Source organism: Orenia metallireducens, from assembly GCF_003001995.1.
Lineage (GTDB): Bacteria > Bacillota > Halanaerobiia > Halobacteroidales > Halobacteroidaceae > Orenia > Orenia metallireducens_B.
The window spans coordinates 1-57,671 of sequence record NZ_PVNB01000023.1 but is presented as its reverse complement, the minus strand read 5'-3'; the positions used below and the strand labels follow the sequence as shown (position 1 = coordinate 57,671).

Annotated in this window: 55 protein-coding genes, 1 riboswitch and 1 other annotated feature (1 of these 57 running past the window's edge); of the genes, 5 read left to right on the top strand and 50 right to left on the bottom strand. The window is 33.4% G+C overall.

What is annotated here, in order from left to right; translation table 11 throughout:
- The 6 genes from BX659_RS14305 to BX659_RS14290 form a co-directional block, all read right to left on the bottom strand.
- Nucleotides 1-478 carry the beginning of an adenosylcobalamin-dependent ribonucleoside-diphosphate reductase gene (locus BX659_RS14305; RefSeq protein WP_097018796.1) on the bottom strand. Its footprint begins 1,430 nt before the window's first position, so only the first 478 of its 1,908 coding nucleotides appear in the window; it begins with the start codon at nt 476-478; the stop codon falls past the left edge of the window.
- A gap of 276 nt (nt 479-754) precedes the next feature.
- Complete coding sequence (gene rpsD, locus BX659_RS14300; protein ID WP_097018795.1) at nt 755-1,351, bottom strand: 30S ribosomal protein S4; 597 nt, start codon at nt 1,349-1,351, stop codon at nt 755-757.
- Nucleotides 1,352-1,878: 527 nt separating this feature from the next.
- Nucleotides 1,879-2,067, bottom strand: a complete 189-nt coding sequence (locus BX659_RS19725) for a TspO/MBR family protein (RefSeq protein ID WP_374956485.1) — start codon at nt 2,065-2,067, stop codon at nt 1,879-1,881.
- Entirely contained in the window at nt 1,976-2,200 is a 225-nt protein-coding gene (locus tag BX659_RS19720) for a TspO/MBR family protein (RefSeq protein ID WP_216358819.1), read from the bottom strand. The genes BX659_RS19725 and BX659_RS19720 overlap by 92 nt, the downstream gene beginning before the upstream one ends.
- The gene (locus tag BX659_RS19310; protein WP_216358821.1) at nt 2,145-2,372 is read right to left on the bottom strand and encodes a hypothetical protein; all 228 of its coding nucleotides are present in this window, start codon (nt 2,370-2,372) and stop codon (nt 2,145-2,147) included. Before BX659_RS19310 ends, BX659_RS19720 begins: the two co-directional genes overlap by 56 nt.
- Before the next feature lie 87 nt (nt 2,373-2,459).
- On the bottom strand, nt 2,460-4,430 hold the full coding sequence (locus BX659_RS14290) for a methyl-accepting chemotaxis protein (protein ID WP_097018794.1): 1,971 nt from the start codon (nt 4,428-4,430) through the stop codon (nt 2,460-2,462).
- Between the two features lie 312 nt (nt 4,431-4,742).
- Here BX659_RS14290 and mnmA point away from each other — a divergent pair, with 312 nt between their 5' ends.
- A complete protein-coding gene (gene mnmA, locus BX659_RS14285; RefSeq protein ID WP_097018793.1) occupies nt 4,743-5,879 on the top strand; it encodes a tRNA 2-thiouridine(34) synthase MnmA in 1,137 nt (378 codons plus the stop codon).
- Between the two features lie 152 nt (nt 5,880-6,031).
- Nucleotides 6,032-6,541, top strand: a complete 510-nt coding sequence (locus BX659_RS14280) for a ferritin-like domain-containing protein (RefSeq protein WP_097018792.1) — start codon at nt 6,032-6,034, stop codon at nt 6,539-6,541.
- Between the two features lie 180 nt (nt 6,542-6,721).
- Here the strand turns inward: BX659_RS14280 and phoU are convergent, their stop codons facing one another.
- The 17 genes from phoU to BX659_RS14195 all read right to left on the bottom strand — a co-directional run bounded on the left by phoU (nt 6,722) and on the right by BX659_RS14195 (nt 26,750).
- Nucleotides 6,722-7,372, bottom strand: coding sequence for a phosphate signaling complex protein PhoU (gene phoU, locus BX659_RS14275; protein ID WP_097018791.1), 651 nt, complete (start codon nt 7,370-7,372; stop codon nt 6,722-6,724).
- 97 nt (nt 7,373-7,469) lie between these two features.
- Complete coding sequence (gene pstB, locus BX659_RS14270; protein WP_097018790.1) at nt 7,470-8,228, bottom strand: phosphate ABC transporter ATP-binding protein PstB; 759 nt, start codon at nt 8,226-8,228, stop codon at nt 7,470-7,472.
- A gap of 15 nt (nt 8,229-8,243) precedes the next feature.
- Complete coding sequence (gene pstA / locus BX659_RS14265; RefSeq protein WP_097018789.1) at nt 8,244-9,098, bottom strand: phosphate ABC transporter permease PstA; 855 nt, start codon at nt 9,096-9,098, stop codon at nt 8,244-8,246.
- Complete coding sequence (gene pstC, locus BX659_RS14260; RefSeq protein WP_216358818.1) at nt 9,098-9,991, bottom strand: phosphate ABC transporter permease subunit PstC; 894 nt, start codon at nt 9,989-9,991, stop codon at nt 9,098-9,100. The genes pstA and pstC overlap by 1 nt, the downstream gene beginning before the upstream one ends.
- Before the next feature lie 136 nt (nt 9,992-10,127).
- Nucleotides 10,128-11,039 (bottom strand): PstS family phosphate ABC transporter substrate-binding protein, encoded by a 912-nt coding sequence (locus BX659_RS14255; RefSeq protein ID WP_097018788.1) that lies wholly within the window; start codon nt 11,037-11,039, stop codon nt 10,128-10,130.
- 239 nt (nt 11,040-11,278) lie between these two features.
- Nucleotides 11,279-12,952 (bottom strand): methyl-accepting chemotaxis protein, encoded by a 1,674-nt coding sequence (locus BX659_RS14250; RefSeq protein ID WP_097018787.1) that lies wholly within the window; start codon nt 12,950-12,952, stop codon nt 11,279-11,281.
- A 407-nt stretch (nt 12,953-13,359) separates the two neighbouring features.
- Nucleotides 13,360-14,283 carry a PstS family phosphate ABC transporter substrate-binding protein gene (locus BX659_RS14245; RefSeq protein WP_097018786.1) on the bottom strand — a complete coding sequence of 308 codons (924 nt, stop codon included), beginning with the start codon at nt 14,281-14,283 and terminating at the stop codon, nt 13,360-13,362.
- 262 nt (nt 14,284-14,545) lie between these two features.
- A complete protein-coding gene (gene pnpS, locus BX659_RS14240; protein ID WP_097018785.1) occupies nt 14,546-16,324 on the bottom strand; it encodes a two-component system histidine kinase PnpS in 1,779 nt (592 codons plus the stop codon).
- A 67-nt stretch (nt 16,325-16,391) separates the two neighbouring features.
- Nucleotides 16,392-17,090, bottom strand: coding sequence for a response regulator (locus tag BX659_RS14235; RefSeq protein WP_097018784.1), 699 nt, complete (start codon nt 17,088-17,090; stop codon nt 16,392-16,394).
- Nucleotides 17,091-17,467: 377 nt separating this feature from the next.
- Nucleotides 17,468-19,327, bottom strand: coding sequence for a methyl-accepting chemotaxis protein (locus BX659_RS14230; RefSeq protein WP_172431950.1), 1,860 nt, complete (start codon nt 19,325-19,327; stop codon nt 17,468-17,470).
- A 368-nt stretch (nt 19,328-19,695) separates the two neighbouring features.
- Nucleotides 19,696-20,124, bottom strand: a complete 429-nt coding sequence (gene ndk, locus BX659_RS14225; protein ID WP_367302841.1) for a nucleoside-diphosphate kinase — start codon at nt 20,122-20,124, stop codon at nt 19,696-19,698.
- 255 nt (nt 20,125-20,379) lie between these two features.
- The gene (locus BX659_RS14220) at nt 20,380-22,383 is read right to left on the bottom strand and encodes an ATP-dependent helicase (protein WP_097018781.1); all 2,004 of its coding nucleotides are present in this window, start codon (nt 22,381-22,383) and stop codon (nt 20,380-20,382) included.
- A 158-nt stretch (nt 22,384-22,541) separates the two neighbouring features.
- Nucleotides 22,542-23,015, bottom strand: coding sequence for a hypothetical protein (locus BX659_RS14215; RefSeq protein ID WP_097018780.1), 474 nt, complete (start codon nt 23,013-23,015; stop codon nt 22,542-22,544).
- Between the two features lie 170 nt (nt 23,016-23,185).
- Complete coding sequence (gene wrbA / locus BX659_RS14210; RefSeq protein WP_097018779.1) at nt 23,186-23,797, bottom strand: NAD(P)H:quinone oxidoreductase; 612 nt, start codon at nt 23,795-23,797, stop codon at nt 23,186-23,188.
- Nucleotides 23,798-24,201: 404 nt separating this feature from the next.
- Nucleotides 24,202-24,552 (bottom strand): class II SORL domain-containing protein, encoded by a 351-nt coding sequence (locus BX659_RS14205; protein ID WP_097018778.1) that lies wholly within the window; start codon nt 24,550-24,552, stop codon nt 24,202-24,204.
- Between the two features lie 108 nt (nt 24,553-24,660).
- Nucleotides 24,661-25,218 carry a rubrerythrin family protein gene (locus tag BX659_RS14200; protein WP_097018777.1) on the bottom strand — a complete coding sequence of 186 codons (558 nt, stop codon included), beginning with the start codon at nt 25,216-25,218 and terminating at the stop codon, nt 24,661-24,663.
- A 341-nt stretch (nt 25,219-25,559) separates the two neighbouring features.
- Nucleotides 25,560-26,750 (bottom strand): FprA family A-type flavoprotein, encoded by a 1,191-nt coding sequence (locus BX659_RS14195; RefSeq protein WP_097018776.1) that lies wholly within the window; start codon nt 26,748-26,750, stop codon nt 25,560-25,562.
- Between the two features lie 761 nt (nt 26,751-27,511).
- Between BX659_RS14195 and BX659_RS14190 the strand changes: the two genes are divergently transcribed.
- Entirely contained in the window at nt 27,512-28,099 is a 588-nt protein-coding gene (locus BX659_RS14190) for a DUF5610 domain-containing protein (RefSeq protein WP_097018775.1), read from the top strand.
- 152 nt (nt 28,100-28,251) lie between these two features.
- On the opposite strand, the gene metK is transcribed toward BX659_RS14190, so the two are convergent.
- Nucleotides 28,252-29,433, bottom strand: coding sequence for a methionine adenosyltransferase (gene metK / locus BX659_RS14185; protein ID WP_097018774.1), 1,182 nt, complete (start codon nt 29,431-29,433; stop codon nt 28,252-28,254).
- A gap of 120 nt (nt 29,434-29,553) precedes the next feature.
- Nucleotides 29,554-29,656: riboswitch (SAM riboswitch) on the bottom strand.
- 101 nt (nt 29,657-29,757) lie between these two features.
- Nucleotides 29,758-30,456 (bottom strand): DNA/RNA nuclease SfsA, encoded by a 699-nt coding sequence (gene sfsA / locus BX659_RS14180; protein ID WP_216358817.1) that lies wholly within the window; start codon nt 30,454-30,456, stop codon nt 29,758-29,760.
- A 233-nt stretch (nt 30,457-30,689) separates the two neighbouring features.
- On the opposite strand from sfsA, the gene BX659_RS14175 reads away from it, so the two are divergent.
- Complete coding sequence (locus BX659_RS14175) at nt 30,690-31,697, top strand: polysaccharide deacetylase family protein (RefSeq protein ID WP_097018772.1); 1,008 nt, start codon at nt 30,690-30,692, stop codon at nt 31,695-31,697.
- An 81-nt stretch (nt 31,698-31,778) separates the two neighbouring features.
- On the opposite strand, the gene BX659_RS14170 is transcribed toward BX659_RS14175, so the two are convergent.
- The 14 genes from BX659_RS14170 to ileS form a co-directional block, all read right to left on the bottom strand.
- Nucleotides 31,779-31,997 (bottom strand): DUF1450 domain-containing protein, encoded by a 219-nt coding sequence (locus tag BX659_RS14170; RefSeq protein ID WP_097018771.1) that lies wholly within the window; start codon nt 31,995-31,997, stop codon nt 31,779-31,781.
- Between the two features lie 61 nt (nt 31,998-32,058).
- Entirely contained in the window at nt 32,059-33,267 is a 1,209-nt protein-coding gene (locus tag BX659_RS14165; RefSeq protein ID WP_097018770.1) for an NAD(P)/FAD-dependent oxidoreductase, read from the bottom strand.
- Between the two features lie 253 nt (nt 33,268-33,520).
- Nucleotides 33,521-34,753: an L-lactate MFS transporter gene (locus BX659_RS14160; protein ID WP_097018769.1), complete on the bottom strand. Its 1,233-nt coding sequence runs from the start codon at nt 34,751-34,753 to the stop codon at nt 33,521-33,523.
- 693 nt (nt 34,754-35,446) lie between these two features.
- Nucleotides 35,447-35,809: a DUF2294 domain-containing protein gene (locus BX659_RS14155; protein ID WP_097018768.1), complete on the bottom strand. Its 363-nt coding sequence runs from the start codon at nt 35,807-35,809 to the stop codon at nt 35,447-35,449.
- 153 nt (nt 35,810-35,962) lie between these two features.
- Nucleotides 35,963-36,760: an ABC transporter ATP-binding protein gene (locus tag BX659_RS14150; RefSeq protein WP_097018767.1), complete on the bottom strand. Its 798-nt coding sequence runs from the start codon at nt 36,758-36,760 to the stop codon at nt 35,963-35,965.
- Nucleotides 36,760-37,653 carry an ABC transporter permease gene (locus BX659_RS14145; RefSeq protein ID WP_097018766.1) on the bottom strand — a complete coding sequence of 298 codons (894 nt, stop codon included), beginning with the start codon at nt 37,651-37,653 and terminating at the stop codon, nt 36,760-36,762. Before BX659_RS14145 ends, BX659_RS14150 begins: the two co-directional genes overlap by 1 nt.
- Nucleotides 37,654-37,797: 144 nt before the next feature.
- Entirely contained in the window at nt 37,798-38,790 is a 993-nt protein-coding gene (locus tag BX659_RS14140; protein WP_097018765.1) for an ABC transporter substrate-binding protein, read from the bottom strand.
- Between the two features lie 256 nt (nt 38,791-39,046).
- Complete coding sequence (gene coaBC / locus BX659_RS14135; protein ID WP_097018764.1) at nt 39,047-40,243, bottom strand: bifunctional phosphopantothenoylcysteine decarboxylase/phosphopantothenate--cysteine ligase CoaBC; 1,197 nt, start codon at nt 40,241-40,243, stop codon at nt 39,047-39,049.
- A gap of 340 nt (nt 40,244-40,583) precedes the next feature.
- Nucleotides 40,584-40,766 carry a DNA-directed RNA polymerase subunit omega gene (gene rpoZ, locus BX659_RS14130; RefSeq protein WP_258176146.1) on the bottom strand — a complete coding sequence of 61 codons (183 nt, stop codon included), beginning with the start codon at nt 40,764-40,766 and terminating at the stop codon, nt 40,584-40,586.
- Nucleotides 40,767-40,831: 65 nt separating this feature from the next.
- Entirely contained in the window at nt 40,832-41,413 is a 582-nt protein-coding gene (gene gmk, locus BX659_RS14125) for a guanylate kinase (protein WP_097018802.1), read from the bottom strand.
- A 33-nt stretch (nt 41,414-41,446) separates the two neighbouring features.
- Nucleotides 41,447-41,695 (bottom strand): extracellular matrix/biofilm regulator RemA, encoded by a 249-nt coding sequence (remA, locus tag BX659_RS14120; RefSeq protein ID WP_097018762.1) that lies wholly within the window; start codon nt 41,693-41,695, stop codon nt 41,447-41,449.
- Between the two features lie 329 nt (nt 41,696-42,024).
- Nucleotides 42,025-42,513: a hypothetical protein gene (locus BX659_RS14115; RefSeq protein ID WP_143786675.1), complete on the bottom strand. Its 489-nt coding sequence runs from the start codon at nt 42,511-42,513 to the stop codon at nt 42,025-42,027.
- 80 nt (nt 42,514-42,593) lie between these two features.
- Nucleotides 42,594-44,159, bottom strand: coding sequence for a diguanylate cyclase (locus tag BX659_RS14110; RefSeq protein ID WP_097018760.1), 1,566 nt, complete (start codon nt 44,157-44,159; stop codon nt 42,594-42,596).
- Between the two features lie 424 nt (nt 44,160-44,583).
- Nucleotides 44,584-47,361, bottom strand: a complete 2,778-nt coding sequence (gene ileS / locus BX659_RS14105; RefSeq protein WP_097018759.1) for an isoleucine--tRNA ligase — start codon at nt 47,359-47,361, stop codon at nt 44,584-44,586.
- Nucleotides 47,362-47,714: 353 nt separating this feature from the next.
- Nucleotides 47,715-47,947 (bottom strand) — a binding site (T-box leader).
- Nucleotides 47,948-48,194: 247 nt separating this feature from the next.
- Here ileS and BX659_RS19305 point away from each other — a divergent pair.
- Entirely contained in the window at nt 48,195-48,692 is a 498-nt protein-coding gene (locus BX659_RS19305) for a hypothetical protein (protein ID WP_097018758.1), read from the top strand.
- Nucleotides 48,693-48,897: 205 nt separating this feature from the next.
- On the opposite strand, the gene BX659_RS14095 is transcribed toward BX659_RS19305, so the two are convergent.
- The 11 genes from BX659_RS14095 to BX659_RS14045 all read right to left on the bottom strand — a co-directional run bounded on the left by BX659_RS14095 (nt 48,898) and on the right by BX659_RS14045 (nt 57,151).
- Nucleotides 48,898-49,482: an ankyrin repeat domain-containing protein gene (locus tag BX659_RS14095; RefSeq protein ID WP_172431949.1), complete on the bottom strand. Its 585-nt coding sequence runs from the start codon at nt 49,480-49,482 to the stop codon at nt 48,898-48,900.
- Nucleotides 49,483-49,897: 415 nt separating this feature from the next.
- The gene (locus BX659_RS14090; RefSeq protein ID WP_097018756.1) at nt 49,898-50,599 is read right to left on the bottom strand and encodes a 5'-methylthioadenosine/adenosylhomocysteine nucleosidase; all 702 of its coding nucleotides are present in this window, start codon (nt 50,597-50,599) and stop codon (nt 49,898-49,900) included.
- Nucleotides 50,600-50,677: 78 nt separating this feature from the next.
- Nucleotides 50,678-50,923 carry a TM1266 family iron-only hydrogenase system putative regulator gene (locus BX659_RS14085; RefSeq protein ID WP_097018755.1) on the bottom strand — a complete coding sequence of 82 codons (246 nt, stop codon included), beginning with the start codon at nt 50,921-50,923 and terminating at the stop codon, nt 50,678-50,680.
- A gap of 13 nt (nt 50,924-50,936) precedes the next feature.
- Nucleotides 50,937-51,536, bottom strand: a complete 600-nt coding sequence (locus tag BX659_RS14080; RefSeq protein ID WP_097018754.1) for a DivIVA domain-containing protein — start codon at nt 51,534-51,536, stop codon at nt 50,937-50,939.
- Nucleotides 51,537-51,548: 12 nt separating this feature from the next.
- Nucleotides 51,549-52,337: a photosystem II S4 domain protein gene (locus BX659_RS14075; RefSeq protein ID WP_097018753.1), complete on the bottom strand. Its 789-nt coding sequence runs from the start codon at nt 52,335-52,337 to the stop codon at nt 51,549-51,551.
- 52 nt (nt 52,338-52,389) lie between these two features.
- A complete protein-coding gene (locus tag BX659_RS14070; protein ID WP_172431948.1) occupies nt 52,390-52,662 on the bottom strand; it encodes a YggT family protein in 273 nt (90 codons plus the stop codon).
- On the bottom strand, nt 52,663-53,478 hold the full coding sequence (gene proC, locus BX659_RS14065) for a pyrroline-5-carboxylate reductase (RefSeq protein WP_097018752.1): 816 nt from the start codon (nt 53,476-53,478) through the stop codon (nt 52,663-52,665).
- Nucleotides 53,468-53,980 (bottom strand): cell division protein SepF, encoded by a 513-nt coding sequence (locus BX659_RS14060; protein ID WP_097018751.1) that lies wholly within the window; start codon nt 53,978-53,980, stop codon nt 53,468-53,470. The genes proC and BX659_RS14060 overlap by 11 nt, the downstream gene beginning before the upstream one ends.
- On the bottom strand, nt 53,980-54,681 hold the full coding sequence (locus BX659_RS14055; protein WP_097018750.1) for a YggS family pyridoxal phosphate-dependent enzyme: 702 nt from the start codon (nt 54,679-54,681) through the stop codon (nt 53,980-53,982). Before BX659_RS14055 ends, BX659_RS14060 begins: the two co-directional genes overlap by 1 nt.
- 205 nt (nt 54,682-54,886) lie before the next feature.
- Nucleotides 54,887-56,206 carry a PhoH family protein gene (locus BX659_RS14050; protein WP_097018749.1) on the bottom strand — a complete coding sequence of 440 codons (1,320 nt, stop codon included), beginning with the start codon at nt 56,204-56,206 and terminating at the stop codon, nt 54,887-54,889.
- Between the two features lie 18 nt (nt 56,207-56,224).
- Nucleotides 56,225-57,151 carry an HlyD family efflux transporter periplasmic adaptor subunit gene (locus BX659_RS14045; protein WP_097018748.1) on the bottom strand — a complete coding sequence of 309 codons (927 nt, stop codon included), beginning with the start codon at nt 57,149-57,151 and terminating at the stop codon, nt 56,225-56,227.
- Between the last annotated feature and the right edge of the window lie 520 nt (nt 57,152-57,671).

The window sequence follows — 57,671 nt, the reverse complement described above, 5'->3', positions numbered from 1 at the left end:
TCACCTGTAAAATCACACCATTCATAGCCTTCATCCAACTTACAGTACCACTTGATTTTCCATTAACTCCTGCAACATAAGAGTCACGAGGTCGTAATACCGACCAGTTTAAGCCTACTCCACCTCCACGTGCTGAGATCTCTACACAAGAAGAGATAGTATCCATAATTGCTCCTCTACTATCTAAACCTTCCTCTGGATTCTTTCTATTATGAAAAGGGATCACATAACAATTATAAAAAGTTACATCACCTTGGTTCCCTATTCCTGCTAATTGCCTTCCTGCTGGAACAAATTTAAAATCCTCTAGAGCATGATAATACTCATTATGTAATTTATCATCACCTTCTGCTAATACTCTAGCTATTCTTCTCCACATATCTTGTGGACTAGCTTCTATCAAAGCCCCACTTTCATCTTTTAAAGCATACCTATCCTCAAATACTTTCTGTCTCTGTTCATCCCATCTTGGTAACATCTTAATTAGCCTCCTTAATGTAACAACCTTCAAATTCACTTTTATTTTCTGAGCTCAAATGATATAATAGATTAGAATAAATAATCTCAAAAACAATCCACACTACATCTAGTGTCTTCATATACAAAAGTATACTAGATGTAGTGTTTTCTGTCAAAAATAATTTTTATCTATCAATCTCTTAACTCTAATTTATCTTCTAAAATAAAATTTTTTAGACAAAATTAAGAGACAAGGTATTTAACCTTGTCTCTTAATAAATAGTTATATAATTTATTATTGTCGTGAATAAAACTCTACAACTAAATGGTCATCAATTTCAATTGGAACATCCTCTCGATTAGGCAGTGAGACCAACTTTCCACTGAAGTTTTCCATATCTCTTGTTAGGTATGGATACTCTGGTAAAGTCATCTCTAGGAAGTTCTCTTTGAACATATCTACCTTTCTAGATGCTTCCTTCAAGCTAATCTCATCACCAACCTGAACTTGATAAGATGGTCTATCAACTTTCTCTCCATTTACTAAGATATGACCATGGCTTACCAACTGTCTTGCTTGCCTTGTGGAACGGGCAAACCCAATTCGATATATCAAATTATCCAATCTAGTTTCTAATTTTTTAACTATATTCTCACCTGTAATTCCTTCTTCATTCATAGCTTGTTTGACATAACGTTTAAATTGCTTCTCCATTACTCCATAATAAGCTCTTAACCTTTGTTTTTCCAATAATTGCTTACCATAGTCTGATAACTTTCTTGCATCTCTTGATGTTCTACTGTTTGCACGATTCATAGCTTTAGGATGTCCATGAACATTAAGTCCTAATCTTCTAGCTTCCTTGAATCGTGGTCCCTTCATATTTGCCAATTTACCTTATCCCCCTTATATTTTTCTTTTATGTTTTTTTATTTAGCCGCGGTAAATCCCTTTTTGACATAACAATGTTTATTATAACATATTATCTTTGCTTTGAAAATGATTATTATTATCTTTTTTTGTTTTTTTTATTTCTCTCTTATCTTATTATGGAAAAAGCACTTAGAGAACTGAACTATACACTAAATTCTCTTTAGCTTTTACAGTATGTAAAACGGGATTGAAGATTTAATTATAAATCCTTTTCTTATAATACCTATTATTGAAATAATTATTCTCTTTCAGCAGATTAAATTTAAAATATCCCCTTTAGATTAAAAGTCAAAATTTAGCTTTTATTTAACTACTGGCGGTTAATGAGTATATTGCGACACTTTTTCTTTGGCGGTTAGGAGTTAAAAATTTAGGTAGTTAGGCAGTTCCTACCCACCTATCTACCTAATAAACAAAGTATCGCACTTTCTATCTATTATATCACTTGCATTACTATAAAAAGGATCAAAATTATAATATCAACCCTAATTAAGCCACCAAATAGCTAAGTTTAGTAGAGTTGCATAACTAACCCATAGGATATAGGGTATTAATAAACTTCCAGCTAATTTGGATATCTTATTAAATCTTTTGATTGTTAGTAAAATAGCCACCCACAATACTATTATAACTGCCAGACCTAACAAAGGTGATCTGCTTCCAAAAAAAAGCAAAAGACCAAAAGACATTAAGAAATAATTGTATTGAAAATATTTTAATAGCTGCTTTAACTTCCTTATTAGCAGTACCTTTACTCCAGATTAAATAAAGTGCTATTCCCATTAATAAATAGAGAATAGTCCACACAGGAGCAAATAACCAGCTTGGCGGAGTAAAAAAGCTTACTTAAAGTATCATACCACCTATCTATAGCAGGTCTAGTAACTAAAGAACCAATAACTCCTGCTAATTGGCAGATAACTATACTTATAATTAATTTTATGATCTTAGCTAATTTTATGATCTTAGCTAATTTCATTATCAAACCTCCTTTACTTATATTGTACCACAAATAGATAAAATAAAAGGTTGATGTACTAATTAGTACATCAACCTTTTATAAAAATTAAATCTTATATTTATCTATTATCCTCTTTAATTCTTCTGCCATCGTGGCCAACTCTTGTGAAGAATTAGTTATCTCTTCTGACATATCATTGATATTCTGGGATACCGCCAATATCTGATCACTATTATCTGCCAGATGATTAGTAGATCTTGCAGTATGTTGAATATTAATAGTTGTCTCTTCACTTGAATTCTGAATCCTTCTAAAGACCTCTCCTGTCTCTTCTACAATCCTTTCTCCCTCTTTAGCCTTCTTCTCCACCGCTCTAATAAACTCTAAACCAGCCTTTGACTTCTTTTGAGTCTCTCTTACTAAATTATTGATATCATCAGTGGCTTTAGCCGTCTCTTCTGCTAAGCTTTTAATCTCACCTGCAACTATTGCAAAGCCTTTGCCTGCTTCTCCTCTACTGTTTCCAGAACCTCCTGAGTTTGCCCTAGATGCCTCTATAGAAGCATTTAAAGCTAATAAATTAGTCTGCTTAGCTATATCAGTAATTAACTCTACCACTTGACTAATCTCTTGAGAATTATTAGCTAATTCATTAATAGCCTTGACTGTCTTTTCAACTGCTTGATTAATCTCCTTCATACTGCTAACTGTCTTCTCAATATTTTTATTACCAACTATAGTTTGATTATTAGCTTCTTCAGAGATGCTACTTACCTCTTGAGCACTTAAAGATATCTCTTGAATATTGGCTGTCATCTCCTCAATCAACTGATTAGTCATCTCTATCGTTGCATTTCCCTCTTCTGCACTAGCAGATAACTCTTCACTTTGAGCAGATAGATTCTCTACCTTACTTTGAATATCGATAATCATCGACCTTAACCCATCCTTCATTCTGTTTAAAGCCCTTGCAATCTGACCTAACTCATCCTGTGAAGTTTCATCAAGGTGACTAGTCAAATCATTATTTAATACAGCCTTTTTAAAATCATTAAGCGGTCTCACTAACATATTATTAATTGATAACTTTCCAAGTAAGATTGCTGAAAATAAGATAGCAATTAAGATAAAGATCATATTCTTTAATAGTAGATATGTTGGTCTCATTACCTCTTCTCTATCTATCTCAGCTAATAAGACCCAATTCTGATCTAATATATCAAGAGGTGTATAGGCACTTACCACCTTAATCCCTCGATAATCAGCAATAAGCTCTACCCCTCTATTACCTTCTAAAGCCAAATTAACTCCTTTGGTATCAACTACCTTCTTTAAGATACTACTCTCCTCTATAAAGCGAGAATCAGACCTCATCAGTTTATCTGCTCCAACTAGATATGTCTCTCCACTCTCACCCATTCCTGTCTTCTCTTGCATAATATCATTGATTTGAGTAATAGATAATTGTAAAGCTACAACTCCCATTAATTCTTTATTATCATCAAACACTGGGGCACTGATAAAAGCTGCAGGCTCTTGACTAGGTTCATAATAAGAGAAATCAATCATACTAACCCTCTTTAACCCTATTTTATAAACCTCTGCCAAGCCAGAGTCTTTATAAATACCCTTAGTTAGATTTGTTCCCAAATCATCCTCTTTAGCTACTGTATAGACCACATTACCTTCCAAATCTATTAAAAAGAGATCATAATATCCATAAGTATTAATATAATGGGATAAGTTATCTCCATAGATCTCTTCTAATAACTTATATCCATCACTATTTAATCCACTCTTAAATTCTTCAGTGAATAAGGATAAAGCCTCTTTAGACAAGGGGTTTTTAGCTAAGACTGTTATATCACCTATCCTTTCATTGAAATAACTCTCTATTCTCTCTTTTTTTAGCTCTCTGACAGCCTTTAACTGCTCCTTTTTCTCTGAAAGTAAAATTTCAGCCGATCTATTATAGGTTAAAAATGCTAAAGCACTTATTCCTACTACAATAATAGCAATAAAAATTATAGTCAGCTTAAAAGCAATACTCCTCTTAGTAAATACAGAAATCTTCATCAATTACATCACCTTTCTAATATTTTTGTAATTTATAAAATAAAATGACAACCCTGATATATTTCTGTATATTTATTCAAATCCCTTCATAAAATTAGAATTTAATAATATATCAATAAAAACTTCATTATACTTATTCAACTTTAGAGTGAATTTTAAATATAACGTTATTATCACAATTATCCTAAATTATTTTGCTCAACAGCCTATACTATGATATAATTTTTACTACTTAAGCTAACAGTATAAGAAACTATCTTAGGGATAAAATATAAATTGCTTTTAAAAAGTTTACAACTGGAGGTTATATAAATGGATAAGAGACCTGAAGATAAGAGACCTGAAGATACGAGAGTAGTAATTGGAATGTCAGGAGGTGTTGACTCCTCAGTAGCAGCTCTATTGTTAAAGGAGCAAGGCTATGATGTAATTGGAGTCTTTATGAAGAACTGGGATGAGGAAGATGAGAATGGTGTCTGCCCTGCTGAAGAGGATTATGAGGATGTCAGACGGGTCTGTGCTCAGATTGGAATCCCTTATTACATAGTTAACTTTGAAAAACAGTATTGGAATAGAGTCTTCACTTATTTTCTTGATGAATACAAGGCTGGACGCACCCCAAATCCCGATGTAATGTGTAACAAGGAAATTAAATTCAAAGAGTTTCTCAACCATGCCCTGAAATTAGATGCTGATTATCTAGCAACTGGACACTATGCCCAAGTAAAAGAATCAGAGGGAGAACATAAATTAATTAAAGGTATAGATAATAATAAAGATCAGAGTTACTTTCTCTGTATGCTCAACCAACAGCAGTTATCTAAAACTATCTTTCCCTTAGGTCACCTAGAGAAATCCAAGGTTCGTGAAATTGCTAAGGAAGCTGGCTTAGCTACTGCTGAAAAGAAGGACAGTACAGGGGTCTGCTTTATCGGTGAACGGGACTTTAAAGAGTTCTTAACAAATTATATCCCTGCTCAACAGGGCGAGATTAGAAATAGAAAGGGAGAGGTCTTAGGCAAGCATGATGGGGTCATGTACTATACTATCGGGCAACGTCGTGGCTTAGGAATTAGTGGTCATGAACCTTACTTTGTAATCGATAAAGATGCTAAAAATAATATACTCTATGTTGGACAAGGTGCAGAGCATGAACTTCTATTCTCTCATGGCTTAATAGCATTAGAACCCCATTGGATTAGTGGTAAAGAACCTAACTTCCCTTTAAAGTGTAAAGCCAAATTTAGATATCGCCAACCTGACCAAGATATTATTGTTCATAAGACATCTACTGGTGAACTTTTAATTTCCTGTACTAAAAAACAGCGAGCAGTTACCCCTGGACAATTTGCAGTCTTTTATCAAGACGATATCTGCCTTGGTGGAGCTGTAATCGATAAACCGATTAAGGACAAGCAAGAAGTTGAAAAATTAGTTAATAATTTATAATTATTCTATTGAGGCTTAATGTCAGATTAAGTCTCTTTATTTTTTATCCTCTTACTAATTTTACCATGTTTTAATATATATAGATTACATAAACTAATAGCTGATATGAGAAAGCAGTACTCATACCAACAATTAGGAAAGGGGAGTTTAAGATGGGAGTTAAAGAAGAGTCACTAGAGCTAGCAATTAAGATGGAAAAAGAGAGCTATCACTACTATAATAATCATATAGAGGGAGCAGAAAACCCTTTATCTCGTAAAGTATTAGAAAGCCTAGCTGCCCAAGAGCTAGACCATGTAGATAAGGTCAAAAAGATAGCTGCTAATAAACCTATTGAAGAGAATGATTACCAACCAGAAGATATTGAAAATAAAGTCCAGCAATTATTTGAAAGTTTTTCAGATAGTGAACGTGATAATTGGAAAGAGAGTAATACCAATATCTATCGCCATGCTATGGAATTAGAACAGGATACTTATGAGATTTATGAGAGATTAGCCAAACAGACCGATGATGATATAGAAAGAAAGTTCTTTGAAGCTTTAATGCAAGAAGAAGAGTGGCACTATGAATCTTTACAGAATGTCTTTAACTATTTTGAAAATCCAGGCGACTTTTATGCCACTGAGGAGAGTAGTACATGGCCTTGGATGAATACCTAATGTCAAATTAAAAAGCCTAGCTTTTTAGCTAGGCTCTTTTGGGAAGAAGAGTATTTACTCCTCTGTTGGGACTATATATATTCTAGCAGTCCCAAATTACAATTGAATTAATACCATGTTAAATAAATGTAAACTTTGAATTTAATAAAAAAAGACCCTCTCTAAAGGGTCTTTATAAAATTAATAGCTCTCCCTATCAGCAGTAATCATATATATAACTCTTTCACAGATATTAGTTGCATGATCTGCTGCTCTCTCTAAATATCTACTAACAAATAATAAATAATTCCCCTGTCTAATAGACTTAGGATCTTCCATCATATAAGTTAACAGTTCACGGAAAATTTGCGAATCTAACATATCAACCTTATCATCCATTTGAGCAGTCTTTCTTGCCTTATCAACATCTGAATTAACAAAGGCATCTAAACACTCTCTAAGCATCTCTTGAGCAATTTCAGCCATACGAGGAACATCTACTAAAGGTTTAACGAATCTATCATTCTCTAATTCACAAGTAACTATAGCAACATTTTGTGCTAAGTCACCTATTCTTTCTAAGTCAGTAACAATTTTAGAGATCATATCAATTCTTCTTAAATCCTTAGCTACAGGCTGTTGTAAAGCAATCAGTTGAATACATTCTTGCTCTATTTTAGCTTCATAATCATCTAAAACATCATCATTATCAATAACCTCTTGTGCTAGCTCTTTATCTTGTTCCATTAAAGAAGTTACTGCTTTATGAATTGCCTCTTCAACCATACTTCCCATCTTTAAAAGGTCTTGATTTAAATGTTCTAATTTTTGGTGAAATGTATCTCTTACCATTGTAAGCCCCCTCTCTGAATAAAAACAAAGCATATCTTTTTATCTATAAATTGAATAAGTTCATATAGATAATAAAATTTATAATAATATTTTTATCTTATCCAAACCTACCAGTAATATAATCTTCAGTCTTTTGATTTTCTGGTTTTTCAAATATTTTCTCTGTTGCTCCATGCTCAATTAAATCACCCATATAAAAGAATGCTGTATAATCAGATATACGAGCAGCCTGTTGCATACTATGGGTTACAATTACAATGGTATAATCCTTCTTCAGGTCTTCAATCAGATCCTCAATCTTAGCTGTAGCAATTGGATCTAACGCTGAAGTAGGCTCATCCATCAATAATATCTCTGGGTTTACAGCCAAAGCTCTAGCAATACATAATCTCTGCTTCTGTCCACCTGAAATCCCCATAGCCGATGAATCTAACTTATCTTTAACTTCATCCCATAAAGCCGCTGATTTCAGACTCTCTTCTACAATTTGATCCAGTTTCTCTTTATCTTTTAAACCATGAGCTCTAGGCCCATAGGCTACATTGTCATAGATAGATTTAGGAAATGGATTAGGATGTTGGAATACCATTCCTACTCTTTTACGTAAATCAACGATATCAATACCTTCTCCGTAGATATTCTTACCATCAATTAGAACTGCTCCATCTACTCTTGTGCCTTCAATCAAATCATTCATTCTATTTAAAGTTCTAAGAAATGTTGATTTTCCACATCCAGATGGTCCAATAAAAGATGTAACTTTATTAGCAGGCATCTTTAATGAAATATTATGAAGTGCATGAAAATCTCCATAATAAAAATCTAAATCCTTTACTTCCATACTGTTTTTAGCCATAAAGTCTCCTCCTCATTATCTTTTTGCTTTCTTACGTAACCAATACCTTAATAAAATTGCAACCATATTCATAGATAGAACTAAAGCAATCAATACCAACGCTGTTCCGTAAGCTAATGGTCTAACTTTAGCTATATCATGATGCTGAGTTGACATAACATAAAGGTGATAAGGTAAAGCCATAAACTGACTAAAAGGTGAATCTGGCAAGAAGGGTAAGAAGAAAGCTGCCCCTGTAAAGAGAATAGGTGCTGTCTCTCCTGCCGCTCTTGATAGACCTAAGATAGTCCCTGTTAGCATCCCAGGAATAGCATAAGGCAATACATTTGTTCTAATTGCATACCATTTAGTCACTCCCAAAGCCAAAGAACCATTTCGATAGCTATTAGGTATAGTCTTTAGGGCCTCTTCACTAGCTGTGATAGTAACAGGTAAAGTCATCAAGCCCAAAGTCAAACCAGCAGATAGAATAGAAGTTCCAAAGCCTAAAATCTGTACAAATAAAGCCAATCCAAAGAGACCAAATACAATAGATGGTACCCCTGCTAAATTTCTGATAGACATTCTAATTAGTCTAGTAATTCTCCCCTGTTTAGCATACTCATTTAAATAAATAGCTGCAAACATACCTAAAGGTACAGCTAATAAAGCAGTAATAACTGTAACAGAAAAGGTTCCTACTATAGCAGGAAAGATACCCCCTTTGGTCATACCATGGCTAGGTGCTGTAGTTAAAAACTCCCAATTAATTACCCCAATACCTTTACTGATGATATCATAAAGAATGACTGCTAAGATAGACAATACACATAATGCTGATAATCTCAAAAAACCAAAACCTATTTTTTGTTGCATATCTCTAGAAAACATTATTCTGCCTCCTCATACTTGTTTAATACCCAATCAGATACTATATTAATCAAGAAGGTCATAACAAATAATACCAATCCCACGGCAAATAATGAATAGTAATGGGTTGTGTTATAAGCAACCTCTCCCAATTCTATACCAATTGTTGCAGTCAATGTTCTTACTGCAGAGAAGATACTCTTAGGAAATGCAGGAGCATTACCAGTAGCCATTAATACAGCCATAGTCTCTCCAATCGCTCTTCCCATCCCCAACATTACAGCTGCAATGATTCCAGATAAAGCAGCAGGGATAGTTACCTTGACTAATGTTTGCCACTCAGTAGCCCCTAAAGCCAAAGAAGCCTTCTTATAATCATCAGGAACTGCATTAATTGCATCTTCAGAGATACTAATAATAGTTGGTAAAGCCATAATCCCTAACAGTACAGACCCATTAATTGCATTTAAGCCATTAGGTAGATTAAAGATTTTAGCAATCATCGGTCCAATCAATACTATACCTAAAAATCCAATAACTACTGAAGGAATTCCAGCCAAAATTTCAATAGTTGGTTTTAATATCTCTCTAGCTTTAGCTGGTGCAATTTCTGATAAGTAGGCTGCACAGGCTATTCCTAGAGGTACTGCAAAGATCAAAGAACCAACTGTTACCATAATTGTACTGAATATTAATGAGACAATTCCATAACTTACCTTATGATAACCAGTAGGGTTCCAGGTAGTACTAGTAAAAAACTCAACTATACTTACCTCCTTAAAGGTTGGTAAACTCTCGTTTAACAATAAATAGAAGATACCAACTAAGATGAAAACAACTAATAAGCCATTTAGTAAGAAAAATTTCTCAACCATCTTCTCCTTGATTTTAGAAAATTTACTTCTTCTTTTCAAATGATTCAACCTCCCCCATCTTTATTCTGATAAATGTTTTTAAGATAAAAAAGTTTTAAATAATTGTTATACAAGCCATCCCAAATTATAAATTAATTTATAATTTTAAAGGCTCAACTCAAGTTGAGCCTTTAATCTATTGTCCTAAATTCTTATTATTTCGCTTTGAATACTCTTCAGTTACAGGATAAAAACCTTCTCTTACAGCAAGTTCTTGTCCTTTATCACTTAGTTGGTATTTAATAAGATCAAGAACTGCTCCTGTTGGTTTACCATTAGTATATTGGTATAATGGTCGTGCTAATGGATAAGCCCCTGTTTTAACATTCTCAGCTACTAATGGACTAGCACCATTAACATCTAATATATTGAGCCCTTCTACTGTCTTGCCATCTTTTACTACATATCCAATACCTACATATCCAATTCCACTCTCATCAGCTTTAACTGCCTCTACAAGCTGAGCATTTCCATTCATCCTCTTCATCTCAGCAGTGTAATCTCCATTTAAAACATTATCTCTAAAGTAAACATATGTTCCTGAGTTACTCTGACGCCCATATGTATTGATAGTTAAATCAGGTCCGCCAACCTCTTTCCAATTACTAATTTCACCTTTAAATATCTTACCTATCTCTTCTACAGTTAAATTTTTTACAGGATTGTTAGCATTAGTAATCACACTTAAACCATCCATTGCTACTGCTATCTCTACAATTTCAACACCATTATCCTCAGCTTGCTGTTTCTCTGAATCCTTAATATCACGAGAAGAATTAGCAATATCAACTTTGTTGTTGATTATAGCAGCAATTCCTGTACCAGAGCCACCTCCAGTTACAGAGATTGAAACTCCCTCATTATTATTCATATATTCTTCTGCCCACATCTGTGATAGATTAACACTGGTATCAGATCCTTTAATTTGAATATATGCTGATTTTGCTTCTCTACCACCATCTTGTCCCTCTGGAGCTCGTCCACATCCTACTAGAAATACAAAAATAGTTAAAACTAATATTATTGATCTAAATACTTTTTTCGACATATCTCTTCCTCCCAAATTAATTTACCTTAACCCAACAAATTTAGTATAACAGATAAAAGTTTAATTTATGTTACAAAGATGTTACAAGGATGTTAAAAGAGTGTTAATAGGAGCTTAACATCAATGTATTATTTTTATATTTCTACAATAAAATAAAAATTATACATATTAATTACTCATCATAAAAAATCTTTAACTTATTACGACTTTATAACTGAATATATCAAATAAAATTCTAATTATAAATTAAAATTGTGCAATAATCCATTTAAATTATCTGCCATAATTGATAACTTCTCAGCTTCCATAGTAACCTCTTTAGAGATAGCCTTTACCTCCTCTGTTACCTTTAAAACCTCTTGGCTTCCTGCTGCTAACTGTTCAGTAGAGGCTGTGGTCTCTTCAATATTGGCTACTGTATCTGTAATAGCAGCATTTACACCTTCAAAAGATTCCCCTGCCTCTTTAATAACCTTCTCTCCCATCTGACTCTCATCTTTTCCTGCCTGAATAGCTTGAATTGCCTCTTTTGACTGATTTTGAATCTCTCTAATTAAACCATCAATATTCTTAGTAGCCTCAGAGGTCTCTTTTGATAAATTTCTAATCTCATCAGCCACAACAGCAAAACCTTTACCAGCCTCACCAGCTCTTGCTGCTTCTATTGACGCATTTAAAGCTAAGAGGTTGGTTTGATCAGCAATTCTATCGATCAAATCAGTAATCTTACCAATCTCATCAGATCTTTGATTAAAGCGGTCTATTACATCTGCAACATTATCTACCGTCTCTTGAATTTTTATAATTTGCTCAATTGAAGCTTTAATCTTGTTATTTCCTTCACCTGTTATATCTACTACATTATAAGATAACTCCATAACTTCATGGCTACTATAATCTACCTGCTTAACCCCTTCAGACATATCATTAATTATCGATGAAGCTGAATGAATAGTAGAATCAGCTTCTAATGATAAAGAGGATAACTCTTGACTAAATCCTGCTACTTGATTACTTGTATTGGAAACATTAGTAAGTAAATTATATAAATTATCTACCATGGTATTAAAACCTCTTGCCAACTCTTCAATCTGATCATTTGTATTGATCTTTAACTTTTTAACCTTTAAATTACCACTTGCTAGCTCTTTACTATAATCTACTAACTTCTGCAAGGTATTAACTAAATTATTCTCTAGTAGTCTAATAATTATTAAAGAAATTATAATAGTAAAAATAACTGATATTATTGAAGAAGTATAACTAGACTTTATATGCTCTCCTAAATCTTTTACTGCCTCCATCCGTCTGTCAGTAAAAATTTCATTCAATACATTACTAGCATAAATTAAATCATCTCTAGTATTAACTATGGCAATCATTGGTACTTCAAAATTGACAATCCCCCTATATTCTGGAACATCCCTCCCATTTTTAATATTATAAACTGGAATTAATTCCTCAGTAAAGATTCTATTAAACTCATTATTCTGCTTAACTAATTCTATCAAGAGCATTTTTGCTCTCTTATCAATGATGATTTCAGTTAATTTATCAGCTATCTTTTGGAACTCTCTTTCATGTTTTTCAAAATGACGGATTGCTCTATCATCATTATTAGATAAATCAACAGCATCTATATATTTAGCCCTAATCAATGTAGCTAACTTTAAAACATAATACATATTATCTCCAGATTCCTTCACTATTGTAGTATCATTGCTAATACTACTTAAGAATAATAAATTAGCCATTGAACCTAATAAAAAAACTAAAATTACTGCTGAAAATCCTACTAATAATTTATATCTAAATTTCAAATTACTAAATTTATTCTTAATACTACTTATCCTCATAATCTTATTTAAGAAATCAGCCGATATTGACATCTTATCTTTAATAAAGGTATTCATTTAGACAAGACCCCCATAATATAAATTTATAACCTAAAGATTAACTTTTAAGTCATTATTCTTTCATAGATATCTAAATCCAAAGATAGAATTTAATATGTATATTAGCAAATTATAAGTTTAAGTCTAAGTATAAGTTAAACATTAAAACAATATCTTATGATCTGCTCAGCCTTAACCTCAATCTTAAACTTATACTCAAATTATCACATTCTCTTTATAATACCATTTTAATTTTTTAAAGTTGGATAACCATATCTAAATATTCAATTAGCAAGAGAACTTATTTCTTATAGTTAACTAGCCCTTAAATCATTATAATATTATCAGCAAAATTATATTAATATAACCCAGCTTATCTTACGATAAACTGGGTTATCCATTTTAAAAGCTAAGTTGTTCTACTATTAATGAATAGTCTCTTTATTAACTTTTTGGAACTCAGGAGTTACAGGATAGAAACCTTCTTTAATAGCTAAAGCCTCTCCTTTTTGACTCAACTCATACTTTAAGAACTCTAAAGTAGCTCCAGTTGGCTTACCATTGATATATTGATTCAATGGTCTAGCTAATGGATAAGAACCATTTTTAACATTCTTAGGATCTAATGGAGTTGCTCCATTAACATTCATTACATTTAATCCTGCTACTGGTTTACCATTTTTAGCTGCATAACCGATTCCTACATACCCAATAGCACCTTTGTCAGCCTTAACAGCTTCAACTATTTGAGCATTACCGTTCATTCTGTTCATATTAGCAGAATATTCACCTTTTAATACATTATCTCTAAAGTAAACGAAAGTACCTGAACTATTTTGACGTCCATATAAAGTAATTGGAAGGTTTGGTCCACCAACCTCTTTCCAGTTAGTGATATCTCCTCTAAAGATAGCACCTAAATCTTCCATACTTAAATTCTTGATAGGGTTGTCTTCATTTACAACAACACTCAATCCATCCATAGCTAATACAACTCTATAAACCTCTACACCATTATCTTCAGCCATTTGAATCTCTTTGTCCTTCATTACACGAGAAGCATCTGCAATATCAACCTCTCCAGCAATTAAAGCTTTAATTCCAGTACCAGATCCTCCACCAGTTACTGCAATAGAGACATTAGCGTGCTCTTCCATGTAGTTTTCAGCTAATGCTTGAGCTAAGTTTACAATTGTATCTGAACCCTTGATTTGGATATAAGCCTTCTCTTCTTTTTTATCGTCACCACCAAAGATCCACCAAGCGTCTACCTTTCCTGTTACAGTAAATAATACTCCAACTGCTAAAAGTAATACTAAAGATAAAGCAATACCTTTTCTGTTAAACATTCACAAACTCCTCCTCTTATTTACTTATGTTTTTATTATCTTTCTCTCAACGTTCAACCAAAGTATAACAGGGTTTTTTTGCAAATAAATTAAGGGAATGTTAACATAATGTTAAAAGAGGAAAAATATAAGAAAATAGTTACCAAAAAAAATAAAACGCCAAAAATGGCGCTTTGTTTTTTAATTTTATGAAATTATAATTTAAAATTAAGATACTTTAATATCAGTTATTATATCTAGCAAATCAACATATTTAAAAACACTAATCCTTTAAAGGTAACTCTACTATAAACTTGCTACCTTCCCCTAGTTTACTCTCTACACTAATCTCCCCTTGATGCTCTTCAATAATATGTTTAATAATCGATAAACCTAAACCTGTCCCCCCTAACTTTCTACTTCTTGCCTTATCAACTCGATAGAATCTTTCAAAAATTCTTGGCAAATCTTTTTCTGGAATTCCTAGTCCAGTATCTTCTACCTCCAAAATTAACTTCTCATCTTCATTATATGCTCTTGCCTTTACCCTGCCAGCATCAGGTGTATACTTAATGGCATTATCTACTAAATTAATCATCAGCCTTGACATTTGATCTCTATTGGCCTTTAGCAAAGGCAGAGAAACTGGGAGATCAGCCTCCAAAATAATAGACTTTCTTCTAGCTTTCTCTCCTAATAAAAAGATTGTATCATTGATAACCTTAATCATATCTACCTGCTCTTTGCTAGAGTACTCGAATTTTGATTCCAATCTAGATAAACTCAATAAATCTTCAATTAATCTCTGTAATCTATTGGCCTCTTCTCTAATAATACTCAAAAAAGAACGAGTAACCTGTTTATCAGGCTCACTATCTAGTAATGTTTCCACATATCCTTTGATAGAAGTCAATGGAGTTTTAAGCTCATGGGATACATTCCCTACAAATTCCTTTCTCATCTCCTCTAAACGCCTAATATCAGTAATATCTCTCAATACTGCCACAACCCCTACTGTACTCTCCTTGATTCCTTCAATAGGAGCAATCTGTACCCGAAAAACCCTCTGCTCAGGAACTAACATCTCCAACTCCTCTGTTACTATTTCATTCTTCTCTAAAGATAGCTCTACCAATTCATCTAACTTATAATTCTTAGTTATTTGAATCACTGATTTATCTAAGACTAAATCCTCTTTGATTCCAAAGATTCGCTCAGCAGCCAAGTTAAAGAGTATTATCCTCCTCTCCTTATTAACTGCTATTACAGCATCACCAATACTAGTGACAATAGCTTCCACTTTATTCTTCTCCCCTGATATTTCTTGCATCTTATCCTTAACACGGTCGACCATATAGTTAAACATTAAAGCCAATTGTCCAATCTCATCTTTAGTTCTAATAACTAACTTATGATCTAAATAACCATTTGCTATTTTTTGAGCTGCAGAGGTAATCTCTCTAATTGGATCTGTAATTTGATTGGTTAACTTTAAAGATAATAAGACAGCAACCACTATTGCAAAAAAGGATGATTTTAATAATACCGTCCAGATACCATGGTAGAGCTCCTTTAACTTATTTAGAGTTAGAGATGCTCTAATAACACCAATCACTTCTCCATCTTCTCTCTTGATAGGTAAAGCAATATACTTCATATTCATATCTAAAGTAGAGCTATACCTTATCTCCTTACCCAACTTTCCTTTTAAGACCTCTTGTACTTCAGGTCGATAAAGATGATTCTCCATCACCGATGGATCTTTACGAGAATCAGCAAGTACCTTCCCTTTTAAATCTATAATTGTAATTCTAGTCTCTAACTCCTCACCATAAGTAATAATTGAGCTGTTTAATCTAGTATAATCCCTATTATACAAAAAAGGATCGACAACAGTTAAAATTAAGTTCATCTCTTTAATCAACTTTCTCTCTAACCAGCTAGAGAAGTAATTCTCTAAAGACCTCTGTAAAAAGTAACCAGTAAAGATCAATGTAGTTACTAACATAACTAGATATAATGCTATAATCTTAGTTTTAACACTTTGTAATCTCTGTAGCATACTTAAACTCCTTTATTTAGTTTGAGTCTAAACTTAAGTATAAGTGTAAACAATCTTAAACTCAAACTTAACTCTTAATCTCTTTAAATTTATATCCTACACCTCTCACAGTCAAGATACTCTCCTTATCACTATGATTACTAATCTTCTTTCTTAACCTTCTAATATGAACATCTACAGTCCTAGTATCACCATGATAATCATAGCCCCACAACTCATCTAATAAATAACTTCTAGAAAAGACTTGTCCTGGATGTGTCATTAAAACAGCCAATAAATCAAATTCCTTTGGAGTCAAGCTAATCTCTGAACCATCTACTTCTACACGATATTTAGTCAAATCTACCTTGATATCACCTAAGGCTATAATTTCCTCTTCTTTTTCACTTTTTTTCTTAACTCTACGTAAGATGGCCTTTACCCTAGCTAAGAGTTCACGAGGGCTAAAAGGCTTAGTTACATAATCATCAGCTCCTAATTCTAAGCCTAAAATTTTATCAATCTCTTCTCCTTTAGCTGATAACATAATAATCGGTATCTTGCTTAATTTACTATCCTTTCTAATCTGACGACAGACATCAAAACCATCTAATTTTGGTAACATTAAATCTAACACAACCAGATTAGGATGAACCTCCTCAACCTTCTTTAAAGCTTCTTCACCATCATAAGCAGTTGTAACTTGATAACCATCCTTCTCTAAATTAAACTTCACCAGCTCCACTATATTCTCTTCATCATCAACTACTAAAATTTTATTACTCATAAATTTTCCCCCATTAATTTAAATTTTTAGATTCATAAGCTTATATTTATAATATACAACTAAATTATAGTAAAAATCAACTCTCTATTCAATTGAATTCATAATATTAAATTGTTTTTTAGGTAAAATTCAGTGTAAAAGGTATCGCTTAATGGGTATATTGCGACACTTTTTCAAATAAATAACGAAGAATTAAAAGGTTTTAAAGTAGGGTCTGGTCGCGACCGGACCCTACAAAAAGATTAACATTTATAAAATAATAAAAATGTCATAATATCTATATATAATATAGTATCAATCCCCTATTAATACTATAAAAGAAGGGGGCATCAATATTGATGCCCCCTTCCTTATTTGAATTTTATCTACTTAAATTATTAAACTTCAAATTTATCTACTAAAGCCTTTAATTTCTCTGCCATAATAGCCAACTCTTGTGAAGAATTGCTTATCTCCTCTGACATATTATTAATACCATCAATCGCACTCATTACCTGCTCACTATTGTTAGCTAAAGTATCGGCAGATATAGCTGTCTGTTCAATCTGTACTGATGTATTCTCACTAGAACTCTGAATTTGAGCAAAGATCTTTCCAGTCTCTTCAGCAATCGATTCTCCACCTCTAGATTGCTCTTCTACTTGTTTAATAGCATCTAGACCAACCCCTGCTTTTAATTGTGTCTTCTTAATCAAAGCAGAAATATTATCTATAGCTTTAGAGGTCTCTACAGACAACTCCCTAATTTCATCTGCAACAACAGCAAAACCATGACCATGCTCCCCAGCCCTTGCTGCTTCTATTGCTGCATTTAATGCCAATAAGTTTGTCTGTTCAGCTATATTATCAATTAATTCTATAATCTGTCCAATCTCTTGAGAGGTGATATTTAAATCATTAATAGCATTTACAGTCTCTTTAACAGATTGACTAATCTCTCTTATACTTGCTAAGGTAGCAGTTATATTTTGATTACCTATCTCAGTTTGAGAATTTGTCTCTTGTGCTAAAACAGTTACCTCTTGAGAACCTATAGCAATCTCTTCAATGGAGGAGGACATCCCTTTCATTAATTGATTTGTACTCTCAATTGTTGCATTACCCTCCTGGGCAGAAGCAGATAACTCTTCACTGTAAGCTAATAGCTCCTCTGATGTATCTAACAGATTAATAATAATTTCATGCAAATTACTCTTCATTTGATTAAAAGCACTAGTCAATTCTCCTATCTCATCTTTAGAGTTAATTTCTAGCTCTTTTGTATTTAGATTACCTTCTGCTATCTCTTTAGCAATAGCAGTCAATCTTCTTAAAGGATTAATCACAATCTTATTGAAATATAAAGAGAAGATAACAATTAAAATCAATATAATAATCCCATTAATCAAAAAACTTATTAATACTCTCTTGCCCAGTTTAGTTACAAAACTAAAATCTTGGCTGATTCTAATCATACCCTTAACTGTACCTGTTATTGGATGATATAGAGGTGTGTATAACTCTAATAAGTCATCTTGATTATTAGTTATTCTTACCCTTTTTCCTTCTATAACCTGCTCATAGATAGACTTATCCTCTAAAGGCTGCCCTATACCACTTTGCTCATCCTCTTTTGAACTTACAACCAGTCTATCCTCAGAATAAAATCCAATATCTCCAGAGATGACACCTTGGATTTGGTCTAATAGTCTTTGATCGAAGCTAAAGCCAGTCTGCATAGTACCTATAATCTTATTATTGTTCTTAATAGGTACTATAGCTCTAATGGCAAAGCCACTATTTCCTGATTCAAACAGCTTCACCTTATCACCTTTTAAAGCTGACTGAATAGATTTTTTCTCACTCTTATCATCACCATATTTATTAACATTATGTGCTCTAAAAAAGACTTTTCCTTTACTATCACCAAATTCAAATACATCAAGTTTATTCTCCTGATTTAAAGCCTTAAATATAGGTACAGCTACCTTCTTTAAAGTCTCTCTATCTTCATTATTTAGTGCAGATATGATCTTTTCATTTTGTGCATAACTCTCTGCTACTAACAGGGTCTCATTCATCTTCTCTTTAAGATACATATCTGCTGAATTACTCGCCTGCTCTATTCTATCTACAACTAATTTACTAATCCCCTTCTCTGCTTGACTAAATAAAGTAGTAGCTACTATTAATACTGGAATAATTGCAGATAATACTATCATAATAATCAATTTTCTTCTTAAGCTTAATTTTAACATAAGATTCCTCCTCATTAATATCCAAACCAAATTTTTATATCAATTATTTAATATAACTATCATAAGTCACCCTTACCAATAACAACCTTTTTACTATAAAATTAGCAATTATTTTCAAAAAACAATAATCAATTTACTAATTCCACAACAAACTCTCTATTCCTTTAAATAAATCATTTTTTATAAAAAACAACTTAACTTTAATTTTATTGAATAATATTTTTAATTTAACAAAAATTTTGTCAACGTATATGTATCCAAATTCCTTTTAAATAAAAGTTAGATAATCTCAAAACAAAATAAAAATACCTCCTGTCTACTATAGTAAACAAGAGGTATAAAGCTTCCATTATTCTATTGTTAAGATGTTAATAACTATAGATCTCTTCATCACTAAAGAAAAGTTCAATCTCCTTTATAGCACTACCATTAGAATCAGAAGCATGGATAATATTACCTGAATCTAAGTCCAAAGCTAAATCTCCTCTGATAGTTCCTGGTAAAGCCTCAACAGGATCTGTAGCCCCTACTAAATTTCTAACTACTTTAATTGCCTCAGGACCTGAGATTACCATAGCAACCACTGGTGCTTGAGTGATATAAGAGATTAGTCTAGGAAGAAAGCTCTTAGATATGTGCTGTTTATAATGCTCTTTAGCTAACTCTTCATCTATCCAGACCATCTTCATCGCGTCAATCTTCAATCCTTTATCTTCAAATCTACCAATAACTTTAGCAATCTTTCTATTCACTACTGCATCAGGTTTAATCAATACTAAGGTCTGTTCCATTTTCATTCCCCCTGTCAGTAAGATATTATGTTGCTTGGTAATATTATACTACAATTCTGATCCTATCTTCAAATTTTTATTTCTTATAATTAAGGGCTGATGTGGATATTAAGAGAGTTTTGATATTAGGTGGGTAGGGTAGAGGTTAACCAACTACCTCCTACGAGTCTAAAAAGATGACTCTTCGTGTAAACCACCTCTAACTATCCAACCACCAAAAAACAAAGTGTCTCATTATCTCTCTATTATATCAATTTATAATTATAAATTGCGATAATGATTCCCCTCTAAGATAAGTTCAGTTGGAATCTCATCTAAAAAGCGGGATGGGGTCATAGATCTTGTTTCACCATAGCGTTGCCTTTCTCTGGCATAAGTCATAAATAATCTATCAGCAGCTCTAGTCATAGCTACATAGCATAATCGTCTCTCTTCTTCAATCTCCTCTAACATACCTGACTTGACACTTCTATAATGAGGAAAGGTATCTTCTTCCATACCTACTATAAAGATAACAGGAAATTCCAGCCCCTTAGAAGCATGAACAGTCATCATCTTGATCTGATTAGAGTTATTCATATCATCTTGATCAGATAAGAGCTTAAGGTCTCTAACAAAATCTTCTAAGTCTCTATTTTGATTCTTATTATAATAATTCTCTGTTAAAGCCAAAAATTCTGCTAAATTATCCAATCTATTTAAAGCAGTCTCTGAGCCATCAAGCTCTAGCATCGCCTGATATCCACTTACTTTCAAAATTTTATCTACCTTCTCTGGTAGAGTAAGTCTTGACTCCTTTACTGTGATTACATCCTCTAAGTCTCGCCTAAACTGCTTAATCCTTTCGGCTGTCTTCTTACCAATTCCTGACACACCACTAGGATCTTTCATTACATCAAAAAGACCTAAGCTATTATCCTCTTGGGCAAAACTGAATAGATTAAATTCTGGCACATGCTCTTGGGCATGATTAATCAGTTTATCGATAGTCTTAGCCCCAATACCTCTTTTAGGTGTGTTAACAATCCTCTTTAAGGCAATAGTATCTTGAGGGTTAACAGCAACCTTCAAATAACTGATAATATCTTTAATCTCTTTGCGGTCATAAAAACCAAGTCCTCCCACAATATGATAAGGTATCCTTCTTCTAATAAAAGCCTCTTCTAATACTCTTGACTGGTGATTAGAACGATATAAAATAGCCACATCATTATAACTATAGCTACTAAATTTAATTAAATTATCAATCTCTTCTGCTATATAATCTGCTTCACCATATTCATTTAAGGCTTCACAGATAATAATTGGCTCTCCTTCATCCTTTTCAGTCCAAGCTTTTTTATCAAACTGGCGATAGTTATTGGCTATTAAAGCATTTGATGCTTCAATAATATTCTTCTTAGAGCGATAATTCTGTTCTAATTTAATAGTCTTACAATCAGGATAATCCTCATTAAAGTTTAGTATATTCTCCATATCTGCTCCACGGAACTTATAGATACTCTGATAGTCATCGCCAACAACGAATATATTCTGATGCTTTCCTGCTAGCATACTTGCTAATTTATACTGGAAAGGGGAAGTATCTTGGTACTCATCAATTAAAATATACTTAAATCTCTCTTGATACTTCTCTAATATATCCTCATTCATTTCAAATAATTCAATAGCCTTGCCAATTAAATCATTAAAATCAAAGGCATTGTTATCCTTTAAAACTTCATTATATTTAAGATAAATATCACCAATATTCTGATAAAACTCTTCACTGCCTCCACCAATCTCTAAATAGTTATTAATCAATTCTCTTTTTGACCACATATTCATTTTAGCCTTGTTAATCATATTTAAGACAATTTTAGGATCATATTTCTCTTTATCTAAGTTCATAGTTAAGATGATATCTGAAATCAAATCCTTACTCTCATTTTGATCATAAATAACAAAGCCTCGATCATAACCTAGAGCTTTTATATTTTGACCAATAATCCTTACACAGATACTATGGAAGGTTCCCATCCACATCCTTTTTGAAACATCTCCTATCAGTTCCTTAACCTTTCGCTTCATATCTTCAGCAGCCTTATTTGTAAAGGTCAATGTCAAAATATTATAAGGATCAATCCCTTTATTAATTAGATAGGCTATCCTATAGGTTAAAGCCCTTGTCTTACCACTTCCAGCTCCTGCCAAGACCAATACTGCCCCTTCTGTTGTCTTCACCGCTTCTAACTGCTTAGTATTTAATGCTAAGGATAAATTCATAGCTAACTCTCCTTTTTTACTTGATTTACAAAAGAAAAAGTGAGCCTAATGAGAACTCACAAAAAATAATAATTATATGTAATTATATTTTATAACGCTTTATTATTATATAATATACTCATTCATAAATCAATAATGAAAGGCTAAGTCAATTCATATTAAATAACTAACTCCTCAACCTTAGTCCAATACGCACAGGCTGAATTGTCTTCCTTTCTAGGATGCCAATTTTTTAGAAGATTACAATATCCCCGTCTAGTCCGATGGTAGCATGTGAAACAGTTCTCATTTACAATTCCTTTGTCTAATTTATATTCCTTGGACTTGTGATCCCATTTCTCTATTTTAAGATCACCTAAATTTAAATCACCCACTATTTCTAAATATTTTGACATGTCAGTTACAAAGTCTCTATGCTCCAGTCCTCCATTGATATCTTCATAAATAGATAACTGATTTTTCTTAGTCAACCAGACCTTTACCTTGAGATAGTCTTTATGATCAGGGATTACTTCACAGTATAGTTTGATAGAATCAGAATAATCGAAATCCACAACTCCCAGCTTGTACAACTGACCCAAAACTGTAACGATTCTTTGACTTGATTCCTTCACCTCTGGATACTTTATCATCTAGTAAACCTCCTGACTTGAAATTTGGTTTATCTCTAAGTGCCATAGTTAGTTTTAACAAATCCAAGAAAATTATTCGTTAAATTTTATTTTAGAGTTAGCTAACTATCCTATACTGTAAATAACAAGAGCTAAGGGCAAATAATTTGCCCTTAGCTCTTGTTATTTACCTATTTAATTAATTTAGCAGTAATCTCTGCTACATGCTTACCTTGAAATCTAGCAGCAGCTAATTCATTTTCACTAGGCACCCTCTGACCTTCACCACCAGCAATTGTTGTTGCTCCATAAGGAGAACCACCACTGATTTCATCTAGAGTCATTTGTCCAGCAAAGGAGTAAGGAAGACCCACAATAACCATTCCATGATGTAACATTGTCGTATGCATACTACGGATAGTAGTCTCTTGTCCACCATGCTGAGTTGCAGTACTAACAAAAACACTACCCACCTTGCCAACCATAGCACCCTCTTGCCATAGTCCACCTGTTGTATCTAAAAAGTTCTGTACCTGTCCAGCTACATGTCCAAAACGAGTAGGTGTTCCAAAGATAACCCCATCGGCATCCTTTAAATCTTCTAAGGTACACTCTGGAATATCACTAAACTCTTGTTGGACTTCTAAAGCTCCCATCTCTTTAAGAGTCTCTTCAGGGATAGTTTCAGGAATTCTACGTAATTTTACTTCTGCACCATCTACTTGCTGAGCACCCTCTGCTATCGCCTTGGCCATCTGATAGGTGTGACCATATGTTGAATAAAAAGGAATTAGAACCTTCATCATTTCATCCCCCTTCTTAATAAATCACTTTATTTAATTTAAACTAATGTAGATCTATGAATTTAAAATTAAACTTATAGGTATGTGAATTCAAAATGAAACTTAATGGGAATAGTGCGACAGTTTTTTGTTAGATAGTTAGAGGTTGGATGGTTAGGTAGTTGAATTTTCCTAACCTCTACCCACCTACCTCCTAAATGTCACTTTTTCTCTCGATAATGTCATGGTTAAATTTTATTCTAGATTTACGAACCTATAAGGTTAAAATTGATTAAATAGATATAAAAACCTGTATCTTAACCTTACAATAATTATAGATACAGATTTTTATATCATAGGTGATAATACTTATCTATTTCAACCTTTTAAAGTAGAGAAAAACTCAAATTTATTCTTCTTTACAATTAATCTACTGTAATCTCTTTAGCTGCTTCCCATTGCCCATGGATATTACAGAACTCATAGGCTCTTAAGGTACAGCTCTCTTCTAACTTGATAGTTAAAGCCACTTCAGCTTTCATCTCAGGAGTAAAGTTAACTCTAGCTAACTGATAATAGTCAGCATATAACTCTACATACTGAATAAAATGTTTCTCTTCCATTGGATGGTCAATACCTTCTCCCATCTTAATCTTTACCTCAAAGTATTCACCCTTCTTCACTTTATCTGGTGCATCTATTACAGGAACATGTTTATCCTCTAAAGTTGTTTTATCATCACCATTAGCAGCCTTCTTTAAATCATAATAACTCATTATATCTCCTCCTTGAATTTATTAATTGATTAGATAGTTAGGGGTAAAGAATTTAGATAATTGTTTTTTCCAACCTCTACCAACCTACCTTCTAAATATCCCATTAATCTATTTATGAAACTCTTTAAATCTATCCTTCTTAACACCACAGATAGGACATTGATCAGGTGTTCCATCTTTAACAGTATGACCACACTTTTCACAGATACTGACATACTCTAAGTCATAGTCCTTACCTTCTTCAGCAGCCTCCTTAGCCTCAGAAAATAATTTAGAATGAATCTTCTCAGCCTCTAAAGAATAGTAAAAAGACTTTACAGCATCACTTTCATCTTGATCACTAGCCACTAAATGATATGTAGGGTACATCTGTTCAATCTCAAAATTCTCACCTGCAATTGCTCCTTCTAAGTTCTTAGCCGTAGAAGCCAAACCAAACTCAGCACCAGAAGCAACTAAAAAACCTCCATCAACATTACCATGTGCTTCAAAATGATTACCTGCATGAATCTCTTCTGCATAAGCAATGGCATCAAATAATAAAGCTATGTTAGGAAACCCATCTTTTTCTGCCTTTTTAGCCCAAACCTTATACCGCTGATAGGCTTGACTTTCTCCTCCAAAGGCTGATCGTAAATTCTGTGCTGTCATTTCATTCTGTACCATCTTAACACCACCCCTCCCTTATTAGTAATCGTTATTAATATTATTTTAACATCTAATAACCTTTTTGTCAAATTATAACTTGGATTATTGTGGTGATGAATATAATTAAGATGGAGTAATATCAAAATCCTCTAATAATATATGAAAGTTATATAATAGAATGATATTACGACACTTTTCACTTTGCTAGTTAGGTAGTTAGGGCAAACCTATCCATCCAACCACCTACCCACCTAATACCCAAAGTATAGCAATATACCCATAAAAATCATTAATCTAGTCAAAAATAAAGAAAGCCTTGACTACAATCAAGATTGTAGTCAAGGCTTTCTTTAAAAGCTCTATTCTTTTATCCCTTCAGCTACCTTCTTAGCTAAGATAGCACAATCATCAAACTCTTTTTCTGTAGGAGCACATTTCATCTCAATAATTGGATGAACAGGTTCACAATTAATTTGAGCAGCAAAATCCTTCAATCGATCACGGGACTCCCCACTCCAACTATAGGAACCAATTAGCCCTAAAGTCTTATTCTTAATCTTCTTATTCTCTAGGAAACGAAGAAGATTATCCATTAAAGGAAATACTCCTGTGTTGTACGTACAACTTGCCAAAATTAGCCCTTTATAACGCCAAACATCATTAATAATATAGGACATATGGGTTTTAGAAACATTATACACTCTAATATTCTTAATACCCTCTTTTGCAAGCTGACGAGCAGTAGCCTCTACCATCTTCTCTGTATTACTATACATCGAACCATACGCTATTACAACTCCATCTTCTGCCTCTTGGTTACTCCACTTGACATACTTATCAATGATATATTGAGGATTACTACGCCAGATAGGACCATGGGCTGAACAGATAGTTTGAATATCTACCTCCTCTAATTTAGAGATAGCTCTTAGCACCATGGGACCATACTTACCAACTATATTGGTAAAATAACGGGATATCTCATCCTCATAAAATTCGATATTCAACTCATCATCAAAGATTCCACCATCTAAATTTCCAAATCCACCAAAAGCATCCCCTGAAAATAGCACCTTATCTTGTTGGTCATAGGTCATCATAGTTTCAGGCCAGTGTACCATCGGTGTTAAATAAAATTTCAGCTGTCGTCCTCCTAAATCTAAAATATCGCCATCCTTAACCTCATGGAAACCATCTTTAATTCCATAAAATCCTTCAACAAAGTTTAAGGTCTTCTTATTTCCTACAATTTTAATATTAGGATATTCATTCTTAATTGCCTTAATAGAACCAGAGTGGTCAGGCTCCATATGATTGATAATTAGATAATCTATCGGTCTATCGCCAATAACCCCTTTAATGTTTCTTAAATAAGAATTAATATAACTATTTTTCACTGTATCAACTATAGCTACTTTCTCACCATCGATTAAATAAGAATTATAAGCTACCCCTTTAGGCAAAGGCCATAAAGCCTCAAACAATTCCGTTTCTCGGTCATTAACACCAATCCAATAAATATTGTCAGTTATTGATGTAATCTGATTCATCTTATCCCTCCTAAAGATTATATGTAATTTTATCAATTGAAACTAACGAACTAACTTATGTAATCATTTGTCATTATATTTGAATAGTCCACAGATATTCAAATATAATAAGTGATGAGAAAAGCTCTTTAATCCTTAGCTATCACTTATCTATAGATATTAGTATTATTATCATTATTATAAATAAATATAATAATATTTTCAAGCAATTAACTAAATATGTAATTATAAAAAGATAAACATCAATAAAGTTTATTAACTCAACTAGTACCTACCTTAATCCCAGACTAGTAGTGACTGAGCATAATTTATAGACAAAAAAAGAAAAAAGCTGATATCTCCGATGATACCAGCATTTTAACGATTATATATAACAAGGGAGGCTTGTTATTTAAGTAAAACCATTTTAACTAAGGGGAGGAATTTATCAATTCTTAGTTAGTAATGATTATCGTTATCTAAATTATAATATTAATTGAACCTTTTGTCAAGTAATTTTATTATTTTTTCCACTAATGAAAATTTTATTACACTTGATTAAAATTAATTTGATAAATTCTCTATAATCTCAACAGAACTTGCATAAACTTAGACTATAAACATTAGTTAACAAGGTTTAAAAATAATAGAAATAAGCTAGCTTATCGATTAATATTGGAGAACGGCTTATTTAATTAAAGCTCTCTAAGATTAATTAAAGTTAACAAATAATAATATTATCCGATAATAATATTATTACTCCTAAAAAGGAGGGATTTATTGTGGAAAATTTTGATAAAGTTAATCCTATTAAAGCAATCAGTAAAATTGCTAAGATAAGTAAGAATAATTCTAAGAAAAATAATGATACTAAACAAAGGTCTAAAGAGCATAAAGAACATCACACTGATTTAATTGACATATCTTTCAAACACCGAATCAATAATGACGAAATTACTTACTCTAAACCAAATAATCACCATCAAGATAATAATGATAAGAGTTTTTCCATAGATAATATCTCTGATAATGTCTTTACCTTTTTAAAATTAATGTATGAAGTCTATAAAGAAGAGAATCCAGCCAATGAAGCAGCTGTATTAAATGACTTTTATCACTTATCCCATCAAGGAATCACCTTAGGATATAAGGAAGCTCTTAACAATCTAAATCACGCTGAAGATAGCATCAAAAAGATAATTACTGATACCTATGATCATATAATAGAAAAATTAGACAACTGGTTTGCTAAATATAATATCGAATTAACAGATAGAAGACCCTCTGATCTCAAATCCATTGAGATTGAAGAAGAAATTAAAAAATTTGTCAGTAAACTATTAATAGAGCAGAAATTTCATAGACAATAATGACTTCTCTAAACTCTCTGAAATAAATAATAAATTTTATAATCTCTATTCTCTGTTAGGTCTAATTGGAAAACATCTAGTCTCTAAAATATAATAACAAAAGCCTAGAGAATATTCTCTAGGCTTTTGTTATTATCAATTTCTTCTGTTTTCTATAATCCAGCATCAGCTTTTAATAAATCTACCTTATCTGTTCTCTCCCACGGTAGATCTAAATCATTTCTACCAAAGTGACCATAGGCAGCAACTTGACGATAATGTGGCTTACGCAAATTTAAGGTTTCAATGATCTTACCTGGTCTTAAGTCAAAATGCTTATTTACTAGCTCTACAATCTTACTCTCTTCAATCTTAGCAGTTCCAAAGGTATCAACCATAATAGATACAGGATAAGCTACACCGATTGCATAAGATAATTGTACCTCACACTTATCGGCTAAGCCTGCTGCTACAATATTCTTAGCTACATAACGAGCCGCATAAGCAGCAGAACGGTCTACCTTAGTAGCATCTTTCCCAGAGAAAGCTCCACCACCATGGCGTGCCATTCCACCATAAGTATCAACTATGATCTTACGACCTGTCAACCCCACATCACCTTGTGGTCCACCAATTACAAAACGACCTGTTGGATTAATGAAGTATCTAGTCTTTTCATCTAATAAATCACTATCTATCACCGGCTTAACTACATACTCAATCATATCCTCTCTAATCTGCTCTAAGCTTATCTCTGGATGGTGTTGAGTTGAAATAACGATAGTATCGATTCTTACAGGCTTGTCATCTTCATATTCAATAGTTACCTGAGTCTTACCATCAGGTCTTAAATAATCTAAAATCTCTTCTTTTCTCACTTTAGCTAGTCGTCTAGCTAATTTATGAGCCAAAGTAATTGGTAATGGCATTAACTCTTCAGTCTCATTACTAGCATAGCCAAACATTAGTCCTTGATCTCCAGCACCAATTTCTGCACTCTCTTTTCCTTCTTTAACCTCCAAAGCTTCATCTACACCTTGAGCAATATCAGGAGACTGTTCATCAATTGAAGTTAATACTGCACAAGTTTCAGAATCAAAACCATACTTGGCGCGAGTATAACCAATCTCTCTAACTACATTACGAGCTATCTTTGGGATATCAACATAGCAATTAGTAGAAATCTCACCAGAAACTAAGATCATACCTGTTGTTACTGTAGTCTCACAAGCAACCCTTGCCTGTGGATCTTGACTTAAAATTGCATCTAATACAGAATCAGAAATCTGATCAGCTACCTTGTCTGGATGCCCCTCTGTAACTGATTCAGATGTAAATAAATATCTTTTACCCATTTGACTACCTCCTAAATAATATGTAATAAATAGTTTACAGTGTATAGTCTATCACCATTAACTACTTGCTTTAAAATTAAAAAAACCCTCCTTCTAAGGAGAGATGGATTAATAAGAATCTGAACATCTCCCAAGGTTATTTCCTTGTAGGAATTAGCACCTTTCCTTTACAGGTGGTTGCCGAGCTTCATAGGGCCTATCCCTCCACTACTCTTGATGTGTGATTATTCTTTTTTTGATAATTTTATTATCTCCATTAGTCTAACACTTTAACAGATATTTGTCAATAATTATCCTTTATATTTTGTATCATCATAGTTAATCTTATACATCAACCTCTACTGTTTGGTTGATACTGACTTCTGTAGTACTTATATTGCAATTATAAGCATAAATTTCTACACCATTTTCAGCAGCTTCCTTCAATTTCTCTGCAAACTTTAGATCTATTCTCTGATGGGGAGTAAACTTATAGGCATCAGCTCTTTGAATGATAAAGATTACTGCTACCCTATAACCTTCCTGATGTGCTTTAATTAATTCATCTAAATGGCGTCTCCCCCTTTTAGTTGGAGCATCTGGAAATTTAGCCACTCCCTCTTCTACCAAAGTTGCAGACTTAACCTCAATTAGACACTTCTTACCCTTTCCTCTTAAATAAAAATCTAAGCGACTATTACCATAAGTATACTCTGGCTTAATCTCTTCATAACCCCTAAATTGAACCAAATCACCTTCTAAGAGGGCATTCTCTACCAACCTATTGGTCAAATGGCTATCTATAGATATTAAATTATCATTATAATCTACTAACAATAGACTATACTCGGTCTTCCGATTGGCTTTAGGGTAATGAGCTACAAAAACTTTAGTCCCTGGAATCATTAACTCCTCCATCCGTCCTGGATTAGGTACATAAGCTATTACTTCTTCTCCCTCTAACTCAACTTTAGCTACAAACCTATTCTCTCTTGTAAGCAGTCTTCCTTCTTTAAGTTCTCTATCCATCACTACCTTTGCCATAACTCTAGCTCCTTCCATTATTAAGTCTGGGTATAAGTTTAAGTTTTCAACTTAATTAACCTTAAACTCAAGTTTGATTATAAAGTTCTTTGTTGACTTTTAATTTTTTAACCACTATTATTTGTTATTAAATTCTATAAAATGTATTTATCTTCCCAAAAATTACAGATTGAGATTGTACCTAACATATGTTATTCTAATCACAGCCAATAAAAAAGGAGGTATATGAAGATATGATCAAAAATAGACAATATATAGTTGCACTTATATTATCTCTAATATTAATCTTTGCAGTAGCAGCAAATAGTTACGCTAGTGAAGCCTATAGAATTCAGTCAGGTGACTCTTTATTTACAATTGCCAAAAAATTTAATACCTCAATCACTGATTTAATTAGGATCAATAATATTAGTAACCCTAATATTATATATTCTGGACAAGCACTAAGTCTACCTTCTATTGATAAAAAAACAAGTTCGAACTCTTATAATTTTAGCAGGGTGACTAGTGATACCAGAAAAAGTTCTAATAGTTCCTTTAATACAGATTACAGCAATATCAATTGGATAAATAATAATGATGTTGTTATAGCAGAACCAAAGAGAGAAGAAAATATTAAAAAAATATACCGTAAAGGTCCTAATACTATGAAGGTAGCCTTAACCTTTGATGATGGACCAGACCCAGTTTATACTCCTCAAGTACTTGACGTATTGAAGAAATATAATGTTAAAGCTACCTTCTTCTTAGTTGGAGAGAGAGTAGAAAAGAATCCAAGTATAGTTAAGAGAATCTATGAAGAAGGTCACACTATCGCCAACCATTCTTGGGATCATGCTAACCTAAACACTCTAAATGAGTATGAATTAGAGCAGGATATGGCTGATACAGATAACTCTATCAAAAAGATTATTAGTAAGAGACCTAAACTTATGAGACCACCTTATGGTGCTGCAAATACTTCTACTTTAGAACAACTTAATAATATGGGTTATAAGGTAATCCATTGGTCTGTAGACACCTTAGATTGGAAAGCTAAGACTAAAGAAGAGGTACTAGCTAGAACATTACCAGATATCCATGAAGGTGCGATTATTCTCTTCCACTCGGCTGGAGGAAAAGGTCAAAGCCTAATGCCAACTATCAATGCACTTCCAACTATTATTGAAACATTACAAGAAAAAGGTATTGAAATGGTTACTGTTGATGATTTATTATCACTAGCTGCGTATAGAAGATAGCTTTGTGATAAGTCAAGCCTCTAAAGGCTTGGCACTACATAATATAAAGTCAAAACCCCGCCTATAAGACGAGGTCAAAGTTCAAACTCCTTTTTTAATCATTTCATATAAATCGTCTACTGTCTCTGCTTGCAAAAACTCCTCATCTACCAAGGCAAAGGGTCCCATAGCACAATCTCCACAAAAACCCAAACAGGCTTCAATCTCTACACTAGCACCATCAAGTTCTTCTTCTATTCTATCTACTAACTCTTCCACCCCATGAACAAAATTGTTCTCACAAAAACTTACTATCGCCATTACAGCTCACCTCCAAAATTAATAAGTGATGATTCCTAAGTATAATACTAATAGTCAAAGTTCACTGCTTACTCTTTATTATCTCTATTAACTTTGAAACTGATACATTATCAAAATCTAAATAACCTAATTCTAAACTTTGCTTGATAGCCTTTCTTAGAGTAACCGACTTACTCATATCCCCTATCACAATAGCACCAATGATAACTCTATCTTTAATTAAGACCTTGATATACTTATCCTCTTGCTCTTCACTAATTATATCTATCCCATCTTGCTCATCATTATCCCCTATAGCAAATAGAGATAGTCCAAAGGCATTAAGCATAACTGTTGGAATAATATGTTGATAAACATCCTCTTGACCTATAATATTATATCCTGCTATCTTCCCTTGCTCAATAGCAATCGGCCAGAGACCAAAACCCTTATTATCAAGCTCTGATACATCACCAACAGCATAGATATCAGGATAATTTGTCTGCATCCTATTATTTACGACAACCCCAAAGTCAGTCTCTATATCAGTTCCTTCTAATATATCCAAATTTGGTCTAATTCCAGTAGAGTAAATCGCCATATCACATTCTCGTTTCTCACCTTTACCAGTTATAAAAGCTTCTACCTTATCTTCTCCGACTATCTTCTCAATTGATGTGCCAGCTAAAATCTCAATATTATGTTCTTTAACCTTCTCTTCTAATATCTGACAAGCCTTTTCATCTAACTGTTCTGGCATCAGATAAGGGCATATCTCAGCTACCATAACCTCTTTACCTGCTTGGCTAAGAGTCCATGCCATCTCTAAGCCCAATACTCCTCCACCAATAATTAAGACCTGATTACTATCCTCTGCATACTCTTTAATCGCCCTAGAATCTACCACTTTTCTTAGAGTAAAGACCCCTTCTTTATCTATTCCACTAATCGGTGGAGCTGAATTTCTAGCCCCATTAGCCAATACTAACTTACTATAACTAACCCGCTCACCATTATCTAAGATCACCTCGTTATTCTCTGGATCTATCGCAGTAACCCTAGTATCTAAATAAATCTCTACATCATTCTCATCATACCATTCTCTCTTTTCTAATAAAATTTTATCTACATTAATATCATCCATTAACCCCTTTGATAGTTTGATACGATTATAGGGATAGCTACTCTCTTCTCCAAACAACTCGATCCTACATTCCTTATCATACTCTCTAATAGCCTTAATTGCACTAATAGCAGCTATACCACTTCCTACTATTACTAACTTTTTCATTAATTTCACCCTCCTTAACTTAAGATTTCTTAAAACTATTCTCTCTATTCTTAAAGCTTATTATTAATACAGCTCATGCTAGTAAAAAATGCTTCTTTATAAGGATATTAAGCTAGCATAGCCTGTAATTATATTAATCATACAGGACTTAATTATAGTATTTATACTAAACTGGTGGAAATACCTTCTAATTTTATAATCAATTAAGCTATAAAAAAATATAAAGGATGCAAAATTGCATCCTTTATCAAAATTAATTTTCAATTTTGGGCTCCTTTAACATTAAAACAGCAATGATTATACCTAAAACTGCAAGTCCTATCGTTGGATAGAAGGTATATAAATAACTTCCTAGTATATCTCTTAACTTACCTGCCAGCAGATTCCCTAATACAGCTCCTACCCCATAAGCAGTAAATAAGAATCCATAATTCTTACTATAGTTCTTTGCTCCAAAGAAGATTCCTATAGCAGCAGGTGCTATCGCTAACCAACCACCAAGGTTCAACCAGAATATAGCAAAAGCCAATCCATATAAAAATACATTCCCTTCGCCAGTATTTAGCATTAAAATCGATGCTACAATTATCAATGTATATGAAATAATAGCAGCTTTCTTAGGGTTGAGGCTATCTGTAATACTTCCAAAAATAGGTCGCCCTATTCCATTGAAGATAGCAAAAAAGGAGACCATAAAGGCTGCTGTACTAGCATCTAACTTAACAACTTCCTCAGCTACAGGGCTTGAAATTCCAATAGCCATTAAACCTACCAGTGTTCCTATTACAAAACAGAGCCACAGACCATAAAAAGTTGATGTCTTTATCATCTCTTTAGCAGTTAAATCTCTTACACCTAGCGTGCTATCTTTTTGATTATCGTCATCACCCTCCAACTCTCTTTCTGGAAACTTCAACGGTAATGCTAAAACTGTAATAATAATAGCAAAGGCTATACCTAAGATTCTAAAGGTCTGAAAAGGTCCATAAGAATTTACCAACCAATTTGCCACAGGAGCAGTTACAAAAGGGGATAGACCAAAACCACCTAAGGTCAAACCTACCGCCAATCCCTTCTTATCAGGAAACCATTTAGCAGCTACCGCCATAGGAGCTCCATAAGCTATCCCTACTCCTCCACCTGCAATTATACCATAGGTAATAATCAACATAGTTATATTAGAAGCAAAGCCTGATGCAATCCAACCAATTGAAACGATTAATCCTCCAACTATAGTCATTACTCTAGGACCATACTTATCTATTAATCCTCCTGCAATCGGCATTCCTAGCGCATAAGCCACTAAAAAGAACATATAAGGTAAGCCACTTTCAGTAGCACCAATATTAAATATCTCCTCTATAGGCTTTCTAAATACACTCCAAGCATAGACTGTCCCCATGCACATAAAGATTATCAATCCTAAAGGTATATATAACCACCTCTTATTTCCTTTAGAAATATTCGAATTTGATATACTTTCCAAATCAATTCATCCTCCTTATTATTTAATAATTTTATTAATTGAAATTATGATAACATAGCTATAAAAATAAATTCACCCAATGACAGCCTAATATTAATAAAAACTCACTATATTTTAGCATGCTTATTAAATTAAAAGATAAGATATACTAAAGGTATTATCAGTACTTATATTCTCCAAATTAATAATAATAATAACTAATCTACTCTTATAAGTCTATAAACCTTTACAACTACCTTCTTTGATTAAAGGTTCTTAGCCTCTATGTTTAAGAACATAAAAAAAGGTCAACACCAGATTAGCTAAGATTAATCTTAGCTAATCTGGTGTTGACCTACATAGGACTGGTATCTTATACCCTTCTTCTGCCTGCCAACTCGGTTTTCTATTTTATATGTTACCATAATACTATCTTAACTAGACTAACTAACATATATCTTTTCAAGATAGCATTAAAAATTCAATATTTATTTCCATTACTATTATCAGCCATTTTTGATTTTAAAGTAATCTTTAAATACAAACTAACCAATATTTAACATACCACAGTAATTACTTTCCTTATTATATCGATATAACATCACCTTGTCAAGTATTTTCTTGCAAAGACAAAATTGATGATTATCAGTTTATAAAATAATCAAGTTAGCTCTGTCAGAGCTTAGTTACCTTTTAAATCTTATTATTCCTTTATTAAGAACCTATCTTCTCCTCTAAATCAGCAGATAATTTAAAGACCATGATTCTTTCACCAGTTCTTGTACTGATATCACTATGGAATATAACTACTTCTTCACCAGTCTGCTCTTTAATGATCTCTCCTAGCTTTTCTCGTCCTGCTTCTAACAGATCAGCACGAATTCTTTTAATGGACAATAAACCTTCAGTTGTCTCAGACAGCTTATGTTCAGCGGGTGTTAACAGCCCCTTTAAAACAACTATTATCATATCCCGCATAATGTCGGTCTTAACCATAACTGGTCCTCGACCTAAAAAGTCCTTCTCCCATTGTGTCAATTCTCTGCTGATTGCTGCTTCCAACTGCCCCTTTGTCATAGTTTACCTCCTAACCAAAAAAATATATATCATATTAACATATATGTTAATATGATATATATTTTATCTCAATTTATTACAGATTTAACAGACTAAATACATTTTAAAATAAAGACATTCAGTTGTCAAGACTAAAAGATATTTGATAATAGCTTACTGAGCTAACAATATTCTATCATTAGTCAGTCGATGACCACTGACCTTAGTAAACTTATCCAATAAATCATCTATAGTCATTCCTTCTCGCTCTTCACCTTTGACATCCAAGATAATATTACCATTATTCATCATGATAGTTCTAGTACCCAACTCTATAGCGTGGTCTAAATCATGGGTAACCATCAAAGTCGTCAACTCATGACGCTTTACTAATTTCTGAGTAATCTCTATAATATTCTGAGCTGTTTTTGGATCTAAAGCTGCAGTATGTTCATCTAATAATAATACCTTTGGCTTCTGCAAAGTTGCCATTATCAAGGTGAGTGCCTGCCGTTGACCACCCGATAATAGCCCAACCTTATCATCTAGCCTATCCTCTAAGCCTAAATTTAGGATACTTAAAGCCTCTTGAAACTTCTTACGCCTAGCAGCTTTCACACCAATTCCTAATCCTAAACGTGAGCCTCTTTTTAAAGCTAAGACCAGGTTCTCAGCAATGGTCATAGAAGCTGCTGTTCCCTGTAAAGGGTCTTGAAAGACTCTGCTGATTAAATTTGCTCGCTGATGGTCAGACTTATTTGTTAAGTCCTTATCATCAACAATCACCTGACCTTGATCTAAAATTAGATTTCCTGCAATCACATTCAATAAAGTCGATTTACCAGCACCATTACTACCAATAACTGTGATAAATTCACCCTTATCCATCTCCAAATTCACACCCCGTAGGGCCACCTTCTCATTGATAGTCCCCTTATTAAAAACTTTAACTCCACCGATAACTTTAAGCATTACTTAGCACCCCCTTGTAACCTTTTAAAGCTAAATTGCTCTTTAATCGCTGGTGCTCCTAGTGCTCCAATTACTAAAATAGCAGTAATTAATTTTAAATCATTTGGGTTCAAACGCATTCGTAATGCGATAGTAATAACCAGTCTGTAGATAACTGAACCCAAAACAACTCCTAAAGTAGCCCATTTAATGGTTTTATTTCTGACTATAGCCTCACCTATAATCACTGATGCTAAACCAATAATAATCATACCTATCCCCATCTTAACATCGGTAAATCCTTGGTGTTGAGCTACTAAAGCACCAGCTAATGCTACTAATCCATTAGATAGTCCTAAACCTAAGATTACAGTTAAATCTGTATTTACTCCTAAACTTCTAACCATCTGCTTATTATCACCAGTTGCCCTTAGTGCTAAACCTAGCTCCGTCTTTAAGAACCAATCAATTAACAATTTAACTATTAGCACAACTACAAAGAAGAATATAAAAGTACTTGCTTTTTCCGATATTCCTAAACTAGTTAATAAGTTAAATATTTTATTCTTGCCTAATAATGATATATTGGCTCTTCCCATAATCCTTAAATTAATCGAATAAAGTGCTGTCATCGTCAATATTCCCGATAATAATCCAGTTATCTTTAATTTAGTATTTAAGATACCTGTTAAAGTTCCAGCTAATATTCCAGCTAATAAAGCTAAGATAATTGCTACTACAGGATTCCATCCTGAATAGATCAACTTAGCTGCTACTGCCGCCCCCAAGGGAAAGCTCCCATCTACAGTCAAATCAGGAAAATCTAATATTCTAAAGGTCAAATAGACCCCTAAAGCCATAATTGCATAGACTAATCCCTGCTCAACAGAACTTAAAAAAACACTTATATTCATTACTACTCCTCCTACTCTATTCCTTTACAATTAATCAAAATTATAGCCAAATGACTAATATCAGTTATATATTACCCATTAATAAAGTAACTATGATATCATAGTTACTTTATTAATGTACTATTTAAAGTGATTATTAATTATTTATTCAATAACCTTTTTTGCTCTATCTATAATTTCTCGAGAAAGTTCAATATTCATTTCCTTAGCTGCTTTTAAATTAATAACTAAATCTGTATTCTCTAAATACTGAATTGGCATTGTAGCTGGGTCTTCCCCTGCTAATACTTTAACTGCCATCTTAGCAGTTTGACGACCTAGTTGGTAATAGTTAATACCTACAGTTGCTAATCCACCATTTTCTACAGAATTATCTTCTCCTACTACCAAAGGTAAGTCATTCTCATTGGCTACTTTTACTACTGATTGTATTGCTGATACTACTGTATTATCAGTTGGTACGTAAATTGCCTTTACTCTGCCAACTAAGGATTGAGCCCCTTGATAAACCTCATTACTTGAACTGACTGTAACAGGAACTAACTCTAAGCCTAATTCTTTAGCTGCCTTTTCAGCTAATTCCGCCTGTACAACAGAGTTGATCTCTCCTCCATTGTAGATAATCCCAACCTTCTTAACATCAGAAACTATTTCAGTCAATAACTCTAGCTGCTTCTTAACTGGAGTTAAATCACTAGTCCCTGTAATATTTGCTCCTGGCTCTTCTAAACTCTCTACTAAACCAGCTGATTTTGGATCTGTAACTGCGGTAATTAAGATTGGAGTCTCTTTGACACTATTAGCTACTGCTTGAGCTGTTGGAGTTGCAATTGCTAAGATCAAATCTAATTCATCATAAGCAAACTGCTTGGCTATAGTTTGAGCTGTTGCCATATCTCCTTGAGCATTTTTGTAATCATAAGTAATATTTTCTCCCTCTTTATAACCTGCTGTGGCTAACTCTTCAATAAAACCTTCTCTTGCTGCATCTAAAGCTGGATGCTCTACAATTTGAATTATCCCTACTTTAATCGGCTTATCTACTTCAGCTGCCTTATCTGTCCCTTGATTTGAACAGCCGATTAATAATCCTAATGATAAAATAACTACTAAAAGACTAACTACTCTACTTCTCATCTTCTTATTCCCCCTAAAATTTAATATACAAAAAGAAAAACACCCCCGTAGGAGTGGTAAAATTTATCAATAAATAGGTATACCTAGCCTATTTATTTGGCAAATATTCACTACCAAGCTACCATCCTACTATTTTTATAAAGCTACTATACTAAATTATCAACCTACATAAATTACCAAACTACTATAACCTACTATTATTACAATAAATTATATTCAATTTATCCTATAATGTCAAGAGTTAAAGTATTAAAACTCAATTTAAAAGCTTTACTACCTCATCTAATACTCCCCTAGCTATCTCTAACTTATCTGCTTTTTCTAAAGTAACCTGAATATCCTTACCGATAATTGTAACCTGATTATCATCACTTGCAAAACCCGTCTCTTGAGCACTGATATCATTAGCAACTATCAAATCAGCTTTCTTTCTTTTGAGCTTACTTTGAGCATTCTCTAATAGATTATCAGATTCAGCTGCAAAACCCACCAAGACTTGATTTTCTCTCTCTTTACCTAATCTAGCTAGAATATCCTCAGTTCTCTCTAATTCAATCAGTAAATCTCCATCCTTCTTCTTAATCTTGGTATCAGAGAACTCTTTAGGGCGATAATCTGCCACTGCTGCTGCCATAATAATTACATCCTGCTCTTCTTTATATTTAAAAACCGCTTCTGCCATCTCAGTTGCTGTTTTTACATCTATTCTCTCTACCCCTTTAGGAGTAGTTAAGTTGCTAGGTGCTGAAATTAAAGTTACATCTGCCCCATAAGCTGCTGCCATTCTAGCCAAGGCATAACCCATCTTACCAGAAGAGTGATTGCCTAAAAACCTAACTGGGTCTAATGCTTCTCTTGTTCCCCCAGCAGTTATCAACACCTTTTTTCCTAGCAACTCCTCATTCTCAGCCAATAAAATTGCTGTAGAACTTGCTACAATCTCAGCAGGTTCAGGTAAACGTCCTAAGCCCTCATAACCACAGGCTAAGTATCCTGCATCAGCTTCAATAATTTTATATCCTCTCTGTCTTAAATAATCCATATTCTCTTGGACTATAGGATTATGATACATATTCACATTCATTGCTGGTGCCAAAACCACCTTCCCTTTAGTCGCCATTACCGTCGTAGATAGCATATCATCAGCAATACCATTTTTAATCTTTCCAATAATATTTGCCGTAGCAGGAGCAATCAAAAATAAATCAGCCTTATCTGCCAAAGAGATATGCTCTACATCCCAATACTGAGCTCTACCAAACATCTCTACTACAACTGGGTTATGGCTAATTGATTGAAAGGTCATCGGCTGCACAAACTCTGTGGCAGACTTGGTCATAATTACATAAACCTCAGCCCCCAACTTTTTAAATCTACTCACAATCTCTACAGCCTTATAAACTGCTATTCCTCCAGTCACACCTACTACAACATTTTTCCCTTTTAAAAGCACTTTGAACTCCTCCTTAATCTGGTATTTAAGCTTAGAATTAAACTTAATAGAGATGCGACACTTTTTTATTAGCTACTAGCTGCTGGCTTCTACCCTTTAGCTTTTAAGGTCTTAGCTAATAACCAGTAGCTATAAGCTAGTAGCAAAACTGTCGCAATATACTCATATTGTATTAATTATATTAATAGAATAATTATAATAAAAAATGCCTCCTATTAACTCAGCTAAGTTCTATCACTTAATTTTCTGAGTTAAATTAGAAGACATCTATCTTATTTACTAGATTTTTAAATAATATTATAATCACTAAATTATAACTTTTACTAAAATAATAATCAACTTATCTCTTTTCTACAGGTCTTAGCTTATCTGCTATAATCTCTTCTAAAGCCTTAGAGACATCTTTAGTCCCTCTATATTCATCTAATAAGGACTCTGCCCCTTCATTCATCTTTCTAGCTCTCTTAGCTGAAACAATAACAGCAGAAAAAGCAGAACCACATTTCTCTACTAATTCGTTCATCCCTGGATAAGATAGCAAAATAATCACTCCTTTTAGCTATTGACTATTAACTATTTGTCTAATAGTTAAATTTTACATCTCTCTGCAATAATAATTGATTTTAATTTATCTACTGCATTTTCAACCTCATCATTAATAATCAAATAATCATATCTATCAATCTCTTCTAACTCTTTAGTAGCATTACTCATTCTAGTCTGAATAGCATCTTCAGTCTCTGTACCTCTTTTATAAATTCTAGATTTCAGCTCTTCCATAGATGGTGGTGCTAAAAAGACAAAAACCCCTTCACTAAAGCTCTCTGCAACCTGTCGAGCACCTTGAATGTCAATCTCTAAAATTACATCCTTCCCACTCTTTAAAGTCTCTTCAACATAATTTCTAGGAGTTCCATAATAATTATTATGTACCTTTGCCCACTCAATAAATTCATCATTCTTTATTGAAGCCCTAAATTCATCTTGACTCATAAAGAAATAATGTACTCCATCTATCTCCCCTTCACGAGGTTCTCTAGTAGTTGCTGATACAGAATAGCATACCTCATCATATTCCTCTAACAAAGCTCTTAATACTGTTCCTTTACCCACTGCGGAAGGTCCAGATAAGATTATTAAATTTCCTCTATTTTCCCTATTGTTCAGCATACTCATAATCTTCCTTCCCCTATAGCTCTCTTATTACTCATCATCATCTTTTAAACGCTGTGAAACTGTTTCTGGCTGGACTGCAGATAAAATAATGTGATCACTATCTGTGATAACAACAGCTCTAGTTCTTCTACCATAAGTAGCATCAATCAACATCCCTCTATCCCGTGCATCCTGGATAATTCTCTTTATTGGCGCCGATTCAGGGCTTACAATAGCAATGATTCTATTAGCTGCAACAATATTACCAAAACCGATATTAATTAATTTAATATTCATTATGTCTCCTCCTTAATTTAGTAATAACTCAGCTCATAAAACATCTATATTTCAAATAATATAGCTAATAGATTTTATTAGGATTTAGACTAATTTATAATATATCATAACTTAAATATACTTTGCAAGTAAATTATTGATTACTATTTTATCAAAGATTCCAATTTATAATTCAAAATAAGATAAAATAGCAATAATTACCGATTAATCTTAACTCTTTTTATTAAATATAATCACCATAAAAATCCTTATATTAAATCAATCATCTTATTGCTATAATTATTCAAATAATCTTTGAAAACAGCTCTGATCTCAACACTAAAAAGTGCTTAATTTCCTTCGATTACTCTCTTTCTTATCTCTTCAATAATCATTCTATGAGTTCTAGGATGAGAAAATAAATAAGAGACTAACATCTCATAATCACTTTGATTAATTTGATTGTAATATAACATAGTATCTAAAATAGGAACTGGAAATTTATCCTTTGGAACAATAGCTACTAGCTTTTTCTGCCCATCGGGCATTTGAGCATATACCTTTAAATCATAAATCTCACCATGAAAGAATGATACCTTGCCCTTTTCTACTATAAAATCCTCTAGATTTAATTTACAAAAGTCACAATTGGTACTTGGAGTAGCTACTAAATAATAAATTTGTTCAAAGGAGAATTCTAAATCTTCTAACTTTTGTCCTATTTTCAACAGCTTTCTTTTGGCAAAAAATTCAAGACCATAAGAATAAAAACAATCTCTAAAATATAATAGACAAGCAATATAAGTAAAGATCCCAATAACCAATAAATTACTTGGCATCATATCACCTCTCTTCCCCCTTAGAAAGTCAATCAGACTCTTTAATCCTTTATAACAAAGAGCAGATCTATTCTGTAAATCTATGAAGACTCTTTAATAGAGCCTAAATATTCTTGATACAATTTAACATTATTGCGCCCACTAGATTTAGCGTAGTATAACGCCTCATCAGCCACATTTAATAACTCACGATCTGTACTAGCATCATCAGGGAAGATACCTATACCTACACTAATTGTTACGTTACCATTAGGTTGGGTCTCTTGATTTTTAAAGTAACTATCAGCAACTTTAGACCTAATCCTTTCAGCTATAGCATAAGCTACATCTGAGAAGACATTTGGTAAGATAATAGCAAACTCTTCCCCACCAAATCTACATACTACATCATTATCCCTTGTATTATCCTCTAATATCTTAGATAACTGTTTTAAAGCCTCATTTCCTGCTGGATGGCCATTGTTATCGTTATAGGCCTTAAAGTAGTCTATGTCCATCATTAATAGTGCCAAAGAGGCCTCTCTCTCTTTAGCAAACTCTATCTCTTGCTGAAGGCTTGTTTGGAAATGCCTTTGATTGTAGATACCCGTCAGATTATCTTTAACGGCCATATCCTCCTTTAACTTATGCAATTTAGCATTCTGTATAGCCAAAGCAGCTTGATTGGCAAAGGGTAATAATGAATCTATACTTTTGTAAGTAATCTCTCTTTTATTAGCAATATTATCAACAACCAAAACCCCAATAGCCCTCCCTTTAACGATCAAAGGTACAATAGCAAAAGCCTCCATTGCCAATTCTGCAGCTAAAGTACATTCGAACTTATCATCAGGGTCCATCACTTTAATATTATAAGTCTCTTTATTCCTAATTACTCTAGTAGCTATATGCTCCTTATCTAATTTAAAGGAGAGGTTCTGAATAATATCATTTAATTTCTTATCACTTAACTCTAGCTGTTCCTGTACAGCAATCATACCCTCTAAATTAATCTTATCTTTAGCAACATTCTGCCAAGTCTGTAGCCCTTCTTGCTGGTCTAGGGGACCAATCCCAATCTTACCTGTCAACATATTCTCGTTTTCATCATCTATTAAAAATAAGATAGCACGATTAAACTCTAAGCCATAGCCAGCTGTTACAGCTGATAAGATTATCTGTAATACTTTATCTAACTCTAATGTTCCCTGCAAAATAGCACTAATCTCTCTAAGAACTCTTAGCTCTTTAATTTGGTTTGATAATCCCATATTTAATTCCATGATACTTTCAATTTTATCTCTAACCATACTATTTAAGCACCCTGAAACCAAAGAAATAAACAGAAAGAAGGATAAATGGTAGCCAATCTCTCTAATACCAAATTCCGCCCATATCAAAACAGGTAAGATCACTATAGAAGTAATTACCCCTCCCTTTGTTCCCATTAGAATTGTACTTGCAACAATAAGTAAATATAAGGAAGCGATTCCAATGATACTATTGACAGGATTTCCAAATAGTAAATAATTTATAATAAAAACTATTAAAAGTCCAGATAATAATAGATAGGAATTGGCAGTTAATTTCCTATTAAAAGAGGATATCATTATTAAAATTATAGGCAATATTACTGATATAAGTAAGAACAATATTATCTCTAACATACAATCCCTCCTCTTTTTAATTAATATTCTATACCTTATATCTTTTTCCTGCAAAGCAATTATAAAATGTTAATTACTATTAACATTTTAAGAAATAAAATTTAATTTTTCTTATAAATTTACAGAAAATCAGCTTTACAATTATATAAATATAAACAGATTGCTTCTTATTAAAATAATTATTGTTCCTTTTAAATTTTTTGAATTATAAATTTATTCACAATAATTTAGACCTGCTAAATAGTAATTCTATTTTTTATCAATTAATACATTTATAATCAATCATCAGTTAATTTATTCCATATTAGCTTAAATTTCATTGTTAAAGTTTAACTTCTTATAAACTAACAATCAAACTAAAAAAGACTAAATATTAAAAAAGCTTGCAACTGAACGTTCAGTTGCAAGCTTTTTTAAACAAAAATTACAAACTATTTATTACTTCTAAACATCTAGCACAAACCGTTTCATGCTCTTTATCTTCCCCGACAGTCTCACTGTAATTCCAGCAACGGTCACACTTTTCACCAGCTGCTTGAGCTACAGCTACTTTAATCTCAGACTCTTTTCCTTCATAGACATCCCCACTTACTTGCTCATCAGCTTCTGCCAATTGAGCAACAGAGACGATAAATAACTCTGCTAAATTATCAAATTGAGCTAAAAAGTCATAAGTCTTTTCACTTGGATAAATCTTAACAGCTGCATCTAAAGGATGTCCTATTATCTTCTCCTTGCGAGCAAGCTCTAATGCCTTAGAGACATCCTTTCTAATAGCTAGTAATCTATCCCATTTTGCTGCTAACTCTTCATCAATATACTCTTCTTTAAGCTCTGGCCAGTCCTCTAAGAAGACACTCTCTGCATGGTCTCCAGGTAGATATTTCCAAATTTCTTCTGCTGTATGAACAATTACTGGAGCAATAATCCTAGTCATTGTAGTTAAGATTTCATACATAGCAGTCTGACCTGAACGTCTAACTGGATCATTTGGTTCTAAAATATACATTCTGTCTTTAAGAATATCCATATAGAAGGAGCTTAACTCTACTAAGCAGAAGTTATGAACAGCATGATAAATCTTATGATATTCATAATTTTCATAAGCATCTTTGACTAGCTTAACTAGCTTCTGTAGCTGCATCAAGGCCCAACGGTCTAATTCAGTTAACTTATCATAAGCTACAGAGTTCTCTGCTGGATCAAAGTCAGCTAAGTTACCTAAAATATAGCGGGAGGTATTTCTAATTCTACGATAAACCTCAGCATTTTCTTTTAAGATCTTATCAGAAACTCTCACATCCTCTTTAAAGTTAGAAGATGCAACCCATAATCTCAAGATATCAGCACCATATTGCTTGATAATATCATGTGGAGAAACAACATTCCCGATAGATTTAGACATCTTCTTACCCTTCTTATCAACAGTAAACCCATTGGTTACAACAGCCTTATAAGGAGCCTCTCCTCTAGCTGCAATTGAAGTTAATAATGAAGAGTTGAACCAACCACGATACTGGTCTGTACCTTCAAGATAAAGATCAGCAGGTCGATCTAAGATATCATAGTTCTCTAATACCGCAGCATGGCTGGCACCAGAATCAAACCATACATCCATAATATCTTGTTCTTTCTCAAAGTCACTACTACCACATTCACAAGTAATACCTTCAGGTACCATCTCATTGGCTTCTAGTTCATACCAGATACCAGAACCCTTCTCTCCAAATAACTCTTTTACTGCTTCGATAGTCTCTTCAGTTACGATAGTCTCTCCACAATCTTTACAATAGAAGATTGGAATCGGTACTCCCCAAACTCTCTGACGGGAGATACACCAATCTGTTCTATTCTCGATCATATTAGTGATTCTAGTTTCTCCCCACCCAGGATACCACTTTACATTTCTAACTGCCTCTAAAGCCTCATCTTTAATTGCATCAACACTAGCAAACCATTGCTTAGTTGCTCTAAAGATAACTGGATTCTTACATCTCCAGCAATGTGGATAAGAGTGATCAATGAAGTTTAAGCTCATCAATAAATCCTGTTCTTTTAATAAGTTAGTCACTTTAATATTGGCATCATCATAGTACATACCTGCAAACTCTTCTCCAGCTTCCTCAGTAAAAGTTCCTGTATTGTCCATTGGAGCAAATACTGGAATATCGTAGTCTTGACAAACAACATAGTCATCATGACCATGACCAGGAGCTGTATGGACACAACCAGAACCTTGCTCTAAGGTAACATGATCTCCTAAAATCAATTGTGATTCTCTATCATAAAATGGATGCTTACACTTAACACCCTCTAACTCTTCCCCTTTAAACTCTGCTACTATACTATACTCTTCAACCTTGCAAGTCTTCATCATCTGATCTAATAGCTCTTTAGCAGCAACAATTCTACCATTAGAAGTTTGAGCGATTACATAATCGAAGTCAGGATGAACTGAAATCGCCATATTTGATGGTATAGTCCATGGAGTAGTAGTCCAGATAACTACAAAATCATCGGCAGTTAACTCTTCTTCTCCTAAAACCTTACCTTCTTTAACTGGAAACTTAACAAAGATTGAAGGTCCTCGACTATCTTGATATTCAATCTCTGCTTCTGCTAAAGCAGTCTCACAATCGGTACACCAATGAACTGGTTTCAACCCTTGATATAATAGTCCCTTTAATGCCATTTGACCAAAGACATCGATCTGCTTTGCCTCATATTTAGGATTTAAGGTTACATAAGGATTATCCCAATCTCCCCAAACACCTAAACGTTTGAATTGTCCCTTTTGACGCTCTACATATTTAAGGGCATAATCTCTACACATATCCCTTAGCTCTGTAGTAGATAGCTCTTTTCTCTTCTCACCTAATTCCTTAGTTACTTTATGCTCAATTGGTAAACCATGAGTATCCCAACCAGGAACATAAGGTGCTTGGAAACCTTGTAAATGATTATATCTAGTTACAATATCCTTTAAAATCTTATTCAATGCATGTCCAATATGGATATCCCCATTTGCATAAGGAGGCCCATCATGTAAGATAAACTGCTTAGCCCCTTCTCTCTTTTTTAATGCTTTCTCATAAATTTGATTCTCTTCCCAAAACTGTTGAAATTCTGGTTCCCGCTTTGCTAAGCTAGCACGCATTGGAAAGTCAGTCTTAGGTAGATTTAACGTATCTTTATAATCCATTCTTTACACCCCTCTTTTTATAGTTGACAGTTGACAGTAAACAGTTGCTAGTTAACTATACTTTAAATATACTACACCTTTAACTAGCATCTATACGCTGAAAACTAGATTTATAAATCAAATTTTATTCCTTAAAAGCTTGAACTCTCCTCCGACCCCTCTCTTCATCCCAAGAGAGGGGAGAAAAACATTAAGAAATCTTTATTCCCCCTTCTTAAAACTAAGACGGACTGGTTTTGTACGAAGTGGTTGATAGACCCTTAGGGGCTAGGGAGCGTTCTGATGCTTTACTAAAAGTGATCTCTAGCCTTCAAAACAAAACTTCATTCAAAAAATAAAAAAATCTCCTCCCAGCAAGGGACGAGGTTATTATCGCGGTACCACCCTAATTAGTATATAGTAAGCCGAAAGCTCACAGATATACTCACTTAAACAGAATAACGGTCTGCATCCGATTTCTCTTACTATTAATTTCAGAGAAATAGCTAAGAGGTGATCTTCAATATAGCTTCTGTTGCCAGGCTTTCACCATCCCCAGTTCGCTTTAACTTCCACTATATTTACTCTTCTCTATCTTTGCTGTTTATAATATAAGATTTTGTCTTATATTATAATATAAATTTTGAGCTTAGTCAATGAATAATTCAAATTCAGATATATATAATGAATATTATGCCATTATTATAAATTAATACAGATAATTAAATAAATTAAAAATCCAATAACTACCTAGGTTTATATACATAATTTATCAATGATAATATAAGTTAAGAGTAACACATTTTACCATTAGAGAATACTGTAATATGTAAAAAAACAAAGGAGGGTGGAATATGTTTGAAAGAATTTCTAGTGGTCTTGCTGGACTAGGAGCCGGGATTACTATGTTAGCAGGTATTGGTGTAGGAAAAGGAACAGGTTTAGCTATCGCAGCTGCTGTTGAAGGGATTGCACGACAACCAGAGGCTTCTAATTCAATATTACAAGCTCTTGGTAGAGGTCAGCTCTTAGCATTAATGCCCCTTTTAGCTGCTATAATCATAGCCATTTATTTAGTGTTATTTGCTAAAAGATACTACTGCCACAATATCTGCATTAATAGAGGTCTAATGTTTCTTGGTACAGGTATCTCTATTTTAGCTGGCATAGGAACAGCCATCGGTATAGGTACAGCCACAGCGGCTGCAGTTGAAGGAATTGCACGACAGCCAGAAGCTTTTGATTTAATCTTCAATGCTCTTACTAACAATGGCTTTATAGCATTAATTTCAATTGTAGCTCCATTTATAATATCACTACTTCTTATCTCAATTACTAGAAGAACCGATTAACTATGAATTTGCAAAATACACATCTTTTTGATGATTGTAATTACTCATTTAATCACACCTGCAGACCATGGCTAATATATTACTTTTTATCTTCTGTTAGTAAACTTAAAATCTATTAATCAAAATAAAAAAGATATGATAAAAGAAATCGCTCTAAAATTTAGAGCGATTTCTTTTATCTTTTAAATATATTTCTACTATTTTCTTACTTACTTAACTTCTTCAACCTTGAATAAACCTCAACCTCATCAGCTGATAACTTACTAGCACTCATCGAATGCTCTAAATAATCCAAGGCCTTATTTCCTGAATTATCCTCTAAATTAACATCTGCCTTATAATCAAGTAACAACTCTGTAATAAAGTTATTCCCTTCAGAGGCTGCTTCAATTAAAGCAGTCTTTCCTTGATTATCTTGAATATTAGCATCGGCTTGATTGTTTAACAACGCTTTGACAGCTCCAACATTATTAGCTTTAGCAGCTTTCATCAATGGAGTCCTTCCTTTATCATCCTGCTTGTTAATGTCTATTCCAGCTGTAATTGCTTCCTTTACTTTTGCAGTTGAAGCAGTATCCCAATTTATATCTTCTGTGCTAGAATTACTGAATGTAGGAACAGCTTCTTCCGCAACTTCCTCATCCTTTTGAGCAACTTCTTGATTAGAACTAGACGTTACATTACTAGAAACTTTCTCTGCGGACTGTTGAGTATCAGTTGAATTAGAACATCCTATAATCGCTAAGGTAAGTACTAATATCAAACTTAAATATACTTTTCTAAACTTCATGCTAATCATCTCCTTTTATAAAATTTTTGAAAAAATACTCAAACCTAACTTTTACAAAAACTAACCTTTCACCTCCTCCTTACATGTACTAATATCTAAATTATACCACGCCACTTCAATAAATCCCAAACTTAGAATTATATTTTTTATCACTTATATAGATATATATACTTTTCCTTATCCCTTTAAATAATTTCTCACTTACTTTTTGACTCAGAAGTTACTAAAGCGGAAGCATTCTTGGAGTATATTTGTAGGTACCATCTCAATCTAAAAAAGATAAACCATCCTTTAATCAAAACCTAAAATCTGATTTAGCAAATTAAAAAACTCAAAACTCCAAGAACAGCACACCAAACCAAAAGACTACTTAGATTATCTAAGTAGTCTTTTTAATCTTTAATCATACCCATACTTACATATTCTTCAACATCTCCACTACTATCTGATAAGAATTATCAGCAGCTATCTTGGCAAACTCATCAAAGGAGATATTCGCTTCACCATCAGCCTTATCAGACATAGAACGGATGATTACAAAGGGCTTAGCATTTAAAAAGCAGACCTGCCCCACTGCAGCCCCTTCCATCTCAGTACAATGTCCAGCAAAGGTCTCACCTAACCAAGCTACCTTCTCTCTATCGGCAATAAATTGATCTCCAGATAAAATCCGCCCTGTCACTACCTTGATCTCTTCAGCAGCAGTTACCTTCTCTCCAGCCTCTTTGGCCAAATCAACCAATCTTTGCTCCGCTTCAAAAAAGACTCTGTCCAATCCAGGTACCTCACCATACTCTCTTCCAAACCCTGTAACATCAACATCATGCTGTGCCACCTCATTAGAGATTACAATATCACCAACATCCAAAGTAGGGTCAACAGCACCAGCAACCCCTGTAAAGATAACCTCATTGACATCAAAGTCATCGATTAATATCTGAGTACAGACAGCAGCATTTACCTTCCCAATTCCACTTCTAACTAGTACCACCTCTTTACCAGTCAAATTGCCCTCATAGAATTCCATACTGGCTTTATTAAGGGTACTTTTTAACTCTAAATCCTTTTTAAGTAACTCTATCTCTATATCCATTGCTCCAATAATACCTATCTTCAATCACTTTCACCCCCTACATCTTAATTAATAGTTAATTACTTAATGTTTTTACTCATCACTCATCACTCGTTACTGCCCTCACGTTGTTACCATAGATTTTACTTTAACACCTTGAATATTTCCAAGCTTTCCTGCCAAAGCACCTATCTGGTCATTGCTCCCATCTACAATCAAAGAGATAATATTCAATCCCCTATCCTGATATGGTAGTCCCATTCTTCCCACAATAATATCCCCATATCCTGCTAAAATATCATTAACTTTAGCTGCAGCTCCCATCCGGTCACTGATTACAATACCAATTACCGCTATTCTCTTCTCCATTTAAAGCTCCTCCTTATTCTGATGAATCATCTTCGGATTTTAGAGCCTCAATCTCCTCTGTTTGTGCTGGCTTTTGCTCTTCTTCTAACATCTCTAAGTGGCTTTGTAATAATGTCTTGAATCTAATCTTAAATAGACGTTCATTCTCCAACAACTGTTGATATTCTCTATACTTATCTTCAGTCTTTTCTCTAGCATCCATCAACTTCTGCTTGGCCTCAAATTCAGCCTCATCAACTAGCTTATTAGCTTTAACCTCTGCCCCTTCAATAGTGTTCTTAGCCTTAACCTCACCCTCTCTAAGAATCTCCTTAGCCTTTCTTTTCGCTTCTGTCAATACCATTTCCGCTTCTTCTTGAGCTTGCTGCTTCTTATCTTCAGCAAATTTATGAGCCTTATTAACAGTATCATCTAAAGATTGTTGTAGTTCTTCATACCTCTTCAACTCTGAACTTAAATCCTCAACAAGAGAGTTCAATCGGGTCTGCTCTGAGATCATCTCTTCATAATAGACTGCTACTAACTCTAAAAAGTCATCTACCTCTTGTGTATCATATCCTCTTAGGCTCTTTTTAAACTTTCTATTATAGATATCTGCTGGTGTTAAAGACATAAGTATCTCCTCCTAGATATATCGCTTTAATCTTAATTTAATCCTTCCTCGATTGGATTCACCCAATAACTTTTCTATCTCTACTCTACCTCTACCCCTAATAGAGATAATATCCTCTCGACTTATCACATAAGCAGGATTATCAATGACCTTCCAATTAACTTTAACCTTCCCTTGCTCTATCTCTTTACTCATCTTACTACGTGAAGTAGAAAAACCAGAACTGGCTACAGAATCTAGACGCAAAGAAGCCACCGTCGTATCAATCTCCTTGATTCTTTCTGGCTCTATCTGTAAATTATCAAAATCAATCTCTTCTATCTCTACTCCAACCTTATGTACTTTATCTAAATTCAATTTAAGATAATCTCTAATCTCTTCAGCTACCACGGCTTGACAACCATCTTGGTATAAGATTAAATCACCAACCATCTCTCTTTTAATCCCTGTTCCTAAGATAGAACCTAAAAAGTCCCGATGGCTTACCTCTTGGAATTCAAATTTTCCTCTAATATCCAATAGAACGATTGGGCTCTCAACTAACTCTGCTAAATAATAATCAGGGGTCAAGGTCAATCTCTTTCTTTCAGCCCGGTCATAGCCACCATATTCCCAAACCTTCAAATCTGCTACCTGCTCTAAAATCGGTTTAGCCAAATAAAGATGATGAGGATTTAAGAAATTGGTGAAAGTTGCTTGATGTCTAGTCAAAGCCAACTCTGCTTTATCCAAAATTTGAGCCAACTCTATTCTATCCTCTTCATCATTTATATGAGAGAGCAACCTCTCTTTATCTAACACTGTTATCACTCCTATTCCCTATACTATTCAGATTAAATTCTTCTAGTTTTAACTAAAATAAATGATATAGTAATTGGATTACTCCATTTCTGACAATTTGCAAAGCTAGCAAAGCTATAATTGGTGAAAAGTCAATTCCACCTAAATTTGGCATCATCTCTCTAATTGGACCTAAAACAGGCTCTGTTGCTCGATAAATAAAGGCTATAATCTTTCTCATCGTCTGGTGATGGGTCGGTGGTTGCACCCAAGACATTACAACTCTAGCTATAACTAAATAATAATAAAATTGAAAAAATCTATCAACTAAATAAATTAACAGCATCTATTTCTCTCCTCTTAACTCTTTTGATTTTATGGTAGCAGCTTCTACTGCTTGATACAAGGCTGACCGTACTCCCTCTCTCTCCAACACCTTCAATCCCGTTATCGTCGTTCCTCCAGGAGAAGTTACCATATCCTTTAACTGCCCAGGATGAGCTCCTAACTCTAAGACCATCTTAGCAGAACCAATAATAGTTTGTAAGACCAAACTCAAAGCATCATCACGGCTTAAACCAACATTAACCCCTGCATCTGCTAAAGCTTCAATGATCAAATAAATATAGGCAGGACCACTTCCACTAAGCCCTGTGACAGCATCCATCAGTTCTTCTTCAACTTTTAATGTCCTTCCTACTGTCCCAAAAATCTGCTCAACTAACTTACTATCATCTTGAGCAGCAGTACCTAAGCAATAGGCTATTGCTCCTTCTCCAATCAAAGCAGGTGTATTAGGCATTAAACGGATAACTGCAACCTCTTCTTTTAAATATTTCTCAAGTAGTACAGTATTAACTCCTGCTGCTAGTGAGAATAATTTTTGAGATTTGCTAATATCCTCCCCTATTTGCTTCAAAACTATAGGTATCACTTTGGGTTTGACTGCTAAAATTAAATAATCAACCCTTTTTACTAAGTCTTGATTAGCTCTGCTAGTCTCTATACCATAGCTCTCTTTTAACTCTTCTAATCTATCTGCTCTAATATCACTGATATGTATTTGACTAGGATGATAGACTTCTGACTTAAGCAGTCCTTTAATTAAAGCTTCTGCCATAGCTCCTGCTCCAATAAATCCTATACTCTTCTTACTTTTCATAAAGACTCTCCTTCTCCCCTTTAGATATACCATCTGTTACTGAAACAGACTCAGTATTATATTTATTCTTAACCTTAGAATTCTTCTCAGACTTAGACTTATAGGTTATATTAATTGAATCTGGAGCAAATAAGAATACACTTTCTCCAACCTTCTCTACATTACCACCTAAAGCATAAATGGCACCACTGATAAAGTCAATAATTCTAATAGACACTTGACGATCTGTCTTGCTTAAATTAAGTAAGATCGGTTGCTTATCCCTTAATTTATCAACTATATGCTGAGCCTCATCAAAGCTTTCTGGTTCTACAATTAACATATCCTTAACTTGAGAAGAGCTGATAATTGAGTTCAAATCTTCTCCTTCTAACTTTTGATTAACTTGAGATTTTCTTTTTCTTTCCAATTTAATAGGTGGATAATCATCATTCTCTATCTCCTGTGGACTTAAAGAGAAAAATTGGTCAACCTTGTCTAATAAGGTATTGATAAACTCCATTAGTTATACTCCCTTTCTCCAAAGATTGCTGAGCCAACCCTTAAGATTGTAGCACCTTCTTCAATAGCTACCTCTAAATCATTACTCATTCCCATTGATAATTCTTTCATCTCTACACCTTCTATCTCCTCTGCTTCTATCTTCTCAGCTAACTTCCTTAACTTACGAAAAGCTGGTCTTACCTCTTCAGGGTCATCACTATAAGGTGCAATTGTCATTAAACCCCTAATTTTTACATTTTTAAAGCTACCAATCTTTTTGACCATCTCAATTGCCTCTTTAGTATAAATCCCAAACTTATTATCATCTTGAGCGGTATTGATCTGAATTAATATATCCATTACCCTCTCTTCTTGCTTAGCTCTTTTATTGATCTCCTTAGCCAATCTTAAACTATCAACTGAATGGATTAACTTGCATCTAGTCATTCTTGCTAAATACTTCACCTTATTTCTCTGTAAATGGCCGATCATATGCCATTCTACATCAGAAGAGAACTCTTCATCCTTCTCCATTAACTCTTGTACTCTACTTTCACCAAACTCAACATATCCTTTATCTAAAACCACCTGAATCTTATCTAAGGAGTGATACTTAGAAATAGGTAATAATTTAATTTCTGATAGGTCCCTCCCTGATCTTTTAGCAGCAACTTTAATTCTTTCTTCTATTTTTAATAAATTATCATTAATATCTTCCATACATAAAAAACCTCCTCCCTAAATTAATTCTATATCTATTATTCTTTTCCTGCAAAAAAAATACACCTATATAGGTGTATTTTTATAAACAGACAATTTTAATTACTCTAATCATTCATTAATTTGTAGGGAACGGTCGCGACCGTTCCCTACAACAATTCAAAACCTTTAATACCAATTATATATATGTTAATTTCAGACTCAATTATAATGAGCTTGCTGCAATCTCTGCCAATTGAGAACGCTCACCTTTATATAGAGTCATATGCCCAACTAAAGCCTTATCCTTTAACCTCTCCACAACATATGTTAAACCATTACTATTACTATCAAGATAAGGATGATCTATCTGATAAGGATCTCCTGTTAAGACAATCTTAGTATTTTCACCAGCACGAGTAATAATTGTCTTCAACTCATGGGGAGTTAAGTTCTGTGCCTCATCAACTATGATAAATTGATTTGGAATACTTCGACCACGAATATAAGTGATTGCTTCCATCTCAATTAAGCCCATCTCCTTTAAATCGGCTACAGCACTAGCTCCATTCTCATCTTTGCCACCTACTAAAAACTCCATATTGTCAAAGATAGGTCTCATCCAAGGAGCTAACTTCTCATCTTTATCCCCTGGCAAGAATCCTAAATCATTTCCCATAGGAACTATCGGTCTAGTTACAATCAATCGTTTATAGGATTTATCCTCTACAACCTTCTGTAACCCTGCTGCTAAAGCTAAAAGAGTCTTTCCAGTTCCTGCTTTACCAACCAAAGTTACTAGCTTAATATTATCATTTAATAATAATTCAAAAGCACATTTTTGTTCACGGTTACGAGGCTTAATTCCCCAAATATCAGTTGGATTAAAGATAAAGGGTATTAATTTATTCTTAGCTTCATCATAACAGCATAATGCTGATTGAGAACCACCAAATTCATCTTCTAAATTGATAAATTCGTTAGGATACAACCTTTCCTCTAAATCCAATTCATTCAATTCTAATTTTTTATCTCTAAATAAGGCATTTATCTTATCTGAAGGAACATTTATATTCTTTATTCCTGAATAGAGTTCATCGATATTTACAGCATCAGTTGCATAATCCTCTGCTGCAAGACCCATAGCATCTGCCTTGATTCTCATATTGATATCCTTAGTAACTAAGATAACAGGGATCTCGCCATCTTCTTGCAATCCCAAAGTAGTTGCTAAAATTCGATTATCGGGCTTATTTGGGTCTAATCCCTTAGGTAATTCTGTTAGAAGTTGATGATTTAATTCAACCTTGATTCTTCCACCATCATCTAGCTCTACGCCATCGCATAATTTCCCTTTTTTTCTTAATTCGTCTAAATATCTAGAGAATATTCTGGCATTACTTCCTACTGAATCTTGGCGTTTTTTCTGGTCATCAACCTCTTCAATAACCACCATCGGAATGATAACTTTGTTATCTTCAAAAGAGAATATGGATTTTGGATCGTGTAGTATAACATTGGTATCTAATACATAAATTTTTTCCACTAGTATTCCCCCTTAATCTTAATTAAGAATAACTTTAACCCCTGGTCCTACCCCTTTTATTACTGCTTGGTCTGTTACCTCTCCTATCAACTCAACCTCTTTAAAATAATTTTTAGTGTAACCATTGACCATCACACCTAGCTTATCATCCCTCTTTATCAGGGCAGAACTAGGAACTACTATTCCATGATACCTCTTTCTAATGATTTCTACATCTGTTTTTCGTAGATCAATTAGCTTAGGGATAAATCTATTAAATTCTATAACCATAATATTTTGAGGCTTATCTAATAGAATAGAATTTATCTTACCTATAAAATACTCTTCTAATCCTGGGAATAAGACCTCTACTTCAGTCCCTACCTCATAATTTGCTAGCTGATTTTGGGGTAACAAGACTGCTAAATAAAATTTAAAATTATCAATCACTTTAAAGATAGGTCTTCCCATATTTACTTTATCACCTGAACTAACAGGATTATACTTTCCTTTTAAATTTACAAAGTGATCATAATTGAGATTCTTTAAATTATCTTCTCTTAGGGTCATCTCTAACCCATCCACCTTGTAACTAATTATCCCAGCATAATAATTATAGAGATTATCACTCTGATTTTCATCATGAAGTTCTGCTATCTTATTTCCAGTACTTATTCTAGCACCTTCAGAGAAATAAAGTTCAACCTCTCCACCTTGAGGTGCAAAAGTTACCCTCTCCCTTCTAATTAAAATTCCTGAAGTCTTAATACTATCTTTAATTGCTTGATAAGTGGTAGTTGCTACCTTGCTGGAATGGTAACCAAAAAAGTTAATTCCAAAGATAACTATTAAGCCACAAACAACTAAGGATAATAAAAATTTAATAAATATAGTTGCATTGGATTTATTATTTCTTTTAAATCTGGTACTCTCAACTTGACTAGTAATTTTAGCAAAATCTCTCATAGTAACCCTACCTTCATATATCATTACAAAGGATTATAAATATTCTATACTTATATAATTCTATATCTATCAAATAATTCCTACCTACCTCTTTAAAAATAATAAAAATTTAATAATTTCAAAGATATTTTTAAACTATCATAGTTATAAGCAGATTCTAAATCTCTCCTTTCCTCTAGCTAGGATTAATTATACCAAATTTTAGGGTTACTAGTCTTTGTACTTAATATCATATTATTCTTCAACTTGAAATATGTGCATTTAATGATAAATTGGATATAATAGCTAATTTAGCTATTTATATTATAACTCTATTGAGGCGAAATATAACTTTATGGGAGTATTGCGACACTTTTACTTTTTAAAAGTGAGCAAAATTATTAAAACAATTTTCGGGAAAGCTTATCAGCTTTTTTCCCGAGTTACTCTTACCTAAAAGTTTGTTATAATAAAGTTAAGCAAGCAAGATGGATAGCGAGTTACTAGGCAATAAGCCTCTACAAAAGTCTTTCACTTGCTT

Bases quoted from the DNA above. Each gene is read 5' to 3' on its own strand.
- BX659_RS14280 (WP_097018792.1), top strand. From the start codon at position 6,032: ATGGGAGTTAAAGAAGAGTCACTAGAGCTAGCAATTAAGATGGAAAAA.
- BX659_RS14215 (WP_097018780.1), bottom strand. From the start codon at position 23,015: ATGATAAAGTATCCAGAGGTGAAGGAATCAAGTCAAAGAATCGTTACA.
- BX659_RS14145 (WP_097018766.1), bottom strand. From the start codon at position 37,653: ATGAATATAAGTGTTTTTTTAAGTTCTGTTGAGCAGGGATTAGTCTAT.
- pstB (WP_097018790.1), bottom strand. From the start codon at position 8,228: ATGGCTAAAAACAGTATGGAAGTAAAGGATTTAGATTTTTATTATGGA.
- BX659_RS14220 (WP_097018781.1), bottom strand. From the start codon at position 22,383: ATGAATTTATCCTTAGCATTAAATACTAAGCAGTTAGAAGCGGTGAAG.
- BX659_RS14150 (WP_097018767.1), bottom strand. From the start codon at position 36,760: ATGCTTAAAGTTATCGGTGGAGTTAAAGTTTTTAATAAGGGGACTATC.
- BX659_RS14060 (WP_097018751.1), bottom strand. From the start codon at position 53,980: ATGGAGTTTATCAATACCTTATTAGACAAGGTTGACCAATTTTTCTCT.
- sfsA (WP_216358817.1), bottom strand. From the start codon at position 30,456: ATGGCAAAGGTAGTGATGGATAGAGAACTTAAAGAAGGAAGACTGCTT.
- BX659_RS14055 (WP_097018750.1), bottom strand. From the start codon at position 54,681: ATGGAAGATATTAATGATAATTTATTAAAAATAGAAGAAAGAATTAAA.
- phoU (WP_097018791.1), bottom strand. From the start codon at position 7,372: ATGGTAAGAGATACATTTCACCAAAAATTAGAACATTTAAATCAAGAC.
- BX659_RS14080 (WP_097018754.1), bottom strand. From the start codon at position 51,536: ATGTCTTTAACACCAGCAGATATCTATAATAGAAAGTTTAAAAAGAGC.
- BX659_RS14255 (WP_097018788.1), bottom strand. From the start codon at position 11,039: ATGTCGAAAAAAGTATTTAGATCAATAATATTAGTTTTAACTATTTTT.
- pnpS (WP_097018785.1), bottom strand. From the start codon at position 16,324: ATGCTACAGAGATTACAAAGTGTTAAAACTAAGATTATAGCATTATAT.
- BX659_RS14170 (WP_097018771.1), bottom strand. From the start codon at position 31,997: ATGGCGATAGTAAGTTTTTGTGAGAACAATTTTGTTCATGGGGTGGAA.
- proC (WP_097018752.1), bottom strand. From the start codon at position 53,478: ATGAAAAGTAAGAAGAGTATAGGATTTATTGGAGCAGGAGCTATGGCA.
- BX659_RS14235 (WP_097018784.1), bottom strand. From the start codon at position 17,090: ATGAGTAATAAAATTTTAGTAGTTGATGATGAAGAGAATATAGTGGAG.
- BX659_RS14165 (WP_097018770.1), bottom strand. From the start codon at position 33,267: ATGAAAAAGTTAGTAATAGTAGGAAGTGGTATAGCTGCTATTAGTGCA.
- ndk (WP_367302841.1), bottom strand. From the start codon at position 20,124: ATGAAAATGGAACAGACCTTAGTATTGATTAAACCTGATGCAGTAGTG.
- gmk (WP_097018802.1), bottom strand. From the start codon at position 41,413: ATGCTGAACAATAGGGAAAATAGAGGAAATTTAATAATCTTATCTGGA.
- BX659_RS14070 (WP_172431948.1), bottom strand. From the start codon at position 52,662: ATGCTGTTAATTTATTTAGTTGATAGATTTTTTCAATTTTATTATTAT.
- BX659_RS14290 (WP_097018794.1), bottom strand. From the start codon at position 4,430: ATGAAGATTTCTGTATTTACTAAGAGGAGTATTGCTTTTAAGCTGACT.
- BX659_RS19310 (WP_216358821.1), bottom strand. From the start codon at position 2,372: ATGAAATTAGCTAAGATCATAAAATTAGCTAAGATCATAAAATTAATT.
- BX659_RS14045 (WP_097018748.1), bottom strand. From the start codon at position 57,151: ATGAGAGATTTTGCTAAAATTACTAGTCAAGTTGAGAGTACCAGATTT.
- BX659_RS14230 (WP_172431950.1), bottom strand. From the start codon at position 19,327: ATGTTAAAATTAAGCTTAAGAAGAAAATTGATTATTATGATAGTATTA.
- BX659_RS14095 (WP_172431949.1), bottom strand. From the start codon at position 49,482: ATGAAGTTTAGAAAAGTATATTTAAGTTTGATATTAGTACTTACCTTA.
- BX659_RS14155 (WP_097018768.1), bottom strand. From the start codon at position 35,809: ATGACAAAGGGGCAGTTGGAAGCAGCAATCAGCAGAGAATTGACACAA.
- pstA (WP_097018789.1), bottom strand. From the start codon at position 9,098: ATGTTTTCTAGAGATATGCAACAAAAAATAGGTTTTGGTTTTTTGAGA.
- BX659_RS14110 (WP_097018760.1), bottom strand. From the start codon at position 44,159: ATGTTAGAGATAATATTGTTCTTACTTATATCAGTAATATTGCCTATA.
- BX659_RS19305 (WP_097018758.1), top strand. From the start codon at position 48,195: ATGTTTGAAAGAATTTCTAGTGGTCTTGCTGGACTAGGAGCCGGGATT.
- rpoZ (WP_258176146.1), bottom strand. From the start codon at position 40,766: ATGAACGAATTAGTAGAGAAATGTGGTTCTGCTTTTTCTGCTGTTATT.
- wrbA (WP_097018779.1), bottom strand. From the start codon at position 23,797: ATGAAGGTTCTAATTCCTTTTTATTCAACATATGGTCACACCTATCAG.
- metK (WP_097018774.1), bottom strand. From the start codon at position 29,433: ATGGGTAAAAGATATTTATTTACATCTGAATCAGTTACAGAGGGGCAT.
- BX659_RS14195 (WP_097018776.1), bottom strand. From the start codon at position 26,750: ATGAATCAGATTACATCAATAACTGACAATATTTATTGGATTGGTGTT.
- BX659_RS14115 (WP_143786675.1), bottom strand. From the start codon at position 42,513: ATGCCAAGTAATTTATTGGTTATTGGGATCTTTACTTATATTGCTTGT.
- BX659_RS14250 (WP_097018787.1), bottom strand. From the start codon at position 12,952: ATGAATACCTTTATTAAAGATAAGATGTCAATATCGGCTGATTTCTTA.
- BX659_RS14205 (WP_097018778.1), bottom strand. From the start codon at position 24,552: ATGAGTTATTATGATTTAAAGAAGGCTGCTAATGGTGATGATAAAACA.
- ileS (WP_097018759.1), bottom strand. From the start codon at position 47,361: ATGGATTATAAAGATACGTTAAATCTACCTAAGACTGACTTTCCAATG.
- remA (WP_097018762.1), bottom strand. From the start codon at position 41,695: ATGAATATTAAATTAATTAATATCGGTTTTGGTAATATTGTTGCAGCT.
- BX659_RS14175 (WP_097018772.1), top strand. From the start codon at position 30,690: ATGATCAAAAATAGACAATATATAGTTGCACTTATATTATCTCTAATA.
- BX659_RS14200 (WP_097018777.1), bottom strand. From the start codon at position 25,218: ATGGTACAGAATGAAATGACAGCACAGAATTTACGATCAGCCTTTGGA.
- BX659_RS14140 (WP_097018765.1), bottom strand. From the start codon at position 38,790: ATGAGAAGTAGAGTAGTTAGTCTTTTAGTAGTTATTTTATCATTAGGA.
- BX659_RS14085 (WP_097018755.1), bottom strand. From the start codon at position 50,923: ATGGAGAAGAGAATAGCGGTAATTGGTATTGTAATCAGTGACCGGATG.
- mnmA (WP_097018793.1), top strand. From the start codon at position 4,743: ATGGATAAGAGACCTGAAGATAAGAGACCTGAAGATACGAGAGTAGTA.
- BX659_RS14245 (WP_097018786.1), bottom strand. From the start codon at position 14,283: ATGTTTAACAGAAAAGGTATTGCTTTATCTTTAGTATTACTTTTAGCA.